The organism is Haloferula sp. BvORR071 (assembly GCF_000739615.1).
GTDB lineage: Bacteria > Verrucomicrobiota > Verrucomicrobiia > Verrucomicrobiales > Akkermansiaceae > Haloferula.
This window is the reverse complement of the sequence record NZ_BATP01000057.1, coordinates 57,672-115,342: the sequence shown is the minus strand read 5'-3', so window position 1 is coordinate 115,342 and position 57,671 is coordinate 57,672. Positions and strand designations below refer to the sequence as shown.

The window sequence follows — 57,671 nt, the reverse complement described above, 5'->3', positions numbered from 1 at the left end:
TCCCCTATGTGGTGGATATCGATCCCGCGAAGCTTCCTCCGGGGATGAACTCGCAAGGCGCACTCGACGCCGTGAGCGAGGCACTGGGTGTCTGGACGGCGGCTTCTTCGGTGAAGTTCCGCTATGTCGGCACCGCATCCTTCGGCAAATCCGCCGACTCGGTGACGACCTACGACGGCGTGCTGCGGATCCAGCTTCACGATAGCTACGGCGTGGTGAATTCGCCGGCGATCGGCATCGGTGGCGGCTACTTCACCACTAACGCCAATGTCCGGCAAGGCGGCACGGTGGCCGGCCAGGGCTTCCAGGAACGCCTGAACGCTTACGTTGTGCTGGAGCACAATACGGCCTTCATGAACGACATTGCGAACTTCAAGCAAGTGCTAACCCACGAGCTGGGTCACGCCTTGGGACTCGCGCATTCCAGCGAAAATCCGTCTGAACCAAACGCGATCCTCAAGAACGCGACGATGTACTACTCGGCGGCCAACGACGGCCGGGGCGCGGCGCTCACCGTCTACGACCAGGACCGGATTGCCTTCGGATATCCGACCACGAACACCCCGCCCTACGTGGCGGACCGCTACATGCCGGCGGTATCTGACAGCGGCTCGGGCGATCTGCCGGTGGCCCTCGGCGTGAACCGGATTGAAACGAGCGGAATTGACCTCCAGGGCGACACGCTGACGCCCTCGATGCCTTGGGCCTCCGATGTCACGAAGTGGTCGCTCTCCGGCAGCCAACTTGTCTACACGCCCGCCGGCTTCCTCGGCGCAGCACGACTCACCGATGCCCAGATCGAAGCCGGCAGTTTCCGCAGCTTGGCCTACTTCCAAGTCAGCGACGGCACCAACCTGAGCCGGGCGGCACGCTGCACGGTGATTCAGATCGACACCGACTCGAAGCCCACAGATGGCCTGCCGAATAACTGGCTAACCACTTACTTCGGCAATATCAACGCAGTAGCAGAAGGTGACCCCAGTCACCCGCTCTCCGATCCCGACGGCGATGGCCTGAACAACCGGGAGGAATACAACTTGGGCTCCAATCCCTTGGACGGGGGCAGTCCCGCCCAATGGGTGAGTTACGACCCGGCACAGTCGAAGGTGACCGTCACGCCCTCGCGCTTCGCCACTCTCCAGCTCCAAGAGAGCACGGATCTCCGCACCTGGACGACCCGGTGCATTACCTGCACAGCTTCCGCCGTGCCCTTGCCCATCACCTTGGACGCGACGCCGCCGAGCGAGGATTCGAAGATGAAGGTCTACCGTGTGATCCCGCTGCCTTGATCTGAAGCCATTCCGGGCTTATCGGGAGCGCGTGACTTTGCTGAAAACGATCGCGCTCCTGACCTGCTCGAACATCTTCATGACCTTCGCGTGGTATGCCCACCTGAAGGATTTGAAGGACAAGCCCTGGATCATCGCCGCGCTAATATCTTGGGGCATCGCGCTCTTCGAGTACCTGCTGCAGGTGCCGGCAAACCGGATCGGCTACACCGGCGGCCTCAGCGGAGCGCAGCTGAAGATCATCCAGGAGGTGATCACGCTCTGCGTCTTCGCGCCCTTCGCGATCTTCTACCTGAAGGAAAAGCTGAGCTGGAATTACGTCTTCGCCGCGCTGTGCATGGCGGGTGCGGTGTTCTTCATCGTGCGGGATGGGCTGCCGGGGAAGAAGGCGGATGCGGCCAAGGAGACTACTGCCGCCGTGGAGAACATCGAGTAGTCGATCAGTCGGAGGGAGAAAGCGGGAAGACGCCCTCATTCGCTTCGGCCTCCCCGGCCTCGGACGCTTGCAATCTTGCGCGCAAGCCCGGATCGGAGACGGAGGCCAGAACCCGCGCTGCCGTCTCGTCGCTGAACTTCATCGCGCCATCCCAAATGCCTTCAATCAAGGCATCGCGCTCCTTGCCTTGGGGCAAGGCCTCCATGGCGTTCACCAATGCCTCGCCAGCCCGGCCGGCAACGCGGCCCCCCGCCTCCTTGAACGCGGCAAGGCGGGTGCTTTCCCGGGAAATCCCGCCGAGCTGCGCGAGGACCTCCTCCGGAAGGCTATAGCTGCCGTAGTGCGCCTCGATCCCCGAGCTGAGGATCTCCTGCTCGCATTCCCCGGGCAACCCCTCCCACAGTCCAAGGCGGTCCATCTCCGACAGCATCGCGGTGAAGCCTGCCATCCCGCCGGATTCGCGGCCCGCGATCTCTTTCAACAACTCCCCGCAATAGCTCTCCGGGAACTTGAGCGCGGCCGCCACCGCCTCGGTGGCAGGCAAGGAATCGACATGGCGTTGCTTGTAAGCCTTACAGAGTTCCTCCAGCACTTTCGGATCATCCTCCCCCGCGAAGATGTTCTCGGCATCATCCCCGCTGAAGCGCACCACCCGCTTGGCGTAGTCCTCCAGACCCCCTTGCGACTCCGGGACCATCCACCGGCGCAGCTCCGCAAGCTCGTGGTCCTTCGCCGTGTCACAAAGCTCATCGATCGCCTCAACCCGCGCGGGCTTCGGCAAATGCGGCAGGGCCTCCATCACGATCTCGCGCTGTGGCCCCGCTTCCACCAAGGCCTTGGCCCAAGCTCCAGCCACTTCCCCGGAGCGCGATCCGAAATAGCCGCTGCTGATCCACTGTCCCACCTGCATGGCCTGCGCCAGCAGCTCCCCTTTGAGCGCCTCCTCGCACTCCCTGCCAACCTGCTTGCTGCGCTGGCCGGATTCCGGCCCGAATGCAAACAGCAGGGCCCCGCGGAGATCCCGCTTGATCCACTCGCGGAAGATCGCGGCAAAGGCCTTGTCGTATTCCTCACCCTTCAGATCGCTCGCATTCAACTCGGCCAGCAGCCCGGCATGCACCGAGGGTGGCTTCGGGCGCTGGCGGTCACCGGCCTTGGCCGCTGGCAGGGGTGCTGGCTGATCCATCGCACCGACCACAAACCCTGCACTCGAAGAAGCCTTGGGACGAGCCACAAGGAATGCCGCCGCATGCGTGAGCAGGAGCAACAAGGACCATCCCATGAGCGGACTAATCTTCATGGGCCTTCCTCCCCTCCCAAATCCGGTGGCGGCTCCATCCATGGCGCCAGGCTCTCTTTCATGGCCCCTGAGGGCATCTCCGCCACGTAGGCGGCACAGCTTGCCGGATCTTCCTCGAACCATGCCGAGAAGCGCTGCCCCAGCAGGGACAGCGCCGTGAAGGAAGGCTCTCCACCCTCGGAAAGCTGCTTCGCCATCAAGAACCCGACTTCCGGCGAGACCGGCAAGTTCACCAGCCGCTCCTGATGCGGAAACGAAGGTGAAAGCAAGCTCAGCGCCCGGCGCGGGTCGTCCTCCACCGCGGCCCGGAAGGCCAGCGCCGAGATCTCATCGTGCAGCCCTGAACCACTGGGCACGGCCCGCTCCATCGCCGAAATCCACTCCTCGCCCGTGATCTTGCCACGCAGGAATTGGTCGCGGCTCTCGGCATAGCCCTCGATCCCGTCGAAATCCGAACTCGAAAACAAAGCCCAGGCGACGGATGAGCTGGAAGAGCCGCCCGAGAAATAGCCGCGGATCTTGTCCGCCATCAAGATGCCCTCGGTCCGGTTCGGATTGTTGAGAACCGCGTCGATGTTGTTGCGGTTAATGGCCCCATCGCCCGAACGCAGTCCGACGGTCACAATGTCAGTCACATTCGTGCCGGTCGCGGCCGGGACGCCCGGAATCGTGGTGTTCGCCACCGTGCCGATGAAATCGGCATTGGTCCGCGTCTGGCCCTCACCTGCGGCGCAATCGGCCGCGAATTGGGCCACCGCATAGGGAGGGTAGCCGGATTGCTCAAGCGCCTCCACAAGTCCGCTTGCCACTGGAAAGAAGCCAATGATTTCTCCCAAGAATCCGGCGGCGCTGCTGTCATCCAGAAGCTGCCGGATACTGGCAAGATGGTCCTTCAAGTCAGGGTCATTGCGGAAGCGTTTAGCCAAAAGTTCGAGCCGGTCCTCGTGGGAACCCAAGCTCGCGGCGAGTTGCAGCGCGAATACAGGTTCCCGGTCATTGGCCACGTAGGCGGCCTGCTCAAACAGGAAGGACCGCGCTGCCGGCACTTCCCGCAGGTAGAGCGCGAGCTGCGCCGTGCCGCCCTCGCGAAGGTGGCGGGAAAACTCCTCCAGCAGGTCTTCCGGCGAGCCGGAATAATCCCGCGCCCACTCTGTGGCCCAGCGCAAGGCGGCGACCGGATCGCGGTCCACCCAGACGCCGAAGGCGGCGCGGGTCTCGCGGGAGACGGTCAGGTCCGGATCCGCGGCGGCGGCTTTCACCAGGGCCGCCACATCCGTATCCGCGGGAATGGCACCACGGGCTGCGGCTAGGAGGCTGTCTTCGTCTTCGCCCTCCTCCGCTTCTGCCTCGTCTTCGGTCGCCGCCTCCTCCGCCGGCTTCACGCTGCTGCCCAGGAAGGATGCGAGACCCGTAGCCACTGGCTTGCCGGGAGCTGGGGCTGGCGGTGAGCTGGCCGCCGCCGTCTCCGCTACCGGCGAGTGCCGGCCCAGCCACAAGGCCACGCCGTGACTCGCCAGCAAGGCAGTGATCAGCAGGCTCCGCCGCATGCGGTCAAAGATGATATCTACCCTCTTGGGTCAAGCCCCCGAAGTGGCGCGGCCTCTCCAGAGCCGCGACCGGGAAAATCCACCCCTATCCCGCAGCTCTAAAAGGTCCAGAGTTCCCCCTTATGAAGAATGGGGGAACCCTCCATCTGAGAAGACCCGGAGGACGGGGGGAGGTGCACAGTCGCGGCTCAGGAGAGGCCGCGCCACTTCTTCCGATCCCGTCGGGATCGGAAGAGCCAATGCTAATGCCACCAAACAAGCGCCATTCCAATCACCCTCTCACACCAGCGGCTTGAGCGTGACCTCGTGCACAACCTTGCCCTCAAGATTCTTCATCACGAAAGTCAGGGCATTCGCATCCGCCTTGCCCTCGGTCCAGGTCGCGTGCTCGGGCCGAGGGCCACCGCCGACGAGCTGGGCATAGGGGAATTTCTCGTTCGGCGCGATCGACGCCGGACTGTGAGTGTGGCCGGAGATCACGATCTGGGTCTTCCAAGCCACCAAGGCATCGTGCCAGGCATCGCGGCTGAATCTACTAAAGGCATCGTAGCCGCCCTTGTCGTAGCCGACTTCGGTGATCTCCTGGGTCCAGCGCAGGGGGATGTGGCAGAAGACGACGCGGTACGGTGCATCGCGGAACTCCGGCCGAGCGCTGACTTCCTTGATCCACTCGGCTTGCTCGCGGCGCAGGGACTCGAAGGCGACACGACCGCCGAAGTTCGGGTGATTGTCCGGCTTGTCCTCGCCGGTGTGCAGGCAGATGAAGGCGACGGGGCCGCTGCGGAAGGCGTAGAAGGGACGGCCCTGCGGCGTGGCGATCATCTCCGGCACGCGGAAGGCCCACTTGCCGCGCACGTCGTGGTTGCCCCAGGTCAGCAGCATCGGCCGGCCCTCGCTGATGTCTTGCCCGGCGGGGTGCAGCAGCGTGGGCACCAACCAGTCTTCCTGGTGCCAGTCGTTGCAGGTATCACCGTTCCAGAGCAGGAAGTCACCGGTGGGGGTCACGGCGTGCAGACGCTTGATGGTTTCCTCGTTCTGGTGGGTGTCGTTCCAGACCACGAACTGCGTTTCCTTCGCGTTGGGGTTGAGGGTCTTGAACTTCTTCCACGGGCCTTCGATGTGCTCCTTGTTGTCGACGGAGTCGGTGATGGCGCGGAGCTGGTAGGCGGTACCCGGCTTCAGGCCGCTGAGCTTCACGCGCAGGATTTCATCGCCCTGCGGCACGAAGCCGAAGCGGTCGGCACCGGCGGTGCCGCTGCTGCCGTCCTCGGCCTTCCACTCGACATGACCGCGGGCCAGCCGGGAGACCGCCCAGACGACTTCCACGCCATCGGACTGCGGGGCCATCACCACGGCCGGGGTTTTCACCAGCGGCGCGTTCGGATCCACCGCCGGCGCGGCGGCCGGGGCGGTTTTGCTGTCCTGCGCTTGTGCGATGCCCGCGGCACCTGCCACTGCTCCACCTGCGACCTTGCCAAGAAATCCACGACGTTTCACGAGGGCTGAATACGTCACAAAATCGACAAATTCACGACAAATTAGTCTAATCAGCGATATTGCCACCGAGATTGGCGGTTTTGACAAAGTCAGCGCTTTTTCTTCCCCTGCGGCTTCGCTGACTCCGGCTTCTTCTCGCCCAGAAGCGCCTTGGCTTCCGGGCTGCCTTCGATCTCCAGCTTCATGGCGGCTTTGGCTTCCCTGTGACGCTTCCGTAGGTCCGCTTCGGGCGCCCCGCCTTCCCGCGAAGCTTCAAAGCACAACTCTCCCGGAATCCCGGTCACGCGTTCGAAGAGGAGGGCAGTGGCTTTGTAGAGCCCCGGCCCCTCCTTGTCTGCCGCATCGCGCACGGTCGCGAAGTCCTTGGCATCCTCGATCTCCCAAGCCTTAAACTTGCCAGTCTTGACCACCAACTTGTCACCCTCCGACTCGATTCCCAAGGCTTGCTCGGAGCCGTCAGGAAGCCTCCGCATGACAAAGAGGGTCGGGTGGTCCGGGTCCGCGCAGTACTCGCCGAAGGAGCCCAACTCCACCGGGACACCCTTGGTCCAGCGGTAGAAGGTGTCCACGCTCCCCCAGCATTTCCGTCCCCAATCCGAGGTGCACACTACCATCAAGCCTGCTTCCAGTCTGGGCTCACCACGCTCCGACCTCATCTCAAGAAGCTCGGCCCCCTCGCCTTTCTTTTTCAGGATGTGATATCCAAGGCTCCAGCCATCGTTTTCGAAAGAGATCAGAATCTCAGGCACCTTGTCGCCGGTCACATCCTTGAGGACAAAGGGCACCGACGGTGGGTAGATGTGTTGATAGCCGGCTTCCTCAGGAGTTTTTCCCTCAGGGACCCAAGCTGGAAACACATCCTTCCACTCGGAGAGAACCTTCCAGCCCTTCTTGTCGCCCACGGCCAAGCCCGAGCCCTCGACCGCCAGGTGGCGGCCATCGCCGAAGAGGTCGCCGTGCAGGACCATCGGGCCCTTCGGTGAAACCCAAGGCTCCGGCTTGCGCGGCATCTTCTCCGCACTGAGACCGGCAAGAATTTCCAGCACGGTCAAGGGCTTCTCTGCTGGATCCCCAAGCTCGGGTTCTTGCGCAACAACAGAAAGTGGCAGGCAAAGGGCGGAAAACGTCAGGAAGAGTCTTTTCACGGTGACGACGACTAAAGCTGTAGCGTGCCTCCGGGAAAAGACGACGAAGCTCGTGTGAATTCGACGAAATCAGCGACGCGTCAATTTTTCCGGCGCTGCTTGGGAGATTGGGCGATCGGCCCCGCGTAGTCCCGGATTCCCGATCGAGGAGCCCTTCCCGCGATGACCGCTTGCAGGGCCTCCCCGATCGTGATGCTGTTAGTTTCTCCTATTTCCCAATGAAGCAGTTCCGTCTCAACCGTCTTTTCAATGCCAAGTCCGGCCGCTGTTTCGATGTGGCGGTGGATCATGGTTTCTTCAATCAGCCGGGCTTCTTGACGGGGATCACGTCGATGCCGGAGGTGATCCGCCAATTGGTCGCCGCGGGGCCGGATGCGATCCAGCTGACGGTGGGGCAGGCACGGCACTTGCAGAACCTGCCGGGGCGGCAGAAGCCTTCGATGGTGCTGCGGACGGACGTGGCGAATGTCTATGGCAAGGAGCTGCCCGACACGGCCTTCAGCCTGATGATCGAGGAGACGATGCTCCAGGCGGTGCGCCACGACGCGGCCTGCGTGTGTGTGAACCTTTTCCAGATCCCTGGCGCGCCGGAGGTGCATGCGCAGTGCGTGGAGAATATCCTGAAGCTCAAGCCACAGGCCGACTACTACGGCATGCCGATGATGGTGGAGCCGTTGGTCTTCCGGCCGAATGCGGAGGCAGGCGGCTACATGGTCGATGGCGCGCTGGAGGGCATCGTGCACCTGGTGCGCCAAGCGGTGGAGCTGGGCGCGGACGTGATCAAGGCGGACCCGACGGATGATCCCACGCTCTACGAACAGGTGATCGAGACGGCAGGTGGCATTCCGGTGCTGGTGCGCGGAGGCGGGCGGGTGAGTGATCGTGAGATCATGGAGCGCACGGCCGCACTTTTGAAAACGGGGGCGAGCGGTATTGTCTATGGACGCAATATCATTCAGCATCCGAATCCGACGGGCATTGTCCGGGCCCTGATGGCGATGCTTCACGATGGAGCTTCGGCGGATCAGGCCCTGGCGATGATCGATGCCTAACCGCTCATGGCTCTCAGCGACCAAGCGCTTGAACGTTTCGCGGCGATTGTCGGGCAGGATCAGGTCCTGACCAAGCCGGAGGATTTGATTCCCTACGGCTTCGATGGCACAGCGGCGCTGAAGCGCATGCCACAGGTGGTGATATTGCCGGGTTCGACCGAGGAGGTGGCGGCCTGTGTAAAGGTCGCGGCGGAGCTGGGTTTGCCGGTGGTGGGGCGCGGGTCCGGGACGGGTTTGAGCGGTGGGAGCGTGCCGGTGGAGAACGGGATCGTGCTGTGCCTGGTGAGGCTGAATGCGATCCTGGAAGTGGATGCGCGAAATCTGACAATGCGAGCCCAGGCGGGAGTGATCACGCAGAAGATCGCGGAGGCGGCGGCGGCGCAGGGACTCTTCTATCCGCCGGATCCGGGATCGATCCGGATTTCGACGATCGGGGGGAATGTGGCGGAGAACTCGGGCGGGCTACGGGGGTTGAAGTATGGGGTGACGAGGGATTATGTGATGGGTTTGCAGGTGGTGCTGGCGGATGGCGAGGTCGTGGAACTAGGCAACAAGTGCGTGAAGGATGTGGCGGGTTATTCGCTGAAGGATCTCTTCATCGGTTCGGAGGGCACGCTAGGAATTATCACGGAGGTGCTGCTGAAGCTGCTCCCCCTCCCTGCCGCGCGGCGCACTTTGCTGGCGAGTTTTGATACGCTGGAGGCCGCGGCGGAGACCGTGTCGGCGATCATCGCGGCGCGGATCATTCCCTGCACGCTGGAGTTCCTGGACCAGATGACGATCCAGTGCGTGGAGGATTTTTCAAAGGTGGGCCTGCCCACCGATTGCGCGGCCCTGCTGCTGATGGAGACGGATGGGCATCCGGCGGCGGTCGAGGATGAGGCGCAGCGCATGGAGGCGATCGCAGTCCAGCATGGGGCGAAGGCGGTGCGGCGCGCGGCGACTGAGGCGGAATCGCTGGAGCTGGCTTCGGCACGGAGGAATGCGTTTTCTTCGCTGGCGCGGAAGCGGCCGACGACGATTTTGGAGGACGTGACCGTCCCGCGCAGCGAACTGGCGGTGATGGTCCGCTTCATCGCGGAGACCGCGGCACGGCATCGATTAGCGGTGGGAACCTTCGGGCATATGGGCGATGGTAACCTCCACCCCACCTTCCTGACCGATGAGCGCGATGAGGAGGAGATGGCGAGGGTGCACCTGGCGCTAGATGAGATCGTGGGCAAGACGCTGGAGCTGGGCGGGACGATCACCGGCGAGCACGGCATCGGCTTGGCCAAGAAGCAGTGGCTGGAGCAGCAGATGGGCGGGGCAGCTTACAAGCTGTTAGGCGAGGTGAAGAGGGCCATCGATCCGCGCAATCTGCTGAACCCGGGCAAGATCATTTCTTAAGCGGCATGGCGGGCTCTCTGAAATCCCTCGACTACTCAGTGCTGCAGCAATGCATGCACTGCGGGATGTGCCTGCCGACTTGCCCGACCTATGATGCGACGCTGCGGGAGCGCAACAGCCCGCGGGGACGGATCGCGCTGATGCGCGCGGTGGCGGATGGGGAGCTGGGGATCTCGGATCAGTTTGCGGAGGAGATGAGCTATTGCCTGGGCTGTCTGGCCTGCCAGAGCGCCTGTCCGGCGGGTGTGGACTATGCGACGCTCTTCGAGACGGCACGGGCCGACATCGAAGCGAGTGGCGTGAGGAAGAGCGTGCAGAGATCTTTCTGGCGCTGGCTCACGCTCGATTTCCTCTTCACGCATCCTCGGGTGTTGCGGGCGGTTGGCCGGGTGCTCCGGCGCTATCAGGAGAGCGGTGCGGAGACAGCTTTCCGAAAATGGGGTTTCATGCGGCTGCTGCCTGAGAATCTGAGGCGGCTCGAACCACAGACACCACAGATCGCGGAGAAGTTTTCGGATGATTTGATTGCCGAGCGGGAGGAACCGGAGAAGCCGAGGTGGAAGGTGGCGCTGCTTACCGGGTGTGTGCAGGATCTGGTATTTCCAGACATCAACCGGGATACGGCGGATGTGCTGTTAGCCAACGGCTGTGCAGTTCATACCCCGTCCGTTCAGCCTTGCTGTGGCTCGCTGCAATCGCACAACGGTGAGCCGGAGATCGCGGTGGAACTGGCGCAGCGGATGATCGATTTGCTACCGCCCGCGAAGTTCGATGCGATCATCACGAATGCCGGCGGCTGCGGCTCGCACTTGAGGCACTACTCGGGCTTGCTGGCGGGTGATCCGCACTATGGGCCGCTGGCCAAGCTCTGGGATGCGAAGGTGAAGGACATCCACGAGTGGCTGATTGAGATCGGCTGCCGGGCTCCGCTTGCATCGCCTGCGGAGGAGAACATCACGGTGACTTACCATGAATCCTGCCACCTCACCCATGGCCAGAACGTGAAGCGCGAGCCACGGCAAGTGCTGGCGCTGCTGCCGGGCGTGCAGGTGATCGAGCTGCCGGAGTCCTCGTGGTGCTGCGGGAGTGCTGGGATCTACAACATTACCCAGCCGGAGACTTCCGCGGATTTGCTGAAGCGGAAGGTCGGACACATCCGCAGCACCGGCGCCGACGTGCTCGCCACCTCGAATCCCGGCTGCCACTTGCAAATCGCTCGCGGCCTAACAGACGCTGGCATGGCCACGGAGATCCTGCAACCGGTCACCCTCCTCGCGCGTGCTTATCGGCGCGAGCCCCCTGCCCTCTCTCAATCATGAAACCCACGGTATCGATCGGAATCATCGGAGGCGGCCTGATGGGTCGCGAGATCGCAAGCGCCTTTGCCCGCTGGTGCGCCCTCACCGATGTACCGGTGACTCCGCGCCTCGCAGTCGTGGCGGACCTGAATCCCGCGGCGCTCGAATGGTTCAAGGAACTGCCCGATGCCCCGAAGCTGGTGACGGATTACAAGGAACTGCTCGCCGATCCCGCGGTGGAGGTGGTGTATGTGGCGGTGCCGCATCATCTGCATGAGAAGCTGTATTGCGACGTGCTGGCTGCGGGGAAGGACCTGCTGGCGGAGAAGCCTTTCGGAATCGACTTGGCGGCGGCGCGGCGGATCGAGGCGGCGGTGAGGGCGAGCGGGCGCTTCGTGCGCTGTAGTTCAGAGTTTCCCTTCCTGCCGGGAGCCTTACGGGCCTTCGACTACCTCAAGGAGAACCGTCTGGGGATGCCCTTGCACGCAGTCTTCGGTTTCCATCACAGCAGCGACCTTGATCCCACCAAGCCGGCCAACTGGAAGCGCCAGAGCGCGAGCTGCGGCGAGATCGGCGTGCTGGGCGACCTCGGCATGCATGCCTGCCACTTGCCGCTACGCCTCGGCTGGCGGCCCACGAAGGTCATGGCACAGCTCACGCGCGGCTATGCGGAGCGGCCGGATGGCAAGGGCGGCATGGCGACCTGCGACACTTGGGACAATGCGCTGCTCCACACCTGGGCGACGGTGCATGGGCATGAAATTCCACTGCGCTTGGAGATGAAACGGCTGGCACCGGGCGCGACGAATTCCTGGTTCATCGAGGTCCACGGCACTGAGGGGGGGCTGCGCTTGAATACTTCGGACTGGAAGGCGTTCGAGCTCTTCGAGCGCGGCAAGGAGCAGTGGTGGAAGCGCACCGACCTCGGGTTTGGCGTGGAATTCAAGACGATCACGGGCGGGATCTTCGAGCCCGGTTTCCCGGACTTGATCCAGCAGATGTGGGCTTCCTATCTCACCGAGCGAGCCGGGTTGTTAGGCGCGCGGTTTGGATGCGCCACGGTGGAGGAAGCAGTGGCCACTCATGAGATCTTCGCCGCGGCGCTGGAATCCCAGAGGGAGAGCAAGGTCGTTGCTTGTTAAGCGACCAAGGGTGGCAGCGCTTCGCGAGCTTCAAGCCACTCCTTCGGAATCGTGTCCAGTCCCAGACGCGCGGCAAGGATGCCACCGACCATGGCTCCATTGGTATCGCAGTCGCCTCCGCCCTCAACTGTCGCAATGAGGGCCCCAGCATAGTCATCCAACGAACGTAAAGCCGACCAGATCACATAGGGCACCGTGTCCGGAGCGGTGACCAATGCGCCATTCCCCAGACGCCGTCCAGCCACCGCGGGTGAGAGCATGGGTTCCACCTGCATGGCCGCCTTCAGACCTTCCCGGGTATCACCCTCCGGAGTAAGGCGCAGGACTTCGCTACCGATCACCTCACGCGCCTCGGCAGCCGGAAGCGCTCTTGTCTGCCAAGCGCAGGCCGTGGCCACCGCGACCGCGATGGCCCCGGCGATGCCTTCCGGGTGCCAGTGGGTTACCCGCGCGGACTTCATCGCCTGCGTGACCACGACCGAGAGATCATCCGCAAACCAAGCCCCGAGCGGGGCCACGCGCATGGCCGCGCCATTCCCCATCGAGCCACCGCCAAAGGCTGACCGCGCCGCCTTCTCCCATGACTCGCCTCCCCCAATCATCTGCAGGATTTGCCGGGCACCCTTGCCATAGCCGCGATCCGGCTCGCGCTTGTAGTTGCGGGAAAAAATCCACGCCAGCATCTCTTCCTCAATCTTGCCGTTGCGCTCGAGGCACTCGATGACCCCCAGTGCCATCGCGGTGTCGTCGGTCCACCACCAGGGCCCGGCGGGCACGCCTTGGGCAACGCGCTGGCGCACATTCTCAAAGCCGTAGGCGTAGAGTTCGCCGAAGGCATCGCCGATGGCCAGTCCTTCCAGGACGGTGCGGGCGAGGGAATGGCGTTCATCGCGGGTCATCATCGTCACAGCGTTCATATTCCCGCTTTCGCGCCAAGCAAGATGCTGCTTACTTGCCGCCCGCATGACTCCCGCCGCTCTCCGCTACGCGATGCCCGCCGAATGGTCCTTTCAAGAGGCCGTCTGGCTGTCCTGGCCGGTGGAGGACCCGCGCCATTGGGGCGGCAAGAAGAAGGACCTGATGAAGGCGAAGTTCGCAGAGATCGCCGCGGGCATCAGCCGTTTCGAAAAGGTGCGGATCAATGCCGAGGGGAAGGAGCACGCCGCGATCCGCGAACTCTGCAACAAGGCGAAGGCGGTGATGGACCGCGTCGAACTCTTCGACCATCCGCACAATGACGTGTGGTGCCGCGACCACGGGCCGATCTTCCTCAAGAACCGCGAGAGCGGCGAGGTGGCGATCAGCGACTGGGGCTTCAATGCCTGGGGCGGCAAGTTTCCGCCCTTCGATCTGGACGACTCGATTCCCCGCCAAGTCGCGCAGAGCCTCGGCATGAAGCGCTTCGAGGGAGGAATGATTTTGGAAGGCGGTGCGATCGAGGTGAACGGCGCGAGCCAGCTCCTGACCACCGAGGCGGTATTGCTGAATAAAAACCGCAACCCGCATCTCTCGCGGGAGGAGATCGAGCAGAAGCTGAGGGATACGCTGGATGTGAGGGATGTGCTGTGGCTGCGCCAAGGCATCGAGGGCGACGACACCGACGGGCATATTGACGACCTTGCGCGCTTCATCGACTGCGGGACGATCATCGCGTGCACCGAGAAGGACCGCGGTTCCCCGAACCACGCCGTGCTCGATGAAAACCTCGGCCGCCTGAAGGGTTTCCTCGGCCACGAGGGCAAGCCCTTCGAGATCGTGGAGATCCACCTCCCCGAAGCCTGTGAGGTCCCGGGCTGGCGATTGCCGGTACTACCCGCATCGTATGTGAACTTCCTGATCGTGAACGGCGGGGTGCTGGTGCCCACCTTCCGTCAGCACAAGAACGACGACCGCGCGCTGGGCATGCTGCGCGAACTCTTCGGTGACCGCGAGGTCGTGGGCATCGATTGCCTCGACCTCGTCGAGGAAGGCGGGACGCTGCATTGCATCTCCCAGCAGCAGCCGGCGTGAGGCAGACAAAGGTAGTCCGCTCAGTCCTCTGAGCGGACGAAGCAGTTCTGAAAGCTGACTCAACCCGGTGCCCTACGACCTCCCGAAGGAGAGCTACGATGCCTTGAAGGAGGAACTGGAGAAGTTCCGGCAAGGATCCCAATAGGAATCACGGTCACTAACGCTCCTGTAGCTCCCTCGCCTCCTCCCGCCACCGCGCCAAGGTGGCAGGCTCCTTGAAGGACGGCGCGTTTGCCGCCTTGGCAATCGTTTCCCGATAAGCCTTCAAGGCCTCTTCCCGTTTCCCCGTTAGCGCCAGGGCCCGCGCATAGTCGATCCACCTCGCCAGACTCTGCGCATGAACCGCGCCGAAATGATTCTCGGTGCGCCGCGCCATGTCTTCCAGGATCGCCAATTGCGCCGCTGGATCGCCAGTCCCGAGATCCAGCAAGGCCAGCTCCGCCTTCGTGTCCCAAACCTGCGGAGAGTCCGCTCCCATCGCGCTCTCGATCAGCGAGAGCCGCCTCGCCTGCAGGGCTCGCGCCTCACCCATCCGATTCAAGGACCGCTCCACCCGGGCCAAGGTCCAAAGGCACTTCGCGATCAATTCGCGGTCGCCCGCAAACTGCGCGTCTGCCAATCCCAAAGCTTGCCGCGCCAGCCGCTCGGCATCCTCCAGCTTGTCACGGTCATGGGCCAGCACCGAGAGATGGCAGAGCGCGCGGATCCTCATGTAGCGATCATGGGGGCGATCCGAATGCCCCAGCATCCCCTCTGCCCGCATCATCTGCCCCCGGGCCAGTTCCGGCTGCGTCTCGCTCACCGAGATCGCATTGCCAAACAAGGCCAACGGCAGCAGATCAGCCGAATCCTCGCCCGGCATTGCTTCTAACAGGCCCAATGCCCGCGCGAATTGTTCCTGCGCCTTCGCGGTCTCACCCATGCCCTGCAAGGCATCCGCCAGCGTGTGCCGCGCCCGCGCTTCTGTCCGCGGATCGCGAGTCAGTTCCTCTGGCAGATGCTCCGCGAAATCGAAGACCGCCTGCCGCAGCGGATAATCCTTCGAGCGCCCGAACTCCGGATTCCCCGCCACAATCAAGCGCGCAAAGCCGGTGAAGAGATCCTCCGCCCGCTTCCGCTCCGCCACGGCCCGGCGCTGAGCATGCAGGATCGCCGCCGAAGCTGCGGCCAGCACCAGCAACATCACCACAACGGCTGCCGCCGCATAGGGATGGCGACGGATCATCCGCGAGGCGAGATAGGACCAGGTAGGCCGGCTCGCGGACACCGGCAGCCGCGCCACATAGGCCCGCAAATCGGCGGCCAGGGCGTCCGCACTCGCATAGCGCTCCGCCGGGTCGCGGCGCAGGCATTTCAATGCGATCAACGCGAGATCGCCGCGCAGGGCCCGCTGCCACGCCTGCGGAGTCTCGCCACGACGCTGGGCCAATGCTGCCACGTCCCCCGCCAGTTCCAGCCGCGTGCTGCGCTCTGGCGGGGTGACCTCGCGCGATGCCGAATTCGGCTCACGGAAAGGCGAAACGCCGGTGAGCAGCTCATAGAGGATCACCCCCAGAGAGAAGATATCCGTACGGGCATCCAATGCGTCCGGATCCCCATGGATCTGCTCCGGGCTCATGTAGGCCGGCGTGCCTGGCAGGCGCCCGGGCCGCGTCTGCCGTGAGTCCGTGGCGGAGTCATTCAGACAAGCGATGCCGAAGTCGATGAGGCAGGGCCGCGGTGCCGCTCCCGCAGAAGAAGTGACCAGCACGTTCGAGGGCTTCAGGTCGCGGTGCAGCACGCCCTTCTGGTGCGCGTGGTGGACGGCATCGCAGACGGCAGCCATCAACCCGGCTCGCTGGTCTAGGCCCAGCTCATGGGCATCGCACCAAGTCGTGATCGCATCGCCGGGGATATACTCCATCGCAATCCACGGCCGACCGTCGTCCGTTAGACCGGCGTCCAGCACGCGGGCGATGCCCGGGTGCTCCATGCGCGCGATCGCCTGCCGCTCGATCTCGAAGCGCCAGCGTGGCTCCTCATCATCAAGCGTGGCGCGCATGACCTTCAGGCAGACCTCGCGCTCCAGCGGTTGCTCCTGCCGCGCCAGGAAGACAATCCCGCCGCCACCCGAGCCCAGCTTCCGCAGCAATTCATAAGGCCCGATCCGCGAGCCGGGTGACAAGGGCGAGGCCACGGCATCCGCCACCGGATTCCCGCGTGAATCCAGCGTCGGCGAGCCCAGGAAATCCGGCGAGCGCGAGGCACTCTCTAACAAGTCACTCACCCGCCGCCGCAGCGCCTCATCATTTGTCGCCCGCTCAAGATAGGCCGCCTGCTCATCCGCCGGCAATTCGCTGGCTTCCTGAAACAGCCGCTGGAGGGGCGACAGGCTCATGTCCTAATCTCTTTCCAAATCGTGTGCCAGCCAGGCCCGGGCAAAGGCCCAGTGGCGCAGCACCGTGCGGGTGGAGCTATCCAAAGCCTCCGCGCATTCCTCCACCGAGAGGCCGGTGAAAAAGCGCAGCATCACCACCTGGTGCGCCTCGGGCGCCTCCTTCTCCAAGGACGCCAGCGCAGCATCCAACGCCAGCACCCGCTCCGAAGCCGGTGTCTCTGATAGATCCAGCACACTCTCGATGTTCAGGGCCTCGCGTCCCGCACCACGCTTCAGGGTAGCGCGCTGCCGCGCGTGCTCGATCAGGATGCGGCGCATGGCGGTAGCCGCAGCAGAGAAGAAGTGCCGGCGATTGCGCCAACCACTGCCGCCGCCCTCCGGCCCGCCGAGCCTCAGCCAAGCCTCATGAACCAGCTCGGTGGCCTGCAGCGTACGCCCCGGTGCCTCATCCGCCATGCGCACCGCGGCGATCACCCGGAGCTGGCCATAGACTGCCTCCAACATCGCTTCGCGAGCATGGTCGGAGCCGGCATCCATCGCTTCGAAGAGTCGGGTTAGATTCTCCGGCGGGGCATCCATCCCCCAAAACTAAGCAGAGCATCCCGAACATCAAGCCCGCCGGAGACTCAGTGGATTTGGAAGTCGAAGCGTGCAAATCGCCTCGTTCCCGAAATGGGGATCAGCACTTCCTGATAGCTGTAGCCCACCTGCGAGATCAGGTCCGGGCGATCGATGATCTCCGGCTGCAGGAAGCTGGTCCACGAGCTCATGTTGCTGCTGCCTTGGTGCGTGATCGTCGCACCCTCGATGCCGGTCTTGCGCTGCCAGCGAATGCGCAGATTGTTGCCGGACTTCGCCAGGCTGAAAGGCGAGTCATTCACCGCCCGCGGGTCCGTGCCCAAGTAGTATTCCGCGGCATTCGGAAGATGATCGCCATCCGGATCTGCCTCTGGAGCCAGCAGGATCGCTTCCATCCCCGTGGTGCGCTCCACTCCGGTGAAGTGCTCCGCAAGCCAGGCGTTGTAGGCCGGATGCCAGGTTCCGGAGAGATCGATGTCCGGCCAATCGTTGTTCGCGGTGATGTCGTCGAGGATTGAGTCGATGGAATCGTTCGGGACATCGCCTTGGGCATTCGCCACCCAGCTGTAGGCATTTTCATTCGCGCCGACACCGACCACGAGTTCGGCACGGGTGCCGTTCATGCTGCCATTGTGCCCCCAGCGCGTGGGATTGCTGTAGTCATCGCAATACCAGCCCAGTCCGTAGCGCTGCCACGGGTAGCCGCTTGAGCTGTCAGGCGTAGCCCTGGTATGCAGCGCGGTGATACGATCCGGAGCGAGGATATCATCATAGCGGGTGTCTCCATCGACGCGGCGCGCCAGCAGCAGGAGATCCGCCGGCCTGGCAATCCATGCGGTGCTGCCATCCATGCGCCGCGGATCCACGGTTTCGGGTGAACCAGTATTTGCGGAAGTCGTGTAGTAGGACACCTCCATAAATTTCTTCTGCGCCCGCGTGCGTTCGCCGACCAAGGGGCCGAGCAGCGGCGAAATCCCGCAGGGGGCAAACAGCTCGTTCCTCGCGTAGGTCTCGTAGCTGTCACCACTGATCTTTTCGACGACCCGGGCGGCGATCGTGAAGCCAAGGTTCGAGTAGCGCCCGATCGTTCCCGGATCATAGGTGACCGAACGGTTCTGGAGCTGGTAGTCGATGAAAGGCTTGTGCTGCGAGCCGTAGGAAGGTTCATCGTCGTACCACAGGTTGCCATCATCCAGCCAGCCTGCCGTGTGGGTCAGCAGGTTTCGCACAGAGATATCCTGCTCGTAGGTGCTGTAGGGCGCGCTGCCGTAGTCCGTGCCGAAGAGCGCACCGCTGCCGAAGACCTTGCTATTCAAATTCCAGGTGCTCTGGCTCGCCAGCGCATGTACCACGGCGACTCCCGTGATCGCCTTCGAGACACTGGCGATCCGGTAGCGGTGGTCGGTGCCTGCCCATTCATTGCCCGCTTCATCCGCAAATCCGTAGGCGCGCTTGAAGACGATCTTGCCACGCCGCGAGATGGCCAGTGAGACGGAGGGGATCTCATTCGCCTCCATCGCATCGCGCACAACGGCATCCAGCTGGTTGATGTAGGCTTGCTTGAGTCCGCCATCCGGCAACCACATGGCATTGGCCAGCACCTCATCGCCCTGGTTCCACATTTGCAGGAAGCTGGTGCGCCAGCCGACGCCGGTCTGGTTGGAATCGGTGGCGAAGAAGTTCTCCTTCGTCATGTTCGGGATCACGCCGAATTGCCCGGCAGCGCCCGAGCGCCAGATCACGGTGTAGCGGATCGGGCTCTGTCCGTTCAGCACGAAGGGCAAGGTGTAGCCGCAGAGATTGTGGATGTGCCAGCTCGCCTTCTTCGCCTGCACGTCGTCATTCAGTTCCTCACCGGTTAGGCCGTAAGAGATCTGCGAGGACAGGGCGAAGTTCGATTGATTCCAGATCGAGGCATAGCGCACAGCGGTGCCATCGCGATAGACGCAGAGGTTCTCCAGATAGTGCGTGCCGGCCATCTGGGACTTTGCGGCCTGGAAGTCGGCTTGCGAATCGCCGATGCGAAGGAGCTGAGGAATACCATCGGTCTTCACCCAGATGGCATTGAAGTAGGGCGTGTCGTCGAACTCGTAGCCATTGATCCAGCGCATGCGCCAGCCGAGCGGCTGGAGCTGGTTGTTGGTGGAGATCAGTTGCGCGCTGGTTTGGGAAAAGATCACCCGGCGGCTGTCATTGTCGCCGTCGCCGCGGGGTGCCCACAGCATGGAAAAGCGCGGCGCGTTATTCTCGACGTAGCCGCAGATCTGTTGGGGTACCACCCCGGTTTGGGAGTTGGAAAAGGTGCCGACGCGTGAGTTGGCCTGGTCTTCGGTCAGCCCGGTGAGGGTGACCCAGGGCTCACGCGCCGACAGTTTTCCGAGGGGGGAAAGGGGCAGGGTGATGGCGAAGAGAAAAAGGGTGATTCGCTTCATGATCCCAAGTGCGCGATCCGCCGCCGAAAGGTGACAAAATATTTTTGGCTTTCTCCGGCGGGCCGTCCCAAGCTCCCGCCATGAGCACCGCTCTCGACCGACTTCGTGCCATGGCCCGCGAGCGCGCCGTGGTTTCCAGTGCCGCCGCCGTGATCGGCTGGGATCAGGAGACCTACCTGCCGGATGCCGGCCACGCCTGGCGCGCGGACCAGTTGGCCTGGCTCTCGGAGAAGGCCCACGAGCTGGGCACGTCCCAGGCCTGGGGCGATGCTCTCGCCGAAGCGGAAGCCGCCAAGGCCTCCCCCGCCCTGCTGGCCGCGATGCGCCGCGATTACGACAAGGCGACCAAGCTGCCGGGAGAACTGGTGGCGCGGGAAGCGCAGGCGACCTCGCTGGGCAAGCAGGCTTGGGCGGAGGCCAGGAAGAGGTCGGACTTCGCGTCCTTCGCTCCACATCTGGAGATTCTGCTCGGCATTGCCCGGGAAAAGGCCGACCGCTGGGGCTACAAGGGCGAGGCTTACGACGCATTGTTAGATGCCTACGAGCGCGATGCGACCTCGGCCGGCATTGCCACGCTCTTCGATGCGCTGCGCCCGCGCCTGCGCGATCTGGCTGCCGCCGCGGTGGAACGCTCGAAAGCACGCAACCCGCAGCTTCCCGCCGGGCCTTATCCGATCGCCGCGCAGCAGGCCTTCAATGCCAAGGTGGCCGCGTCGCTCGGCTACGATTTCCAGGCGGGACGGATCGATACCACGACGCATCCTTTCTGCACTACCCTGGGTCCGCGCGACGTGCGACTGACCACTCGCTACGACGAGAGCGACTTCACCTCTTCCCTCTTCGGCGTGATGCACGAAGCAGGCCACGGACTTTACGAACAAGGCCTGCCGGGAGATGAATTCGGCCTGCCTTCTGGCGAAGCCGCATCATTGGGCATCCACGAGTCGCAGTCGCGGTTGTGGGAAAACCATGTCGGCCGCTCGTGGCCTTTCTGGGAGAAATGGCTGCCGGTGGCGGCGGAGCACTTCCCGCAGCTCGCCTCGGTCGAGTTGGCGGACTTCATGGCGTACGTGGCCAAGGCGGAATACAGCTTCATCCGCGTGGAGGCGGACGAGCCGACTTATGACCTGCACATCATCCTGCGCTTTGGCTTGGAGCGTCGCTTGCTCTCCGGGGAATTGGCGGTGAAGGACGTGCCGAAGGCGTGGAATGAGAGCTTCGAGGATCTCTTCGGCATGACCCCGCCGGATGACGCGCACGGCTGCCTTCAGGACATTCACTGGTCAATGGGAGGTCTCGGTTATTTCCCGACCTATACGCTGGGCAATCTCAATGCGGCGCAGCTCTTCGCCGCGGCGACAGCCGACGAAAGCATCGCGGCCGGAGTGGCGAAGGCCGAGTATGCGCCGCTGCTGGCATGGCTGCGCAAGCAGGTGCACTCCAAGGGTGCGGTGATGACTCCAGCAGAGATCATCCGCGAAGCCACGGGCAAGGAGCCTTCAGCGGAGGCGCACTTGGCTCATCTGACGCGGAGATACGTGGGATAGAAGATACGGCGGCGGCAAAATAAAATAGGTCCTATACGACGTATAGGACCTATACCAATGGTCGGGCTGCAGTTCTGCGCCCTTACTTGATCTCCATGCCGCTGGTCTTCCAGACCCACTTGGCGACCTTGCCGCCCTTGATCAGGGCCTTGGCCTGCATGGTCTTCGTGCCGAAGATGGTTTCTGCTTTGTAGGCGGCCTCACCGGTTTGATACGAGGTGCCATCCACCGTCTCCTCGGAGCCGGCCTTCCAAGCGAGCACCTGCTCGAATTTGAATTCCTTCACGGCACCGCCCTTGATGCTGTCCTGCATCACCTTGACGATGTCGGCGTCGCCCAGGGCCGCACCAGCTGGCGGAGCGGCGGGTTCCGGTTCCGGAGCGGGGGCCGGGGTCGGTGCAGGGGCAGGCTCGGGATCCACCTTCGCAACCGGCGGCTCAGGCTCGGGAGCCGGGGTCGGCGCGGGCTCGGGATCCACCTTCGCAACCGGCGGTGGCTCGGGAGCCGGGGTCGGCGCGGGAGTTGGGACCGGGTCTACTTTGGGCAGGGCTGGCGGCGGAGCCGTCTCAGTCGTCTTTCCTCCGTCCTGCGTGATCGTGGTCACGCGTTCCTTCGTCTGATTGTAGGAAATCAGGTTCGGGGAGATCTTCGGCTCGAACACGTAGCCCGCCCCAGCGGCGGCAGCGACGCATAGCATCGGGAAGAAATACTTCATCTTGTTGGCCCATACGTAGGATTTCCTGCCGCCCTTTGGCCAGATTATTTCCTAGCCCCGGAGGGCTCGCGGCGAGGCCGCGACCAAGGGCCCTGCCGGCCGGGCTTGCGAAGCCCGTCACAAACCTAACTTCATATCAATCAAACACATGGAAAACCCGGCGTTTTGGTGGTTCATTTTTCTGCCACCGCGCTTGGCCCGCCGGTGCTGCGGCGCTTAGCCTGCCCCCATGCCACGGCTTTTCCTCTTGGACGGGATGGCGCTCGTTTACCGGGCCCACTTCGCCTTCATCCAGAATCCCATCCGCAATTCCAAGGGGATCAATACTTCCGCGCTCTACGGCTTCACCAACACCCTGCTGACCATCCTCGAAAAGGAGAAGCCGACCCACCTCGGCGTGGCCTTCGATACTCACGCGCCGACGCCCCGGCACGTAAAGTTCCCCGCCTACAAGGCGCAGCGCGATGAGATGCCGGAGGAACTGGCCGCCGCGATCCCGAATGTGAAACGGCTCTGCCAAGCCTTCCACATTCCCCTGCTGGAGATCGATGGCTATGAGGCGGACGACCTGATCGGCACCCTGGCCAAGCGCGCCGAGCCGGCGGGCTTCGAGACCTACATGGTCACGCCGGACAAGGATTTCGCCCAGCTCCTGAGCCCCACTACCTTCATGTGGAAGCCGGGCAAGAAGGGTTCCGAGCACGAGATCATCGGCGTGGAGCAGCTCCCGGAAATCTGGGGCGTGAAGAGCCCGCACGAGATCATCGACCTGCTCGGCCTGATGGGCGACACAGTGGACAACATCCCCGGTGTCCCCGGCATCGGCCCGAAGACCGCGCAAAAGCTGATCGCCGACTTTGGCTCGGTGGAGAATCTGCTGGCGAACCTCGGCAAGCTGAAAGGCAAGCAGAAGGAGAACCTGGAAGCCCATGCCGACAATGCACGGCTATCGAAGGATCTCGCCACCATCATCATCGATGCGCCGCTCGAGGTGAGCTGGGAGGATCTCGAGCTCTCCTCCCGCGATGACGAAGCGGTGAAGGCGCTCTTTACCGAGTTCGAGTTCCGCTCGCTGACCAAGCGGCTCTTTCCCGGCGCGGCCGATACCGCCGCCCCGGCAGGCGAAAGTTCGTCGGAGGCTGCTACTCCGACTCAGACGATCTTCGAGACCTTCAAGAAGATCGCCGAGGTTCCTCATAGCTACCATCTTGCGGATACCGCGGAAAAGCAGGTTGAGCTCTTCGCCCTCCTCGCAAAGCAGGACGCCTTCTGCTTCGATATCGAGACTACCTCGCTCGACCGCTTCGAGGCGAAGCTGCTGGGCGTGGCCTTCTCCTGGCAGAACCACGAGGGATGGTATCTCCCCTACTCCGCGGATCTCTTCGAGCCGCTCAAGGCTGCACTCACCGGCAAGGCGCAGAAGACCGGGCACAACCTGAAGTATGATCTCTCGGTGCTGCATCATCATGGCATCGAGGTCGAAGGCCCCTTCTTCGATAGCATGCTGGCGCACTCGCTGGCCTTCCCGGACCAGCGGCATACCATGGACTATGTCAGCGAGACCATGCTCGGCTATTCGCCGATCAAGCTGGCGGACATCGCGAACTCGAATCTCCAGCCAGCCCTTCCCGCGGCACCCAGCGACGATCTCTTCAGCTTGGCGGAGACCAAAAAGAGCTCGAAGGAGTTCGATGTCTCCTCGATCCCCTTGGAAGTCCTCGCCGAGTATGCGGCGGAGGATGCCGATGTGACCTGGCAGATTGCCGCGAAAATCCGGCCTCTGTTGGACGGCCAGGAGAAGGTCTGCGATGAGATCGAATGTCCCCTCCTTCCTGTGCTGGTGCGGATGGAGATGGAAGGCATCGCGATCGATCCCGCGGCCTTGGTGGAGATCAGCGGGCAATTGCAACAGCGGATCAACGAGCTTTCGGTCTCAATCGCCAAGCATGCCGGGCGGCCTTTCAACCTGAACTCACCCAAGCAGCTCGGGGAGATTCTCTTCAATGAGCTCGGCCTGGCCGACAAGGCGAAGAAGACGAAGACCGGGCAGTTCAAGACGGATGAAGCCACGCTGGCTTCACTCGCCGGCAAACACCCGATGATCGACGAGATCCTCGAGTATCGCGAGGCGACCAAGCTCAAGGGCACCTATCTCGATGCGCTGCCGCAGCACATCGTGAAGGAGACGGGAAGAATCCACACCCAGTTCCACCAGCTCGTGGCAGCTACCGGGCGCTTGGCTTCCACCGATCCGAACCTGCAGAACATTCCGATCCGCACCGAGATGGGGCGCCAGATCCGCAAGGCCTTCGTGCCGCGCGAGGGCTTCACGCTGCTGTCCTGCGACTACTCGCAAATCGAGCTGCGGGTGATGGCAGCGCTCGCTGCAGATGCCTCGATGAGCGAGGCCTTCCGCGAGAACCGCGATATTCACACCGCCACCGCCGCCAAGGTCTGGGGCGTGGCCGAGGGCGAGGTCACCCGCGAGCAACGCAGCGGCGCAAAAATGGTGAACTTCGGAATCATCTACGGTATCTCAGCCTTCGGTCTGAGCCAGCGCTTGAACATTCCGCGCGGCGAGGCTGCGGAGATCATCGACAACTATTTCAAGCAGTATCCGGCGATCAAGGAGTTCATGGACCGCACCATCCAGGAAGCGCGCATGAGCGGCTATGTGGAAACCTTGTGCGGCCGACGCCGCTACTTCCCGGACCTCACGTCCGGCAACCAGACCATCCGTGGCAATGCCGAGCGTGCCGCGATCAACACCCCGATCCAAGGCAGCTCCGCGGACATGATCAAGCTGGCGATGATCCGGATCGATGGGCTGCTGCGCGAGGGAGCTTACAAGACGAAGATGCTACTGCAGGTGCACGACGAACTCGTTTTCGATCTCGCACCGGAGGAGCAGTCCGAACTCGTGCCGAGGATCCTCGACGCCATGCAGACCGCCCTACCCCTCCCCGGCGACGTGCCGATACTCGTTGAGCACGGCACGGGGACCAACTGGCTTGCGGCGCACTGAGGTAGCGGAACGGCGCAGCCGTTCCGCTACGTGACTCACTTCGGCCCGCGCAGCTTCAGCGCTGCCTCCGTCCGCGATCTCACGTGCAGCTTCGCGTAGATCCGCTTCAGGTGCCATCTGACGGCCTCGATCGTCACGGAGAGGCGGTCGGCGATCTCCTTGTTGATGAAGCCCTCCGCCACCAATTCCAGAACCTCGCGCTCACGCGCAGTCAAATTCTCCACTTCCTCCGCGACGGTCGATTGGTCGCGGAAATGCAGGATCACCTTGCGGGCGATCTCACCGCTCATCGGAGCACCGCCCTGCTGAACGTCGCGGATCGCGGTGAGCACCTGCTCCGGCGCAGCCCGCTTCAGGAGGTAGCCTGAGGCCCCATTGCGCAGCGCGCTGAAAATCCGGTCAGGATCCTCATACACCGTGACCATGATGATCTGCACTTCCGGCAGCAGCTTCTTGAGCTTGGCGGCGCATTCGATGCCGGACATCCCGGGAAGCTGGATGTCCATCAGCACCACCTCCGGCGCGTGCTTGGGCAGCTGCACCAGCGCCTTCTCCGCAGTGTCGCACACGCAGACGCAGCGGTAATCCGGAGAGAGATCGATAATGGTGGCCAGGCCCTCGCGGGTGGTCTTGCTGTCTTCGACGATACCGATCTTGGTCATGGGTTGATCCTTTCCAGTGGCAGGCTGAATTCGACTGTGGTGCCGCCACCCGGGTTGCTGCTGATACGGCAGTGGCCGCCGAGTTTCTCCATTCTTTCCTGCATCCCCACAAGCCCGTCGCTGCCCGGCTTGGTCTCTGCGGGGTCGAGGCCGCAGCCGTCGTCGGCGAGCGAGACCGTGAGGATCCGGTCTGCCACTCCGATGGCGAGCCGCACTTCGCGGGCCTGCGAATGCCTGACAATATTATTCAGGGCTTCCTTGAATGCGAGGAAGATGTCGTGGCGCTGATGGGATCCGATCGGGTGCTCCGCGACCGATTCCGCGATCTGGAGGCGGCAGGTGATTCCCGCAATCCCCAGGAAACGCTGTGCGAAAAGCGAGAAGTAGCCGGCGAGATCGGTCACCGAATCGTAGCGCGGATTCACCGCCCAGACGATCTCGTCCAGGCCGGTCACCAGAGCGCGGCAGACCTCGGCCAATTGATCGAGGTAGCCATCCTTTTTCTCTGCGGGGACACCGGGGTTTTTCACCAGCGAGGTGAGGATGCCGGCCTCGGTAAGTCCCGCGCCCAGCTCATCGTGAAGGTCATGCGCCACGCGGGTCCGCTCCTTCTCGATCTCGCGGTATCGCTCAGCAGCCTCGCGCTCCTCGATCTCGGCGGCGAGCTGCTTGCCGCGCTGGGCCACGGTGCGCCGCAGCAGCGAGACCCACACCAGCGCCAGCAGCAGACCGCCGGAAAGAATCGCGATCGCCGCAATCGTATGCCGCAGGGTCCACCACGGACCACGCTGCAGGACCACCAGGTCCGCAGCGCTATCCAAGAGCAGCTCGAAGGGTTCCGCGGCGGCCACTCCCGGCCTGCTGGAGACCGCGCTCGCATAAGTCCCGGTGAGACGCAACAGACTGCCGCGCTCAATCGGCTTCGTCTCGCCACCCGCCACGGCCGCCGCCGCCAAGCGCGCCACGAAACGCTGCGGCCCCGCCTGCATTTCCAGGATGCGCTCGTCTTGGCGCAGCGTGTCGCTGAGCAAGCTGGCCTCGACCATCACACGCGTGGAGTCCAGGCGAGGATTCGGGAAGGCCTTGCCTTCAATTTTGTTTGCCGCCGGCACCGCCGCAGTGCCGGTCTTGCGCACATCCGCCTCCATCAACATCGGCGAGGGCCCGCCGATCCGCGGAAAGCCAGCGGCCTCCACTTGGTCACCGGCATGCAGCGGCACGGCATCGCGGCCGAAGATCCGAAAGCCCCGCGCACCATCCCACAGGAAATACTCCGGTGGCCGCGCGTGCAGCACCACCCCAGTCACCCTGACCCGCTTGAAGACCACCGGGTGCGAGATGAAAAGCAGAAGATCGGAAGCCTGCATCGGCTCCGCGGCATAGGGGTCCACAGGCGCCGGTTCATCCACCGACATCGTCGCATTGCCCATCTGACAGATCCCCGCGTTCACCCGCCCGTAGCTATCCCAGTTCGCGGTGAAGACCCCGCGGATGCGGACGACGCTGCCTGGCAGAGCGGACATCTCCTCCGCAGTCATCCGGTGGGTCGGCAGCGGATAGGAGAGATTGTCGTTGATCTGCACCTTGCCATCGCGAGTGAGCAGCACCATCTGCCTGAGCGAGGCGGAGACCACCACGCCTTCGAGCTCGACCCACTCGGCATCCATCCCGCCGCTGGCAATCTGTTCCCATGAGGGCCGCGCCGCTTCCGGCATCGCGGCACTGCCGAGATACCGCGCACGTTCGGCATAGATCATCGGCGAGAAATCCCCGGGATCCGTCGGGCCCTCGACCTCCCAAAACTCACCCGGCCGCGGCTGGACATTGCCGCTGGGTGCCGAGTAGCGGATGAAGACGCCGCCGCTGGCGTCTTGGAGCACCAACACATCCTGCGAGGACATGACCACCACCCCGCGGATCCGCGCGCGGCGCTTGCGCGCCTGCTCCGGCTGCAGGCGCCGGATCTGGTCCGCGCGCGTCAGCAACTCAACCTGGCCCGTGGAGTCGCCCCTGAGCTCAAGGTCACGGCCATCCACGACGATGATGCCCTCCGCCCGGCCGATCCCTTTCAGCATCACATGCTGGCGTAACAAGCGCTGCGGCAACTCCCGCGTGCCATCGAGCACCGTGACATGGAAGGAGGCGTCAGGTCCGCTGACATCAAGTTCGAGATGCCCGCCCACCCGGGCCGCGAAGGTTACATTCCCCTCCGCACTGACCCACGCGCCGGCTCCGGGAGCCATCGACGGATTCCATGCTTGTGGCTGCGGAACTTCGACAGCAACCGCTTCGACCGAAATGCGGGACTGCGGTTTGCCGATGTAGAATCTCGAACCGTCGTCCGACGAGAGACGAAAGGTATAAATCCCAGTCTTGGGAATCCTCATCCGGCCGCTGAAAGCGAGGCCCACTTGGCTCGGCTGCGGTCGCACCGAGATATCGAGATCCTTGACGATCCCACCGCCGACCGCCTTTACCTCGTCGAAGTCGGCGACCCCGAGCCACCAGTCCCGCGTGAAGACCTCATAGCGAAGCCCGGGCGCTTGGGTGCCGTTGTTGTCATCGTGAACCCACGATGATGCCGGCACCTGCTGGTGAGGCACTCCCGGACCTTCATACTCGAGCTTCAACTCGGCGAGATTGAGACCATTGAACCACTCGACCCGCACCGGCTGAAGCCCTTCTTCGAGGTACACCGGGGCATCGCGGGTGATCGTCGCGTGATGACCATCGACTTCAATCAGCGGACCGGAATCCACTTGGATCGCAAAGCGGTCGCGGGACAAACGGCTGCCGTTGGCGTCGATGATCACGCTGCTGCCCACAGCAAGATCCGGCGGCAAGATCGGGCACTCTAACAGAAGCGTCGAGCTCTCATCCTGGATCGCCAGGAGACGCCGGTCGGCGCTCACCGCACAGACCTTGGCCGCGAGGCGGAAGTTGGCATTCGCCACCACGCCCTTCGCCAGCGAATCACTGAAGCCCGCGAGCGTCAGCGGCCGCTCTTCTTGCGCGAAGCCCGAAGACCAAGGAATAAGCATGAGACATGCAGCCACGAAGCAGCCCCGCCAATAGCGGCACGGCAGGAGATCAGGGCTTGGATTGCTCGCTCGCATGCACTCGTGGTGGCAACAACCGCGTTGCATCATACCCGGCCCGCTGAGGGAAGGAAATCGAATGCGAATCGGCGGCATCAATGGATAGGGGGGGATTTCTACCACCCTGGGTAGTGGCGGGATAGCACGAACTCCTCTACGCTGCGCAGTTATCCCCGGATACCCTGCGATTCTAACTAACCCTATGATCGCTCCGGAGGTGAACCCAAATAGTGACCTTGTCACGCCCATGAAACAAACCCAACCCAACAGGACCAACCTCCGTCGGCAGATCGCATCTGCCATCCCCCTCACACTCCCTCTCTTGGCTGGCACCGCTTCGGCCACGGACTTCCCGATCGGCGTTAACTTCTCCGAGAATGCCGCCTATCTACTAGGTGCCACGGAAAGCGCCGGCGCTCCAACTTATGAGCAGACCAACTGGAATAACCGCGGCCGCTGGGGCAATGCCGGAACACTCAATGACAATACCGGAACCGCCACCGCGGTGACCCTGAAGTGGGACGCCACCGGCCTCTGGAACACCAATGCGAACGAGGCCCTCGGCGGTAACCACAAGCTGATGAAGGGCTACCTCGATTCGAACGGTGCCGCCATCAACGCTGCCTTCGACGGTGTCTTTGGCAACAGCGACGACAAGCCGGACTGCCTGCTCACCGGTCTCGACACCTGGATGGCCGCCAAGGGACTCACCTCCTATAGCGTGGTGATTTACTCGGACGGCGATACCGCCACCGGCACCCGCGGCTCCTTGTTCTGGCTCGCCGCGACCGATAGCTCCAATCCCGTCAACGGAGACCCCGGCCTGGGACCCGATATCACCAGCCGGGTGGAGGTCATCGACAACTCGAACTGGGGCACCACACCCACCTTCACCAAGGTGACAGGCACCTCCGGCGCGGGCAACTACACCGTCTTCTCCAATCTCACCGCGCCGTCCTTCTATCTGCGCGCTGAAGAAGCCGGCACGGACAAAATCCGCGCCACCATCAATGCAATCCAGATCATCGGCACCGACCAGACGGTGATCGTGGATACCGATGGCGACGGCCTGCCTGATTCCTGGGAAAGCAATTACGGCCTGAACCCGAACGACAACGGTAGCATCGACCCCAAAAACGGCCCGAACGGCGACCCGGACGGCGACACCCTCACCAACCTGCAGGAATACAACGGTGGGGTAGATGGCACGAGCCCGATCAATACCGACAGCGACGGCGATGGCCTGAGCGATCTGGACGAAAAAACCGTCTATCACACCAAGGGCAACAAGGTGGATACCGATGGCGATGGCCTGCCGGATGGCTGGGAGGTCACCAACAACTTCGACCCGACCGACCCAGGCACCGGCAATGTGGTCAACGGAGCCAATGGCGATCCCGACAATGACGGTTCGCCCAACTCCCAAGAGTATACACGCAAGACCGACCCGCGTGACTCCGACTCCGACGACGACACCGTGCTTGATGGCGCGGAAACCGGCACCGGCATCTGGGTCAGTGCTGCATCTCGCGGTACCAATCCCCTCAAGGCCGACAGCGATAGCGATGGCTTCCGGGATGATCAGGAAATCCCCGGCACCTACGTGGCCGGTGTGAGCCCCGGCACCGATCCCAACAAGACCGACAGCGATGGCGACGGCACCACCGACCGCTGGGAATTCCTGCTCGGTACTGATCCCAGCCAAGCCTCGTCCAACCAGCCCACGGTCGCAGTGGCCAACCACGGCTTTGAGCTGCCGACGACAGCCACCTACATCCAAGGTGTGCCGGACAGCTGGACCAAGGCGAACGCACCTGACCTCGGCGATACCTTCGTGGAAAACATCGCCTCGGTTGGCATGACCGGTGGTGAGGGCACGCAGTTCATCGGCATCGAGCAGATCGACGGCTACATCTATCAGGATACCGGCGTGGCCTTCGCGCCGAATACGACCTACCTCGTGGACATCGCCGGCGGTTACCGCAATGGCTACGCCACCGGCATCGTCGAATTCGGCCTCTTCTCCAGCGCGGCGATTGGCACCGAGCTGCACACCGTGCCGGGCAAGATGAACCTGAACAACACCCTGCCTGCCTCTGGCAGCCCGGATGCGGACAACGCGATCAACAAGATCCGTGATGCCAGCGCCATCTCCAGCGTCGGCTTCGGCGGCTTGGCCCAGGCCTACGCCTTGGTGACCGGTGCCACTCCACCCGCGGGGAACATCGCCGTCTATGTGCGCCACAAGACCGGTGGTCGCGTGATCGTGGACAATGTCCGCATCATCGCCGTGCCGAACTCGCTGGACTCCGACAGCGATGGCCTGCCCGATGCTTGGGAACTTGCCAACCGTTTGGATCCCAAGAGCGCCACGGGCGACAACGGACCCAATGGCGATCCGGACTTCGACGGCTATACCAACGCCGACGAACTGCTGTCCGGCTCCAATCCCGCGGACATCAACAGCGTGCCATCACCACCGGTGGTGAGCAGCTCCGGCTTCAATGGCGGGAGCTTCCAAGTGACTATCACCGGATTGATCGCCTCCAAGAGCTATCAATTGAAGCGCAGTGCCGCGCTGAATAACGACTTCGCCGCAGTGGGAGCCCCCTTCACGGGAGCGGCCTCGCACGTCTTTGTCGATCCCGCGCCGCCGGCGACACGAGCCTTCTACCGGGTTGAAGAAGTTCCCTGATCCGGGGACGGTAACAAGAGGCGGCCATCCCGGGTGGGGTGGCCGCTTTTTTTGTTAGCAGTCGGGGATCAGAGGAACATCCCGCCGGATGCCTCCAGCCGCTGGGCATTCACCCAGCGTCCCTCTTCCGAGCAGAGGAAGGCGACCACACCGCCGATGTCATCCGGCACGCCGACGCGGCCCAAGGCGGTCTGTGCCGAGAGCATCTCCCGCACGCCCTCGTGCGCCAGATGGCCAGCCGTGAAGTCGGTCTCGATCGCTCCCGGTGCGATGACGTTCACTCCGATGCGGCGCGAGCCGAGTTCCTTCGCAAGATAGCGAGCCAACACTTCAATCGCGCCCTTCATCGCACCATAAGCCGAGTAGCCGGGGATCGCGAAGCGCGCCAGACCGCTGGAGGTGCAGACGATCCGTCCGCCATCCGCAATCAGGGGCAGCAGCCGCTGGGTGAGAAAATAGACGCCCTTGAAGTGGACGTTGTAGAGGCGGTCGAAGTTCTCCTCTGTCATTTGCGCGAAGGGCGCGGAGGAATCGATGCCCGCATTGTTCAGCAGGAAGTCGAAGGACTCACGCTGCCAGGTCGCGGCCAGTGCGGCGCGCAGATCATCGGCGAAACGAGCGAAGCCACCGGTGTCCGCCACATCGAGTTGCAGCAGCACCGCCTTGCGGCCGAGTGCTTCGATCTCCGCGGCCACAGCCTCGCCGTCGGACTTGCGCTCGCGGTAGGTGAGGACGATGTCCGCCCCGCGGCCGGCGAGAGCAAGGGCGATATTCCGGCCAAGGCCACGGCTACCACCGGTGACGAGGGCGATCTTGTTCGAGAGGTTCATGGGATTGAATGGGGTATCGGGGTTCTTGGGGCTTCTCTTCAATAAGCGCTAGCGGTGGGACGAACAATGATCTCGTTCACGTCCACTTCGCCGGGTTGCTCGATCGCAAAGGCAATCGCGCGGGCAATCGCATCCGCGGGAATGGCCACCTCGCGGAAGCCATCGATGAACTTGGCCGTGTCTTCATGCGTAATGGTGTGGGCCAGCTCGGAGGTGGTCACACCGGGCGAGATCACCGTCACCCGGATGTCCGTGTTCTCCTGGCGCAGGCCCTCGGAGATCGCGATCACCGCATGCTTGGTGGCACTGTAGACCGCGCAACTCGGCCAGACCAGGTGCCCCGCGATCGAGGAGACGTTGATCACTTGTCCGGAGCCTTGCTTCTTCATCACCGGAAGCGCTGCGGCGATGCCGTGGAGCACGCCGCGGATGTTCACGTCGATCATCCGGTTCCACTCGTCGATCTTGAGAGCTTCGAGAGGAGAGAGCGGCATCACGCCGGCGTTGTTCACGATGACGTCGATGCGGCCGAACTTCTCCAGCGCGAGCCCGGCAAAGGCGCGCACATCATCGAGGTCGGTCACATCCAGCGAGCTGAACTCGACGGTGCCACACTCGGCATTGAGTTGCGTGGCCAGGGCTTCGAGACGATCGGTGCGGCGCGCGCCGATCACCAGGCGGTGACCCTTGCGGGCGAGGTGGCGGGCAGTGGCTTCGCCGATGCCACTGCTGGCGCCGGTGATCAGGACAACTTTTGATTCGGGGTTCATGTTTTTCGTTGGTTTGGGAGGAGCGCGCTCACCGCGTTTCCATGATTCAACCGTATCCAGAGCGGCGCTTCTGCGATAGACCCGATGAACCGAAATGATTGCACGATCCTACGAAGCCCCGGATTTCCATTGCACGATTCACCCACTCTATTGCCTATTTCTCCCATGAGCACCAACAGCACCTCAAAAAGGGCCATGCCATTCCACGAGCCGATCGAATCACCGCGCGATACCCGCCTCGTCGATCTCCTCGGGCAACTTGCGCAGGGCGAGGGCTACAGTCTCTCACGTTTGCCGGGGGTCAAGTTCATGCGCTCGAGCTTCCCCATGATGCGCACCAAGGTCTCCTATGACCCTAGTATTGTGATCGTGGCTCAGGGGCGGAAGCGCGGCTACATCGGTGAGCAGATCTACACCTACGACGCGAACCACTACCTGGTGCTCTCCGTTCCCCTGCCCTTCGAGTGTGAGACCCTAGCCTCGCCGGATGGTCCTCTGTTAGGCATCTCCATCGGTGTCACGCCCGGTGTGATCACCGAGATCATGATGGAGATGGAGAAGGCCCCGCCGATCCCGATGGGCAAGCCGCAGGCGATCCGCTCCAATCCGCTCGATGACCGTCTCTACGATGCGGTGGTGCGTTTGGTCGACACCCTCGGCCATGCCGATGAAGCAAAGATCCTCGGTCCGCAGATCGTCCGCGAGATCCTCTACCGCGTGCTCTGCCATGAGGAGGCGGGCACACTGCGAGCACTCGCCGCACCGCACACCCACTTCGGCCAGATCAGCCGCGCCCTGCACCGCATGCATGCGGAGTATGCCACCCCCATGGACATGGCCACGCTGGCGGCTGAGGCTGGCATGAGCGTCTCCACCTTCCACGCCCACTTCAAGGCCGTCACCAGCTCACCTCCCCTCCAGTATCTGAAGAGCATCCGCCTTCACCGCGCACGCCTGCTCATGGTCAACCAAGGCGAGACCGCCAGCAGCGCCTCACGCCTTGTCGGCTACGAGAGCGCCTCGCAGTTCAATCGCGAGTTCAAGCGCTTCTTCGGCGACACCCCCGCCGCGGTGGCGGAGGAGATGCGGCGGAACTTGATCAATCTGGCGTGATTGGAGTCTCGCGCCATCCACTGACACTGGAAGCAGCTTCACATCTTGTAATCGCACCGCGCCGGGAAACCGTCATCCTCCGCCAACCATGAGCTTCTTCGACTTCTTCTTCCCTGAGCAGGCACAAGCGAGCCACCTCCGCAACATCGCCGAGACCCAAAGCCTGCGAGCACACCAAGATGGTCAGAACCGCTTCCGTGAAGAACGTGAACGCCGCTGGGAAAGCTCACGCAGCCAAGACCTCGAACGGCGGGTGGAGGAGTTGGAGAATGACCTCGGCCAAGCAGGGCTGATCATCGAGTCCCTGCTACAATTGCTAGAGGAGAAGGGCGTTCTCAAACGCGATGAAGTCGCCAAGCGCGCCATCGAAGTCGACCTGGCTGATGGCGTGCGGGATGGCAAGCTGACATCTCCCACCGACGCTGCCCACTCCCGCCCTTTCCTCCCCCACCGCAAGTGGGACGAAGCGAAATAGGCCCCAAAGGGGCGTCCTATGGAGTGCGGCGGCACGACGCCGCTCTGGCTTGGTGTCGATGCCGCTACGATTGGTGGCCACGAACGAGCAAAGGAAGTCCGCCCGAAGCGAAAGCGGCGTCGTGCCGCCGCACTCCATAGGACGCCTAGGACACCGGGGATGTTCCTCAGGTCAAGCCCCGCGCATCAGCGAGATCTCCGCCAGGCTCACCAAGCTCCGCCACAGTTCTTCCCGCGGCATCGTCTTGAGCTGGTCGACCTGCACCGCCCGCTCCAGCGTGAAACGCCCGGAACGGGTCCGGCGCAACGCGCTGAGGTGCGCTCCGCAACCGAGCTTCGCGCCGATGTCATGCGCGTAGGTACGGACGTAGAAACCCTTCGAGCAGTTCACCGTGAAATCAATCTCCGGCAGCTCGATACGATGAACCTCGTACTTCATCACCGTCACCGGCCGCGGCGCACGCTCGACCTCCTGGCCCTTGCGCGCCAGCTTGTAGAGCGGCACACCATCCTTCTTGATCGCGGAAACCATCGGCGGGATCTGCTCGAAGGCCCCGGTGAACTCACCGAATGCCGCATCGACCTGAGCCGCCGTGAAGGCCGCCACTTCCTTCTCTTCCAGAACATCACCCTGGCGATCCTGGGTGGAGGTCGTCTTGCCGAGTGTCAGCGTGCCCTCATACTCCTTGTCCTCGCTCATCAGCAGGTCCTGGATCTTGGTGGCGCGTTCCACCACCAGCATCAGCAGGCCCGTGGCCATCGGGTCCAGGGTGCCGCAGTGGCCAATCTTCTTGGTGCCCAGGGCGCGGCGGGCAATGGCGACCACGTCGTGCGAGGTCATGTCGGGAGCCTTGTCCACCAGCAGCACGCCGCTGGGAACTACAAGCCCGGGGTTCGGTCGATTCATGTATCAGTAAGTAAAAATCAATTGCCGTTGCCGGGCATCGCTGCCTGCACGGCAGCCAACACCCGCTGCTTGGCTTCGGCCATCGGCCCGGCCATGCGGATGCCCGCAGCCAGGGCGTGACCACCGCCGCCGAATTGGCTGCAGACCTCGCTGGCATCCACCTTCGGATCCTTCGAGCGCATCGAAACGCGGATCTTGCCGTCGGAGAGCTCCTCGAAGAACAGCGCCACGGTCACGCCTTCGATGGCACGGATCATGTCGATCAGGCCCTCGCTATCCTCCGGCTTCAGGCCCAGCTCATCGCGCGTGGCCATCGTCAGTTCCCAGTGCGCGATGTGATTGCCACCGGTCAGTTCCAGCGTGTTGAGCAGCGCCCGGGTGAGCTGGATCCGGCGATAGGGGTGGCTGTCGTAGGTCAGCGAATTGATCCGCCCCACATCCAGCCCGCGACGGATCAAATCCGCCGCCATCAGGTAGGTGTCCGCCGTTGTCGAGGGATACTGGAAGGAGCCCGTATCGGTCGATACCGCCACGTAGATCGCATCGCGCGTCGCCGGGGTCAGCGGCAGGTTCAGCGCGGTGATCAGCTTGTAAAGAATCTCCCCAGTCGCCGGGCTGCTGGAGTCGATGTGGTTCACATCGCCGTAGCGCGGGTTCGACTTGTGGTGGTCGATGTTGATCCAGACTTTCGCCTTCGAGGCGGCATGCAGTGAGGCCTCGCCAAGCCGCGGCTTGGTCGCGGTATCGAGCGCGATCGCCACTTCTACATCCAGCGGCTCTGCGGGCGGCAGTTCGATCCGCTCCGAGCTCGGCAGGAAAGCCAGGTTATCCGGCAGCCCGTCGTCATTGATCATCCGCACCTTGTTGCCCGCGGCTTCAAGCGCGAGGCCAAGTGCGAGTTGCGAGCCGATGGCATCGCCATCCGGCCGCACATGGCTCATGATTACGAAGGAGTCGTAACGCGCGAAAATTTCGCCGATCTGCTGGTAGGTCGCGTTTTCGGGCATGATGCGTCAGTCCCGCCGTCCGCGGGGGCGGCGATTCTCACGAGGAAATGCCCGGGCGCAAGGACAAAGGCAGCCCACACAGCGCCTGTGCGGGCGGAGCATTTGTGGTAGCCGGCGGCACCTTGGGCCCCCGGGAAGGGCTCCAATCAGCCTCGCTCTTTCCCACCTTCCGCGGCATCTGCCTCCCCGCCCGGAGCTAGCGGTGTCATGAGCAAATTCCGGGCGAGGAGACCTGCCTACGGGGGGAGAGCAGATTCCACCCAGCCAGGGGAAGTCCCGCTAGCTGAGCGTCCGAGCTTAACATCATCCTACGCCACCCGCCTACCCCCCAAAGTACGGGAGTCCCCTCCAGCTCACGCCGGATCCGCTTGATCGCCGCCATCCCCATTCCTCAGCCGCGCGATCAACTGGGTCTGCGAGTGAACGCCGAAGTGCTTGAAGATCTGCTTGATGTAGTCATTCACCGTGTGCAGCGACAGCACCAGATCCGCCGCGATCTCCTTCCGTGCCCGGCCTTGGACCAGTTGGTTGAGAATCAGGCGGCAGCGCGGCGGCAGCTTCGGAATATCGTTCGCCTGCGGGTGCGGCACGCTCTCTTCGTGCAGCCACGGCACGCCGGTAAGGACGATGTGGGCGATCCGGGCTTCGCGCGGCGTGAATTCCGGGGCAGCCACCGCCCGGTAGAATGCGCACATCGCGATCCCCTTCCCTTCCAGCGGGCGCGCACTGAGCATCAGCGGCCCGACATTGGCCTCCTGCCAGAGGGGCAATGAAGGCGAATTGAAAAAGCGCTGGTCGGGAACAATCTGCTGCCGGATCCGCGTGACCTGGGCCCCGCTTTCCATCATCGCCTGGGCAAAGGGAGCGGTCATCTCGCCGCTATCCGGATGTTCGATTGCCATCAACAGCCGGCTGATCCGCCCTTCATCGAAGCCACCACGATTCTGGACCAGATAGACCGGTTGGGCTCCCGGTTTCAACAAGGGCGAAAATGCCCATACCCAACTGTCCGCTCCGACGATCGCGGCAATCTCATCCATCAAGCGCACCCGCTTGTCATCCAGCGATCCCTCCATGGTGGCGATCTCCGCAAGAACGCGGACCACCTGAATGAAGTCGGCTTCGGTAACGGGTGAATTCTGAAGAGGCATGAGTGCAGCAGCGAGGTGGCATCCTAGCACACTTCCGCTGGCTCCGACAAGCCTGCCACTTTCCGTGCAGACTTGTGCATTGTACCAAAGTCTATTTCTTCGGCTCTAGGCGCCGGCCCACTGCCGGATCGCCGCGATCAAGCCCGGGATATCGTGCTGCTCCGCCTCAAAGGCCGGCTCCACGCCTTGCTTCCGCAGGGCCTCGCTGGTCACCGGACCAATGCTTCCGGCTGCGCATTTTTTCGGCCACGGCAGCCCGAGCTTGAAGAAATTCTCCACGGTGGATGCCGAGGTGAAAGTCACGAGATCCGCCCCGTCCTCGCGGAAGCGCGCCGCGGCCCCGGTCGGGTCTTCGGTCTCTGGCACGGTCTTGTAGGCGATGCACTCGTCCACGATCGCGCCTTGGGCGACCAGTCCGTCGTAGATCACATCGCGAGCCTCTTCCGCCCGCACCCAGAGAATGGTCAGGTTCTCGATCGACTCGGCTTTGAAGGCTTCCACCAGCCCTTCCGCCACGAACTTCTCCGGGATCAGGTCCACCGCGAAGCGATACTCCTTCACCTTTTGAGCGGTGCCTTGACCAATCACCGCAATCCGCGGATTGCCCAAACTACGGGCATCCGGGTAGGTCGCGAAGAAGGCATCGAAGAACTTCTCCACGCCATTCGGGCTGGAGAAGACCAGCCAGTCGTATTCGTGAGAATGGGTCACGCCCTCGGCGAAACCGATGCGGTCATCCGGATACTCGATGCGGATCGTCGGCAGCTCGACCACATCCGCGCCCAGTTCAGCCAAGCCATGGCTCAGGGCACCGGCCTGTTCACGGGTGCGGGTCACCACGATCCGCTTGCCGAAGAGCGGCCGAGTCTCGAACCAATTGATCTTTTCGCGCTCGCTTACTACCCCACCGATGACTGCCACCGCCGGCGAACCGAAGTCCGCCCTTTCCGCGATGTCCGCCATGGTGGCGAGAGTGCCCGTGAGCGTCTTCTGGGAGCCAGTGGTCGCCCAGCGCGTCAGCGCCATCGGCGTGCCCGCATCCGCCCCACCCGCGATCAGGGCGGAGGTGATCTCGCGCAAGCGCGCCACGCCCATCACGAACACCTTGGTGCCCGGAGTCTTCGCCAAGTGGGCGTAGTCGATCGAGCTCTCGCCCTTGGTCGGGTCCTCGTGACCGGTGAAAATCGTCAGTTGCGAGCAGTGGTCGCGGTGCGTCACCGGAATCCCTGCATAAGCCGGGCCACCGATGGTCGAGCTGATGCCCGGCACAATCTCGAAGGCCACCCCAGCGGCAGCCAGTTCGGCAGCCTCTTCGCCGCCGCGGCCGAAGATCATCGGATCGCCGCCCTTGAGCCGCACCACGGTCTTCCCGGCGCGGGTCTTCTCGACGATCAGAGCATTGATCTCATCCTGCGTGAGGGTGTGATCCTTGGCCCGCTTGCCGGCGTTGATCTTCTCGCAGTCCTTGCGCGCCCAGGACAGGATCACCGGACTACTAAGGGCATCGTACACCAGCACGTCCGCCCGCTCGACCAGCTCCTTGGCCCGCACGGTCACCAGACCCGGATCCCCGGGACCGGCACCCACCAGATAGCAAATTCCAGAAGTGCTCATGCCAGGGATTCGAAGAGGTCTTTCGCCACCTGGAGCGGCTCCGTGCCGCTCGCGCTGGCCTTGGATGGCTCACCGCCTTGATCCGGAAAGACACGGGCATCCATCCGCAGGAGATCACCATCGCAGGAGGTGTAAACCCCGACCGGCGTGCTGCAGCCGCCTTCCAGCAGGCGCAGGAATTCCCGCTCCGCCCGCACGCGGGTGAAGGTATCCGCATCGCGGATCGCAGCGACCAGAGCACCCGCGGCGGCATCACCCTTGCGGATCTCCAGGCCGATCGCCCCCTGCCCTGCGGCCGGGAAGAAGCGGTCTTCCTGCAGCGGAGAGAAGTTCAGCGCCACACCGCTCAGCACCGCCGGCTTCGTCATGCGGTAGCCGAGACGCGTCAAGCCGGCCTCTGCCAGCAGCAGTGCATCGAACAAACCATCCGCCAGCTTCTTGAGGCGGGTTGGCACGTTGCCGCGCACATCCACCACCCGCAGATCGGGGCGCATCCACTCGAGCTGGCGGGCACGCCGCACGCTGCTGGTGCCGACTACCGATCCGGCCGGCAGGGCATCCAGCCCACCTACCAGTTTCGAGACCAGCACATCGCGGACCGAGGCCCGCGGCAGCACTCCGGCGATTTCAAAGTCCTCATCGATCACCGTCGGCACGTCCTTGAGCGAGTGCACCGCGATGTCGATCTCGCCTGCCCGCAGTGCTTCTTCCAGCTCCTTGGTGAAGATCCCCTTGTCCGTGCCTTCGGCCTTGGCCACGTCTGCCAGCGCCACATCGGTGCGGCGGTCACCAGTCGTGCGGATCACCTTGCGCCCCATGCGCAGTTCCGGAAATGCCAGGGACAGGGTGCGCTCGACGGCGGCGGATTGCACCAGCGCGAGATCGCTCCCGCGGGTGCCAATAACGGTGTGTTGGACTGCTTCTTCTTCGCTCACGTGCCTGGCAGGTTCAGCTTTTTCAATTCCTCGTCGATGATCCGGTCGCATTCCACAATCTGCTTCTCGCGCCGGACCCGGGCCTCACCGGCCAGTTGTTCCAGCGTGTCGATGTCGTAGAGGTAAACTTCTTCGATCGCGCCGCAGGCCGGATCAATGTCGCGCGGCACGGCGATGTCGATCAGGAACAGCGGCCGGAATTTACGCACCCGCCGGACCGACTCGATGTGATGCGGCAGCACCACCGGGTGCGGCGCGCTGGTGGAAGAAATCACCACATCCACTCCCGCGAGCACCGCTTGCCACTCATCGAAGTGCACGGCGCGCCCGCCCATCTCCTCCGCCAGCAGCACCGCCTTGTCGTAGGAACGGTTGGTCACGAAGACCGAGGTGGCCCCGCGCGAGACCAGCGCCTGCGCCGTTTGCCGGCTCATCTCGCCGGCCCCGATCACAATCACGCGGCAGCCCGCGAGCTTGCCGAAAATCTTTTCCGCCAGCTCCACCGAGGCTCCCGCCACCGAGGTGGCGCCCTCTTGGATCCGCGTGTCCGTCCGGACCCGCTTGCCGATGCCGAAAGCACGTTGGAAGACCCGGTTCAGGATCCCCGAGGTCGCCCCGGCATCGAGCGCCTGGCGGTAAGCGTCCTTGGCCTGGCCGAAGATCTCGGTCTCGCCCAGCACCATGGAGTCCAGCCCGCTCACCACCCGGCACAGGTGCTTGGCAGCCTGGATGCGATGATGCTCATACCAGTGCGGATCGGAGTCCGCCCCATGCTCGGCAGCCAGGCGGCGGCGCAGCTCCGCGGCGGCATGCTCGGCCTGCTCACCGGCGAGGTAAAATTCCGTCCGGTTGCAGGTCGAAAGCACCACGCTCTCCTCCAGTCCGGAAATCGCCAGCAACTCCTTCGCGGAGTCCCCCAGCTTGCCCGCGGGCACGGCGAAGCGCTCGCGCACTTCTACGGGCGCGGTGCGGTGATTCAGGCCGACGCAGACGAGTTCCATTCAGACCAAGGCAAAAACCGAAAGCGAACCCACGAACAAGAGCACCGCCACCACCGCCAACCTACGACCAGTCAGCCCGCGAACTTGCCGGACTCCCAGCAACAGCGCGTAGCCGATCCACACCCCGGAGGCTGCCACCAAGTGCGCCCCCCCTCCCTGCCGCGGCATCATGAAGCCTGCCACTACCCCGATGCTCAGCAACACCACCCCGATCCACAGCAGGCGGACCATCGATTTCAGCAGCTCCCGCACCGGCGGCAGGTTCCGGAACAGGCCGGACTGCAGGTGGTGGTCCTTCAACTGGCGGTCCAATACCAAAAACATCACTCCCGCCACCGCCGCGAGCGCCAGCGCGCCGTAGGACAGCACGGACATCGCGGCATGCGTCTCCCGCCACGGATTGGTTGCCGGAATCCTCTCAGGTTCAACAATCCACACCCCCGGGAGCAGGGCCACAATCTGGAAAATCACCACCAGCGGCGCCGTGAACACCCCCAGTAGCGAAAGCCGGTAGGTCGGCCCGACCGCGAGATAGAACAGGGTCAAGGACCAGGCCAAAAAGGCTAGGATTTCGCCGATCCCGACCAAGGGGCAGGCCCCGCGCATCTGGCCCCGGACGTAGAGAAAAGCGAGCTGCGCCGCAAAGGCCGCCACCATCCAGATCACCGTCCAGCGGCTGCGCGTTCCTTGGTGGACGGTCAGCATACCGGTAATCCCGCCCACGGCAGCGAGGGCGGTCGCGGCAATGAGAAACCAGCGGTCCACGCCCCTCCCTTGGCGCTCAATCGCCTCCCGCGCAAGCCCTCAATCGGCAGTTGCAATTTCGGACAGCGGAACTGCTAGACGGAGAGCCCCTTACCAATCGTAGGTGCCCACCGGCTGATCCCGGACATGCTTCGTGAGAACTTGCAGGCAGGAGGACGCCAAGAGCAGCAAGCTCACCGCGACAATCGCGATACGTAATTTCCGGTAAAAGGCGCAGAAAGCCCCGAGACCGATGAGGGCCAGGATACTGTAAGTGGCCACGTGGTCGCCTGCGGCAATCGAGATTCTGGCAATCGAGGGGTAGTTCTGCAGGTCACGAGCCTCAGGCTTATACGCACCGGTGACAGCAAGGATCAGAGGGCACAGGGCCGAGACAACAAATCCCCCCAAAATGAGTACCTTGTTGCGTATCGGCTGCATTCCAATGGGCAAGGTCAGGTAGGGAAACCCGTTTCCCGATTCATCTCATCGGACGAGCAACCCGTTCCGGGATTGAGGAGCCGCTCTCAAGAATTTCCAGAAGTTCGCGGATCCCCGCTCCCGCATGGAAGGCCTCACTCTGGCCGGCCTTCTCCGCCAGCAAGGCGAGACGGCGCTCGATTACCGGTTCGAGGTCGATGGCAATCACGGCGCGAAATTATCGCCAGCCGCAGGCCATGGCAATCCGCCCTTCAATTTCGACAGATCACCACGGTTCCCGGCGTTCAGGAATCATGACTCCTCGCCTTCATCCTACGGCAGTTCCGGCCAGCCCGGGGCCATTGCGGGATCGAGGATTCGCAGGGGTCCCAAGAAGGCGAGAGGGGGCGAACTGAACGTGAAAATCTGGTTCGACACTTCAGTCCTTGTCGCAGCTCTGTTGAAGGAGCACCCGGCCCATGCCGCAGCCTTCCCCCGCGTGAAGGCGATCTACCAAGGCTACGCGCAGGGATTCACGAATGGCCGCACCCTTGCGGAGTTGTTCGAAACGCTGACCTCGCTGCCTCTCGATCCGAAGATCAGTCCCCGGGATGCCCAGCGCCTGATCCGGGCGATCATCCTGAACTGCTTCGAGATCGTGCCGGAGTCCCCGGAGGTCATTTCCCGTGCGATGCGGATGGCCGCCCAACGCGGGATGGATGGTACCGCGATCCGGGACGCGCTCTGCATCGTCGCGGCGCACAAGGCGGAGTGCGAGAAGCTGCTGACCTTCAATCTGGAGAACTTCCGCTCGCTGGCACCGGAGGATCCGATGGTGGCCTGCCCGTGAGGGAATGCTTGGCGTGCCCCCCACCTTGCCCTAACCAAGCGCCAGCCATGCCTTCCCCGGACTCCCTGCGTGCCGCCATCCGCGATGTGGTCGATTTCCCGACGCCGGGAATCGTGTTCAAGGACATCACCCCGATCCTCGGCGATGCGGCGTTGTTCCGCGATGCGATCACGCTGCTGGCGGAGAGCGCCGCCGGGCAGAAGATCGACAAGGTGGTGGGCATCGATGCCCGCGGCTTCATCTTCGCCGCAGCGGTGGCGGACCGAATCGGCGCAGGCTTCGTGCCGGTGCGCAAGAAGGGCAAGCTGCCGTGGAAGACCAAGCAGGTGGCCTACTCGCTGGAATACGGCGAATCCGTGGTCGAGCTCCACGAGGATGCCGTGCTTCCCGGCGAAACGGTCCTGCTGGTGGATGACCTGCTGGCCACCGGCGGGACCGCGGGCGCAGCCCTGAAGCTGCTGGACCAACTCGGTGCCAAGGTCGTCGGGGTCGCCTTCCTGATTGAGCTCGGCTTCCTGAATGGCCGCTCGCAGCTCGGCAGCCACAAGATCGAATCGATCCTGATTTTCGACTGAGGGTGGCGGAATCATACCGGGATTTCCCGGGATTCATTCACGCCCTGAAATCTTCTCATCGCGGGAGCCGTCCCGTGACAATCGCGCCGCTTGCCACCTCGCTCGCAGGCCCTACGCTTTTCTCCCCTTTCACTTTCTGCCACTGCCATGTCCTGGAATACCTACGCCGCCACCCTGATCCGCTATCCGCAATTCGGCTTCTCGCTCGATACGTCCCTGATGGACCTCGACGAAGCCTTCCTGACCAAGATGGCGCCAAAAGTGGAGAAGGCCTATGCCGACATCGCCGCACTGGAGTCCGGTGCGATCGCCAATCCCGATGAAAAGCGCATGGTCGGCCACTACTGGCTGCGCAATGCCAAGCTGGCTCCGAGCAAGGAGCTGAGCGATGCCATCACCAAGCCACTGGCTGATCTCAAGCACTTCGCCGAGAAGGTTCACACCGGTCAGGTCAAGCCGCCGGGCGGTGGCATCTTCCAGCGCATCCTCTTGATTGGCATCGGTGGTTCCGCGCTTGGCCCACAGCTCGTCGCGGAGGCCATCGGCCACGGCGCGCGCATGCCAATTCATTTCTTCGACAATACCGATCCCGCCGGCATCGACCGCGTGCTCTCGGACATCGGCACGACCGGCCTGGCCAACACCCTGGTGGTGGTAATCTCCAAGTCCGGCGGCACCCCGGAGACCCGCAACGGCATGGTCGAGGCCAAGGCCGCCTATGACGCTGCGGGCATGGACTTCGGCAAGCATGCTGTGGCCGTGACCGGAGTTGGCTCGAAGCTCGATCAGGTGGCCGAGAAACAAGGCTTCATTGCCCGCTTTCCGATGGAAGACTGGGTCGGCGGCCGCACCTCGGTGATGTCCACCGTGGGCCTCGTGCCCGCCGCGCTGCAAGGCATCGATATCGACTCCCTGCTCGCCGGTGCCGCTGCCATGGACGTGGAGACCCGCAAGACCGGTGACAAGAACGCCGCGATGCGCCTGGCACTCGCCTGGTATGCCTCCGGCAATGGCAAGGGCGAGAAGGACATGGTGGTCCTGCCCTACAAGGACTCACTGGTACTATTCTCGAAGTACTTGCAGCAACTCGTGATGGAGTCGCTCGGCAAGGAGCACGACCTCGACGGCAAGGTGGTCAACCAAGGCATCGCGGTCTACGGCAACAAGGGTTCCACCGACCAGCATGCCTACGTCCAGCAGCTCCGCGACGGCGTGCCGAACTTCTTCGCCACTCTCATCGAGGTCCGCAAGGGCCGCCACGGCGAGTCGATCGAAGTCGAGCCAGGCAACAGCTCCGCCGATTACCTGCAAGGCTTCCTGCGCGGCACCCGCAAGGCGCTCTACGATTCCGGCCGCAAGTCGGTGACCATCTCGATCCCGGAAGTCACGCCCTTCCAGCTCGGCGTGCTGATCGCCCTCTTCGAGCGCACGGTTTCCTTCTACGCCTCGCTGGTGAACATCAACGCCTACCACCAACCGGGCGTGGAAGCCGGCAAGAAGGCCGCAGCCGTGTTCCTGGACCTGCTCGGCGCCGTGCGCAGCCGTCTGGTCTCCGAGGCCAAGACCGCCAACGAGATCGCCTTCGAGACCGATGCTGACGCGGAGGACGTCTATCACTGCCTGACGCACCTCGCGGCCAACGGCGAAGCGCAGATCTCGCTCGGCGCAACGCCGGCGGAGGACAACTTCTCGCTGTAAGCTCGCAAACCGCTCATGCGGCAATAGGGAGCAGCGACGGCCGCTGCTCCTTATCTCATCTTCCTCGTCTCAAACTTCTTCCCGCCCAACGCGTCCTTCACCGGGACACCCCAGAAGGGCGTGGGCGTGTAGTCCCAGTCTAACAAGACACGCGGGGTCGACTTGGGATGGAAGCACCACGCAGTCCAGTTCAGCCGGTGCTTCTGGATCACACCGAGCATGTCCGGCACCCAGGTGGCGGGATCTTCCTGGCGCTCGGTCGGGATGAATTCCATCCGCTGGGTGTCCGCGCCGACTTCACCAATGAAGAGCGGATACTTGTCTGCAAGAGCCAGGAACTTGCCCTGCCAGTCACTCTTCCAAGGATAGACGTGGCTGGAATACATGATCCCATGGCCGCCGCGATCCTCCAGCGCGAAGCCGTCTAACACACCCGCGAGATCGTAGCCCCAATCGAGGCCGCCCGCGATGATCAGATTCTTCGCGCCGGTCTCGCGGATCACATTCACGAGGCCCTGCATGCCGATCGACTGGAAGCCGCTGAGCTTCTCGCCGTTCTCGGCCACAGCGTCTCCCCCACCCTTCTTGTCGGTCACCAGCCCGCCATTGCGCCAGACCTCCCATGAGATGTCATGCGGCTCATTCAGGAGCTCGAAGATCACCGCCGGGTGATTCTTGTAGCGCGCCGCCACATCCTTCCAGAAGGCGGCATGCTCCGCCTGCGGCGCGCGGTAGGCATGGAGATCGAGAACGATGTAGGCACCGCGCCCGGCACAGGCATTCACCGCATCCTCCACCAACTGCCGGTAGGCCATGCCACCGTCGTTCTGCCATGGGCCGGTGCCAGCCCAGAATTTCTCCCCGAGGCAAAGGCGGATGCAGTTCGCCTTCCAGCCATCGATGCCCACACCGATCGACTTCAGCACATTTTCCCCACCCGCCGACCATTCCATGCTCGGCACGGCCAGGCCTTGCAGCCAGACCTCCCTGCCCGCTGGCGTGACCAGGCGATTGCCGGAGACCTTCAGTGCCGGCGGCAGCTTGTCCGGAGAAGGCACCGGTATCTGGGGCTGCGGCTTGGGCAGCTCCGCAATCCGTGCCGCCTCCTTGGCCTTCGCCTCCGCCTCCGCGGCATCAATCACCACAGGATCGATCGCCACGAGGCGGACCTCATCGAAATCAAGCGTCCCGCTCTCCGCCTGGAAGAGCGTGAACATCAGCTCCAGCTTCACCGCACCCGGCGGCACGCGGAACTGCTGCGTCTTCTCCTGCCAATCCCGCGCTGTGCCGGTGAAGGACGGAGGAGCAGGCGAAGGATTCACCACGCTGCCGGCGGCGTCCTTGAAGTTCATCATGATCCGCCCGTCGAACCAAGCCTGCTTGCCGCGGCGGATATCCTCGTGGCGCACCTTGTAGCTCAGCCGCAGTGCCTGCACCTCCTTGCCCAAGGACACGGCCTGATAGGCCATCACCTGCTTACCCGGGGAGGGGCTTTTCAGGCGCAGGAAGTGATTCCCCGCCTCCTCCGGGATCGTGACGTCCGCATCCGCCGGCCAGCCATCGGCTCGCCCCGGCGAGGTCAATGCCTCAAAGCTGCCATTGGGCAAGAGCGGACGAACATCCGCCGCCGCCAAGCGGTCGAGACGGCAAAACAGGAGCAAGAAGAAGGCAACAAAGGCACGCATGAACTCTCCGCCTTACGCGGAGCGATCACCACTCCTTGCTTGGCCGCCCCTTACTTCTGATCCGTGCCTTGCTTGTTGCGGGCCGCATATTCCTTCGCGATCCGGACGAGGTCGGCGTTCAGCCCATCAATCTCTTTCTGCAAGGTGCGAACCTTGTTCTCCGCGTCGCGCTGCTTCTGTTGGTGCTGGGAGATCGAGTTCTTGTTTTCGCGCGCCTGTCCTTCCATTTCCTGCAACCTCGCCTCCATCGCCGGCGCCTTGCTCAGCTTCTTCCTCTTCTCCATATCGATAGCCGTGCGCTGCTGGGCGAGACTGTTTTCCCAGACCGGGATCGCATCGCTAGCCGCCTTGGCTGCTGCCTCCTCCTTGTGGGCATTCATCTGCTCCTTGTCCAACTCAGCCTGCTTCTGATCGCGGCGATCTTCGGTGGTCGCATACTCCACGCTGTTGACGTGGTCCTGCTCGCCCTTGTTCCGGTCGCCCGCGACCTTCACCGCCGTCTTCTCATCCGGCTGCCAGCGATCCTGGAGGGCCAGCGGCAAATCTTTCATTTTGATGCTCTTCGGGCCCGTGGAGTCGGTGATCTTCATTTCCGTGTGGTTCACCTCACGGATTGACACGTCGTGATAAGTGGTCCCGGAGAGCGAAGTGACATCGCCCAGCTTCTCGCCCTTCGCCCGCCCCCACTCGGAGGTCCGGTAGGCTGCCTTGTAATCCTCCCACTTCTGGTTTGCGTCGTCCACGGCCTTTCCTGCCGCGCGCTTCGCCGCCTCGGCTTCATCGATCTGGGCCTCGCCGTGGCTGGCCTTGGCCTGGGCATCGCTGAGCTCCCGCCCTTGGTCCTTCAGGCGTGCAGCCTCCTCGAGCCGCTGATTGGCAATCTTGATGTCCTCCTTGAAGATCTCGATCGCCGTGCCCTGCTCGCGGATCATCGACTCGATGGTCTGCTTGCCGCCCTGGAGCCCCTCATCGAAAACGAAGATATAGAGGGTGCCAAAGCCCACCAACACCAACAAGGCGAGGAAGGTGCCAATGACGCCGGGGCCACGCCCGCTGCTGAGGAGGTCGGAAAAGCTCATGGAGGATCAGATTCTATCGGAGCGGGATAAGTCCACCGCCCTGACGCGAATCGAACAAATCCCCGTAAAAAGCTCAAGAACGGACTCCCGCTGTGAGACCGCCCATGGAGTCCCCTATCGCGGATTTCCCGGGCCCACAAGGTTCCCGCCCAGGGCTTCACCCGCCCTTCATCTACTTTTCACCCAGCGCCTTAGGGGCAGCGCCCTCAGACCCGCTCGCGCAGGACCCGCAGCTCCTGCTCCGCCGAGTCGAGGCGCTCCATCAGGTCCATCACAAAGCGGATCGAGCGTAGGCTCATGCTGCGCTCCTCCCGCAGCACGGCGATCTGGCGCAGGCGGTGGATGGCATGACAATCGAGGTGATAAAGTTCGCCCTCGCGGCGCAGCTCGATGACATCGGCGCGGGCGTATTCCAGGATCATCTCCGGGTGCATGCCGCACAACTCCGCCGCGGCTTCCAGATCGTGCAGATCCTTCGTCTCAAGCGCCTGTGGGGCCGGCAGACCGCGCCCGCGTTCCTGCTGATAGGTCATGATTTCATCGGGGATTGAATTTCGAGCTGTCTGCCAGGGCTTGCCAATGGCGGCGCTCCTCCTCCGTGGCAGTGGTCGGGGTCACGACCTGGGCCACCGCGAAGAGATCGCCGAAGCTGCCGCTCTTGCCCTTCGGCAGGCCCTTGCCGCTGAGGCGGAATTCCGTGCCGGACTCAGTGCCCGGCGGGACCTTGATCTTCATTTCGCCATGCGGCGTCCGCACCGGCACCGTGGCCCCCAGCACCGATTCCCAGGGCGCGAGGCGCAGGTCGTAGTAGAGATCGTGCTCCTCCGCCCGGAAATCCGGGTGGCGCTCCAAGCGCACCTTCAGGAAAAGGTCTCCCGGCGCACCGCCGCCCTGCCCCGGCTCGCCGAGGCCCGCGGCGCGGATCAACTGGCCCTCGGTGATGCCCTTCGGGATTCGGATCGTCACCGGCTTGCGCTCGCCGCGGCGATCCTGAGCCTGAATGGTCAGCGAGCGCTCGGAGCCGTTCATCACTTCGTCCAAGGTGACGAGGATCTCCGATTCGATGTCGCGCCCCCGGCGCGGGGCATTGCTCTTCGCCCCGCCCGGCCCACGCGCCGCGAAGCCCCCGCGGCTGGCGCGGCTGCCGAAGAAATTCTCGAAGAAGTCGCTGAAGCCAGTGCCCTCGAAGTGGTAGTCCCCGCCGCGGTCCTCATCCCCGGCACCCGGCCAGAAGGTCGCCCCCCCGGCCCCGCCGCCGAAGCTGTCGGCATGCTTCCAGTGCTCGCCGAGCTGGTCGTATTTCTTGCGCTTGTCCGCGTCGCCCAGGACCTCGTAGGCCTCGTTGATTTCCTTGAACTTGTCCTCCGCGGTCGCCTTGTCCTTGGCCACGTCCGGGTGGTGGGTGCGCGCCAGCTTGCGGAAAGCCTTGCGGATCTCGTCCTGGCTGGCATCCCGCTTCACGCCCAGCACCTCGTAGTAGTCCCTGAATTTTACCTTCGCCATGTGAACCCTAGCAGGATGGCGTGTTCCGCCGGGAAATCAACTCCGGGACAGCGGTGGCAGGAATCGAGGCAGAATGACCGGGGCCGCGCGGACTCCCCGGGAGTCCACGCTGAAGCCGACGGAACCCCGGGGACGATCAGCGAGGGCCAAAAAACAGCACCTTCAAGGACAGGATCGCAAGGATCGTAGTGAGCCCATAGATTTCATTGGCCGCCCAATAAACCAACCTTTCTCCCTTCGCCTTGGACCGATCGAAGGTACGCGTGAAAACCATGAATTGGAAGGCCACACCAAGAATCAGCCCATACCTGCCCACATCGCTCAAATCCTTCACCCACAAGGCTCCCGCGATCGCGCACATCTGGAAAAGCAACACCGCCTCGTGGTCGAGGTGACCCAAAGCTTCTGCCAGGCCATGTTTCATGCTCGAGCGGAATCGTCAGCGTCCACAATCTACTTGGGCTGGGGAGCTTTGGTCGGCCCCTCCGAGGCTTCGCCGGACTCCTGCTCCGGAGCCCCAGCCGCTCCCTCGTCCTCGAGGGGGATTGCGACGTGCTTGACCGCCCGCTCGGAAAACTTCCCGAACAGCCTCTCGACCTCAGCACCGGCCCCACGAACTTCCCGGCTCTCCAGCTCCTTGAGCTTGCCTTTCACGATGGCATAAAATCCGAGCATGCCCTTCCCGGCCCCGCCGGGACCGTAAGTGTAGAATCCGCGAACCTCGGGATCCTTCTTCCAAGCCGCGGGAGCGATGCAACTGAGGTCCACCGTCACATCGCCGATCCGCTCCATCTTGCCTCCCTTCGCCGCCCTCCGATAGATCGTCCACTTGTGACCTTGCTTCCCATCGCGGAGGCTCGGTTTGCTCAATAGCTCCTCCGGCTTACCGTCCCCATTGAGGTCCATGGAAGTCCGCAGGATTTCATTCGGATCTACAGGTGACATGTTTTCCAAGGAAGCGGAATACTTGAGATACTCCGCCTCCAGCGGATCCAGTTCCGCGCCTGCTCTTGCGGCAGCAGGCATCAGGAAGATCAACGCGACTGCAGGTTCCTTCGCCTTCATTGCTCGATAGCATAGACGGAATTTCATACCTGAGGATTTTTGCTTCCAACGACGATCAACGTGAAGGCGCGGCCGACCTCAGCATTACTCTTGCTTGGTCCAATCCAGCAACTCCTTGAACTTTTGATCACAAAGCACCTTGTTACTTTCATACCTTGCTTTCAACACGCCTAGACCCGGTCCCGCTCCAACATAATCCTCAAAAAAATCCGCGGAGGATTTATGTCCTCCAATAAACCACTCTGCCTTCTCCACGCCTGCGGCCTTCAATTGGACCACGGCGACCGCAGGATCCAGGATCATCACTCCCGCCCCATCCACGGGCATCTGCGTTCCCTCGGGCCAATCGGTAGGGCTCACCCACCCGGCCCTGGCAAATAGCTCGATGAATTGCTCCCTCCTTGTCGCGGAGACCTTTGCGGTGCTCTCGCTCACATGGAGAGCAAACGCATTGACGAAGTAGGACCCCATTCCCGACCGCATCGCCGACGAGATATCCTTCAATTCCTCGGAAAGCTCTTCTCCCTCTTGATTGCGACCGGTGAACTCCAGCAAGAATGGCAACAAGGCGAATAGGTCCGCCTGCGCCTTGGTCGTGAGAAGCTGATCGAACCCCGCCTTCCAAGTTTGAACCTTGGGGTACCATGCGGACGACTTGCCGGTCGCACCGTCTGGCACCGCGACAAGAAGCTCACCAATCCTAGCGTTCATCCTCTGAAGTCGCCGCCATTCGTCCATCCGGATTTTCCCCGGGGGCGGAGCATCGTCATCTCCTTCCTCGTAGATGATTTCATCCGGGTCATGCTTGTTAGCATAGAGGGCCTCTAAAACGGAATCAGGGGGAAATGTAAGGTCGCCAAGCACCCCCTGCCGGGCAGTCACGGCCAACGCGAAGACCACGAGTCCGATGAATCTCATCGGCTTCACTCTACGCCTTTCTCCAAGGCATCCAACATGAACGAGGCCCTTCTCGCATTTTTCACACGCGGCGAAGCACCGGACCCGATCAATCCCTGCGGATATCGGTCTTGTCCGCTGTAAGCCCGCCGACCCAGCTCCCGAGGCGGACCCAGACTCTGCGGCGCATGCCCTGCGCATCCTCCACCTGTATCCGGAGCACCACCTGGGCCTTGGAAGTGGTCCAGAAGAAGGGCCCCTCGCCTGCCCAGCAATGGTCCGATTACAGCAGGCGATAGCCATTCTCCGCGGCCCATTTGTGGATGAGTTGCTTGCTTCGCTTCCTCCTCCAGACCAGATGGCTGATCACCAGCACGACGAAGCCGATCACCAGAATGACATGGAAGTAATCGTGCATGGATGGACGGCCGGCTGGTGGCACAGGGTCTAACATCCCGCTGCGGCCACCATCCATTACAAAGGTCCCCGCCGTTTATTGCTTGGGCAGCTCGGGGCCCGGAAAATGCTCGGCCTGGAGTGGATGCGGTAGGTTTTGATGTAGAAGACGAGCCCCGCCGCACCAAAGGACAGGAACTGAAAAGCCCATATGATAACCGCGCAGATGAAGTTTCTATGCGCTACCCAGGCAACCAAGGCCAAGGGCAGGCTGTAGAACGCTGCATAGCAAAGGACGATCAAACAATTCCAAGTGAGGAGGAGGGATGGGCGCATAAGCCATTCGCTTGTTATTTTGCTCCCAGGCATCATGAAGCGTGGATCGAGCTTGGACCACTGGCTTCACTTCGGCCCTCGCCGGTAGGCTATGATTAGATCCACGGTGAAGATGGACATGTACATCACCATCTGAAGTCCCCAGATGACGAGCGCCACCCCGAAATCCCTAGGGCCCAGCCAAACGAGGAATGCCATTGGAACGCAAATGATCGAACAAAGCCCCAACATCCGGACGAAGGCACAAATGAATGGAATCAGCGGACGCATGGAAGATGTAAGGCAACTCCGGTTGGCTCCCCTTTTCGGCTGAATCAATCCCAGCGCGCTTCCGTCTTATTGGACAACAAGCCGCCGAGCCAGCTGCCGCAACGCACCCAGCCGCTGCGTTGCATTCCATCCGTGTCCTGCACGACGACGCGGAAGACGATCTGGCTCTTGGAAGTGCCCCAGAAGAAGGGACCCTTTGAGAACAGGCAGCGGTCCGCGCGCATCAAGCGATAGCCATTTTCCCGGGCCCAGCCGTAAACCAGTTCGCTGCCACGCTTTTCGCGCCAGACCATATTGACGATGGCCAGGCAGATAAAGCCGACGATCAAGAAGCCGGGGAAAAGAGAGGGAACGGACGAATGAGACATTGGACAGCATTCGGTCTAACATCCCGCAGTTGCCGCCCTCCATTACAAAGGCCCCTGCCGTTTGTTCCTTGGTCGGCTTGGCTGACGGAACCTTTGGCCGTGGCCACGTCCGGGTGGTGGGTGCGCGCCAGCTATGCAGAAGGCCTTGTGGATCTCGTCCTGCTTGGCATCCCGCTTCACGCCCAAGACCTCGTAATAGTCCCTGAATTTTACCTTCGCCATGTGAACCCTAGCAAGATGACGCGTTCCGGCGAGAAATTAACCATGAGACGGAAAACCTTGGGGATGAGTCGAATGGCGCTTGGATAAGGTCCGGAGCTCGTGGGCGAAGCAGGCCGCAGGATGGTGCGCCCGCTTCAGCTGGCCTGAGAGGTAGGCTAGCCACGGGACAGATCCTCTGTTCGCCCGGGACTCGTGAGCACGATGGCACCTCAACGATCCGCAGCGGCGCAGCCAATTCTCCGCGCATTGGCAGTCTCTCCTGAGGATGATCTGGTTCTTGGGATGAGGGCTGGGAGCAAGGTCCCGTTCCGGACTCTTCTCAGGCTTCTTCCGCAGAACAGGACGCTCATTGAGAAGCTTCTCAAACCTTTGTGGGCTCTTCGTTTTGAGTTGGGGAATGACCTTCTCGCAAATTGCATCCCAGTCGGCACCCATCGCTCTGACCTCCGCTGGCTTCACTGGCCCCTCCTGCGAGGTTTCGATGGCCACCTGGATACTTTCTGGATCCTTTAGTTCCGTGATCTTTCGGGATCTTGCCGCTCCAAGCAGCTCATTGAAAGCCACTGTCCCTTTGGGAAAAGCTGCCACATCCGATGCCCCGAATACGAGGTAGCCGGACCCGTCGGTATATACAGTAAGGGTTCACCCTTCGTTCACCCTGAGCAGGGTGATCAACTGCACCGGCGGTGCAATGCCATCTTTCACCTTCTCTTTCACCTTCTCTTTCGCCTTCTCTTTCGCCTTCTCTTTCGCCTTCTCTTTCGCCTTCTCTTTCGCCTTCTCTTTCGCCTTCTCTTTCGCCTTCTCTTTCGCCTTCTCTTTCGCCTAGCTAACACCGAGCGTCGAAACCGAAAAAAACAGAACTTTTTCTATCGATTTAATAGTTTGTAGGTGTACCTTCATCGATATCCAAGGTCGGAGGATTTCTTTCTAAATGGGTGGACGTCATCAGAGGCTGTCTGGAATGGCGCGTATTTAGCGGCTATGCCGCTAAGCTCGGGCGATCGCGATGAGGGGGCTTCTGGTAGTCTTTCCGGTGCTTGGTCAGTAACGGGTAGCCCTTCGGCCTGCGCTTGACCCCTCTTGGCTCGCTGCGGAAAAGCCGGGGGTCGATGAGCTTCCCCGCGCAGGCCTCAACCACGCGGTCGTGATGGGTGGCCAACCGACGCGGACGGCCACGGTGGGCAATGTAGCTTTCATGGCTCGCCATCGCATGGTCGAGGATGCCCTTGAAACTCGTCCGTGCCACCGGCTTGCCAGCTTCAATTGCGGCGCGCTGCATCAGGCAGCGCAGCAGCTCGCAGGCGATCCATCATCATCCACACGGTGCGGCGGGCCATTTCAGGCGTGCGCACGCCGAAACGCTCCATACTAAGGGTGGTCTTCACGTCGCGCAGCTTCAGCTCGATGTCCCAGAGCCGGGCATAGATGGAAGCGACGTCCAAGGCATCGTATGCCACCTCGTCGAGCAAAGTGGTCACGACCACCAGCATCCGCTTCATCCCGCATCTGTCCTCGTAGCCGAGCTTGATGTAACGCAAAACGAGTTCTTCCAGCAAAGCCTGCCATGCTTCCACGCCCATGGTGCTGCCGGCGGGTTGCAGGCGCGGTTTCCTCCAGACAACGAGACGTTCGATCGCGCAGACCTCCTTGCCCTTGCGCCAGTCGAGCTTGGCGTGACGGGTTTGATGGAGGCGCATGACCACGTGCGCTCCCTTTTCCCACAACAGGGCGATGAGTTCGCAGGTGCAGAAGGACCGATCGCCGAGCAGGATGTCGCCTTCCCCGACGTGCTTGCGCAGGCGCGGCGCAATAGCCGAGTCGTGCGCGGTGTGCGGGCATGTCACAAATCCTTCCCAGCCACCGTGGCAGAGATTAAGCACGCCTACAATGCCCATCGTAGGCAAGCCGCAGCCGGGCTTCTGGGCGAAGGGCTGGGCGAAGGGCTGGGCGAAGGGCTGGGCGAAGGGCTGGGCGAAGGGCTGGGCGAAGGGCTGGGCGAAGGGCTGGGAATAGGCGCGCTGGTTGGCCCGGGTGTCGATGAGCTGGGCGCTGCTCCCGTCGATGTCCTTGAGAACATGGCCCCGCCATAGATCGGAAGGGCGGATGCCGGCGGCGAGGCTGCGGAGGACCGGAGCTTGGACCGCGGCGAGGAACTCCGGCCGGATGCGGCGGCGGCCCGGCAAAAGCCGCCGGTGTCGCCGGAAGGCACCGGCAAGCCGTTGGCGCGCGACCATGCCTGGATCAGGCTCACGGCTTTGGAACATGAAGCGTTTGCCTCCAAAATCTGGGCCAGCCATGCCCAGAACACCGGCACGTGTCCGAAATGGCGCTGACGGGCGGCGGGATCCCCTCAAGGAAAGGGCCGGGCAGGAAGCGGGAGAACATCAGCGCGTAGCCGCAGATCAAGCGGCGCAATACGGATGCTCGCCGACCGTGCAAGGCGGCTTGCAGCCTACGCTTGGCGGTGGCAAAAACCGTCCGCGGAAAGCCGGTGAGGGAAGGTTGTTTGGTCACGCTAACAAGCCGTACCTGAGCCGGCTTTTCGTCTCTCAAAATCAACGGAAACTGCCTTAACTACGCGCCATTCGAGGCCGTCTGAAAATTGTCTAGGCCGTGATTCTCGCCAGCATGCGCTTGGTCATGGAAAGATAAACCAGCGCTTCGGAAAGCTCGATCCTCACCCCTGGTCGCGGATCAGACGACCGGACTGGATCAGCCAGCCGAAGGTGCGCTCGACGACCCATCGCTTCGGCAGCACTTTGAAGCCCTTCGGATCGTCACTGCGCTTCACGATCTCCAGATCGATCTGGCGGTGGCGCGGCAAGCGGGCCACCTCACCCTCGAGCTTTCCGACGTAACCGCCATCGGCCCAGATCCGTTTTGAGCCAGCCGTAGGCCTTGGTGAGGTGTGGCAGCAACAGGCGGGCTCCGTCGCGGTCCTGAACGTCGGCGGGGGTGACCTTCAGCACGAGGATGAAGCCGCAAGTGTCTACCAGGACGTGTCGCTTTCTTCCTGTAATTTTCTTACCCGAATCAAAGCCACGAAGTCCGGATTGGCTAGCTGTGCGAATGCTTTGGCTATCGAGGATCGCAGCAACCTGGGCTTTTTTTGCCGAGTTTCAGGCGGGCCAGGTCGCGAATCGCGTGATGGATGCGCCCCCAATGGCCCTGCTTGGCCCACAGACGGAAGTAGTGGTAGCAGGTTTTCCAGTGCGGAAGGTCGTGAGGCATCATCCGCCATGCGCCACCGGTGCGGATGATGTAGAAGATGCCGTTGAGGATGCTACGCCGGGAATGCTCGCGCGGACGGCCGCGCAAGCCCATCGGGCAATCAGGGAGAAGAGGCCGGATGACCTCCCTCTCGGATTCGGTCAAGCTACTCGGATACTCGCGCATCCCGAGCTTCTCCAATGCCGCACTCCGCCTAGTACAGATCAAAATCCGCAAACAGATGATTTTTCAGACGGCCTCTAAGGCCTGCCGTTAGATGGAAACGGCTCACAACAATGATCTCGATTATGTATTGTTCAGCCCGGAAAAGTTGAGCCTCACTCGTAGATCCCCATCGAGATATCTCCCTGCCGCTGAGCAATAGTAACCTGCCCCTCAAGGAGGGTCGCACCTGCAACCTTCAGCGAAGCTGCATTCGTCTCTCCGTAGAGACGGGTCTTGGTCGTCGAGCTATTGCCAATCACGGTGGTGTTCGCGCCTTCACCAATTGCCCCGCTTCCGATCACGATCGAATTGCTGTCAGAATTGGAGAAACCCCGCGAATCTGCTCCGAGATAAATGCTGCTTTGGGCAGTCGTCAGTGCGGTCGCCCCGTCGGCTTGGAACCTGCCTGCGCTTTTCCCCAAGGCGAGGTTAAGAGCTCCGGTGGTACTCCCGTAAAGGGCTTGGTAGCCCATTGCGACATTGTACTCCCCGCCGCTGCTGGAACGCATGGCATCCGCGCCGACCGCGACGTTGTAACCGTTGATCGAGTTCGTTCGAAGCGCGGAATGTCCGATCGCGACATTGTAGGCCCCTGTCGTATTCAAGATCATCGATTGGCAGCCGAAAGCCGTATTGAAACCACCTGTGGTGTTCGCTGCCAGTGCGCTCGCCCCTACCGCGGTGTTTTGCGCGCCGGTGGTATTGACCGCCAGCGAGGCGTTACCGACGGCGGTGTTGACAGCACCCGTCGTATTAAGCGCGAGGGAGACTGCACCAACTGCCGTATTTGCGGCACCTAGGTTTGCGTTTAATGCAAGGGTTCCCACAGCGGTATTATTGGAAGTGGTCAGGTTAGATTGGAGGGCATTGGTGCCTACGGCCGTATTCGAAGAACCGGAGACGTTGGAGCTCAAGACATTGTGCCCCAAGGCAGTGTTATTAAAGCCACTGGTGCCATTGGCATTCAAGGCGTTGTATCCAACCGCCAGATTACCCGCTACATTCCCTCCCCCTGATCCAATCCTCTGGCCATTGATATAGGAATCCTTCGCGACGCCGATACCGCCAGCCACCGTCAACGCACCTGT

48 protein-coding genes and 1 pseudogene (2 of these 49 cut by a window edge) are annotated in these 57,671 nt (G+C 62.7%); 15 read left to right on the top strand and 34 right to left on the bottom strand.

Annotated elements, in window-relative coordinates; all coding sequences use genetic code 11:
* Both BV071_RS27905 and BV071_RS27900 read left to right on the top strand, forming a co-directional pair.
* Positions 1-1,289: the 3' portion of a matrixin family metalloprotease gene (locus tag BV071_RS27905; protein ID WP_035614467.1), read on the top strand. Its footprint begins 592 nt before the window's first position; only the last 1,289 of its 1,881 coding nucleotides appear in the window; its start codon lies beyond the left edge, outside the window; its stop codon occupies positions 1,287-1,289.
* 31 nt (positions 1,290-1,320) lie between these two features.
* Positions 1,321-1,725, top strand: coding sequence for a DMT family protein (locus tag BV071_RS27900; RefSeq protein ID WP_265594996.1), 405 nt, complete (start codon positions 1,321-1,323; stop codon positions 1,723-1,725).
* A gap of 4 nt (positions 1,726-1,729) precedes the next feature.
* Here the strand turns inward: BV071_RS27900 and BV071_RS27895 are convergent, their stop codons facing one another.
* The 4 genes from BV071_RS27895 to BV071_RS27880 form a co-directional block, all read right to left on the bottom strand.
* Complete coding sequence (locus BV071_RS27895) at positions 1,730-3,007, bottom strand: hypothetical protein (RefSeq protein ID WP_265594995.1); 1,278 nt, start codon at positions 3,005-3,007, stop codon at positions 1,730-1,732.
* A gap of 14 nt (positions 3,008-3,021) precedes the next feature.
* Positions 3,022-4,572, bottom strand: coding sequence for a hypothetical protein (locus BV071_RS27890; RefSeq protein ID WP_035614464.1), 1,551 nt, complete (start codon positions 4,570-4,572; stop codon positions 3,022-3,024).
* Between the two features lie 279 nt (positions 4,573-4,851).
* Entirely contained in the window at positions 4,852-6,069 is a 1,218-nt protein-coding gene (locus BV071_RS27885; protein ID WP_265594994.1) for a metallophosphoesterase, read from the bottom strand.
* An 89-nt stretch (positions 6,070-6,158) separates the two neighbouring features.
* Complete coding sequence (locus BV071_RS27880; RefSeq protein WP_265594993.1) at positions 6,159-7,115, bottom strand: hypothetical protein; 957 nt, start codon at positions 7,113-7,115, stop codon at positions 6,159-6,161.
* 317 nt (positions 7,116-7,432) lie between these two features.
* On the opposite strand from BV071_RS27880, the gene BV071_RS27875 reads away from it, so the two are divergent.
* The 4 genes from BV071_RS27875 to BV071_RS27860 are packed head-to-tail and all read left to right on the top strand — an operon-like array spanning position 7,433 to position 12,095.
* Positions 7,433-8,266 (top strand): aldolase, encoded by an 834-nt coding sequence (locus BV071_RS27875; protein WP_035614458.1) that lies wholly within the window; start codon positions 7,433-7,435, stop codon positions 8,264-8,266.
* Positions 8,267-8,272: 6 nt separating this feature from the next.
* On the top strand, positions 8,273-9,655 hold the full coding sequence (locus BV071_RS27870) for an FAD-linked oxidase C-terminal domain-containing protein (RefSeq protein WP_035614457.1): 1,383 nt from the start codon (positions 8,273-8,275) through the stop codon (positions 9,653-9,655).
* 5 nt (positions 9,656-9,660) lie between these two features.
* A complete protein-coding gene (locus tag BV071_RS27865) occupies positions 9,661-10,974 on the top strand; it encodes a (Fe-S)-binding protein (RefSeq protein ID WP_075091021.1) in 1,314 nt (437 codons plus the stop codon).
* Positions 10,971-12,095, top strand: a complete 1,125-nt coding sequence (locus BV071_RS27860; protein WP_035614455.1) for a Gfo/Idh/MocA family oxidoreductase — start codon at positions 10,971-10,973, stop codon at positions 12,093-12,095. The genes BV071_RS27865 and BV071_RS27860 overlap by 4 nt, the downstream gene beginning before the upstream one ends.
* Here the strand turns inward: BV071_RS27860 and BV071_RS27855 are convergent.
* Complete coding sequence (locus tag BV071_RS27855) at positions 12,092-12,997, bottom strand: ADP-ribosylglycohydrolase family protein (RefSeq protein ID WP_265594992.1); 906 nt, start codon at positions 12,995-12,997, stop codon at positions 12,092-12,094. The genes BV071_RS27860 and BV071_RS27855 overlap by 4 nt on opposite strands.
* A 61-nt stretch (positions 12,998-13,058) precedes the next feature.
* On the opposite strand from BV071_RS27855, the gene BV071_RS27850 reads away from it, so the two are divergent.
* Entirely contained in the window at positions 13,059-14,105 is a 1,047-nt protein-coding gene (locus BV071_RS27850; protein ID WP_035614451.1) for an agmatine deiminase family protein, read from the top strand.
* A 157-nt stretch (positions 14,106-14,262) separates the two neighbouring features.
* Here the strand turns inward: BV071_RS27850 and BV071_RS33850 are convergent, their stop codons facing one another.
* The 3 genes from BV071_RS33850 to BV071_RS27835 are packed head-to-tail and all read right to left on the bottom strand — an operon-like array spanning position 14,263 to position 19,493.
* Positions 14,263-16,482 carry a serine/threonine-protein kinase gene (locus BV071_RS33850; RefSeq protein WP_052573969.1) on the bottom strand — a complete coding sequence of 740 codons (2,220 nt, stop codon included), beginning with the start codon at positions 16,480-16,482 and terminating at the stop codon, positions 14,263-14,265.
* Between the two features lie 3 nt (positions 16,483-16,485).
* Positions 16,486-17,061, bottom strand: coding sequence for an ECF-type sigma factor (locus BV071_RS27840; protein ID WP_035614449.1), 576 nt, complete (start codon positions 17,059-17,061; stop codon positions 16,486-16,488).
* Positions 17,062-17,108: 47 nt separating this feature from the next.
* Complete coding sequence (locus BV071_RS27835; protein ID WP_035614447.1) at positions 17,109-19,493, bottom strand: serine hydrolase; 2,385 nt, start codon at positions 19,491-19,493, stop codon at positions 17,109-17,111.
* Between the two features lie 80 nt (positions 19,494-19,573).
* On the opposite strand from BV071_RS27835, the gene BV071_RS27830 reads away from it, so the two are divergent.
* Positions 19,574-21,040: a carboxypeptidase M32 gene (locus tag BV071_RS27830; protein ID WP_035614444.1), complete on the top strand. Its 1,467-nt coding sequence runs from the start codon at positions 19,574-19,576 to the stop codon at positions 21,038-21,040.
* Between the two features lie 82 nt (positions 21,041-21,122).
* Here the strand turns inward: BV071_RS27830 and BV071_RS35915 are convergent, their stop codons facing one another.
* Positions 21,123-21,755: a hypothetical protein gene (locus BV071_RS35915; protein ID WP_035614442.1), complete on the bottom strand. Its 633-nt coding sequence runs from the start codon at positions 21,753-21,755 to the stop codon at positions 21,123-21,125.
* A 229-nt stretch (positions 21,756-21,984) separates the two neighbouring features.
* Between BV071_RS35915 and polA the strand changes: the two genes are divergently transcribed.
* Positions 21,985-24,780 (top strand): DNA polymerase I, encoded by a 2,796-nt coding sequence (gene polA / locus BV071_RS27820; RefSeq protein WP_035614439.1) that lies wholly within the window; start codon positions 21,985-21,987, stop codon positions 24,778-24,780.
* 35 nt (positions 24,781-24,815) lie between these two features.
* On the opposite strand, the gene BV071_RS27815 is transcribed toward polA, so the two are convergent.
* Positions 24,816-25,442, bottom strand: coding sequence for a response regulator transcription factor (locus tag BV071_RS27815; protein WP_035614437.1), 627 nt, complete (start codon positions 25,440-25,442; stop codon positions 24,816-24,818).
* Positions 25,439-28,483, bottom strand: a complete 3,045-nt coding sequence (locus BV071_RS27810) for an ATP-binding protein (protein WP_035614435.1) — start codon at positions 28,481-28,483, stop codon at positions 25,439-25,441. Before BV071_RS27810 ends, BV071_RS27815 begins: the two co-directional genes overlap by 4 nt.
* Before the next feature lie 304 nt (positions 28,484-28,787).
* Here BV071_RS27810 and BV071_RS33845 point away from each other — a divergent pair, with 304 nt between their 5' ends.
* Entirely contained in the window at positions 28,788-31,235 is a 2,448-nt protein-coding gene (locus BV071_RS33845; protein ID WP_265594991.1) for a hypothetical protein, read from the top strand.
* A gap of 68 nt (positions 31,236-31,303) precedes the next feature.
* Here BV071_RS33845 and BV071_RS27800 read toward each other — a convergent pair whose 3' ends face one another.
* Complete coding sequence (locus BV071_RS27800; RefSeq protein ID WP_035614432.1) at positions 31,304-32,065, bottom strand: SDR family oxidoreductase; 762 nt, start codon at positions 32,063-32,065, stop codon at positions 31,304-31,306.
* Between the two features lie 38 nt (positions 32,066-32,103).
* Positions 32,104-32,835, bottom strand: coding sequence for an SDR family oxidoreductase (locus tag BV071_RS27795; protein WP_035614430.1), 732 nt, complete (start codon positions 32,833-32,835; stop codon positions 32,104-32,106).
* Positions 32,836-33,000: 165 nt separating this feature from the next.
* On the opposite strand from BV071_RS27795, the gene BV071_RS27790 reads away from it, so the two are divergent.
* Entirely contained in the window at positions 33,001-33,948 is a 948-nt protein-coding gene (locus tag BV071_RS27790) for an AraC family transcriptional regulator (RefSeq protein WP_265594990.1), read from the top strand.
* 88 nt (positions 33,949-34,036) lie between these two features.
* On the top strand, positions 34,037-34,423 hold the full coding sequence (locus tag BV071_RS27785) for a hypothetical protein (RefSeq protein WP_035614428.1): 387 nt from the start codon (positions 34,037-34,039) through the stop codon (positions 34,421-34,423).
* Between the two features lie 171 nt (positions 34,424-34,594).
* Here BV071_RS27785 and truB read toward each other — a convergent pair whose 3' ends face one another.
* The 9 genes from truB to BV071_RS35910 form a co-directional block, all read right to left on the bottom strand.
* On the bottom strand, positions 34,595-35,329 hold the full coding sequence (gene truB / locus BV071_RS27780; RefSeq protein WP_052573967.1) for a tRNA pseudouridine(55) synthase TruB: 735 nt from the start codon (positions 35,327-35,329) through the stop codon (positions 34,595-34,597).
* 17 nt (positions 35,330-35,346) lie between these two features.
* Positions 35,347-36,336 carry a bifunctional oligoribonuclease/PAP phosphatase NrnA gene (locus tag BV071_RS27775; RefSeq protein ID WP_052573966.1) on the bottom strand — a complete coding sequence of 330 codons (990 nt, stop codon included), beginning with the start codon at positions 36,334-36,336 and terminating at the stop codon, positions 35,347-35,349.
* Between the two features lie 353 nt (positions 36,337-36,689).
* The gene (locus tag BV071_RS34960; protein WP_035614424.1) at positions 36,690-37,487 is read right to left on the bottom strand and encodes a helix-turn-helix transcriptional regulator; all 798 of its coding nucleotides are present in this window, start codon (positions 37,485-37,487) and stop codon (positions 36,690-36,692) included.
* 105 nt (positions 37,488-37,592) lie between these two features.
* Positions 37,593-39,101 (bottom strand): uroporphyrinogen-III C-methyltransferase, encoded by a 1,509-nt coding sequence (gene cobA, locus BV071_RS27765; protein WP_035614422.1) that lies wholly within the window; start codon positions 39,099-39,101, stop codon positions 37,593-37,595.
* Complete coding sequence (gene hemC / locus BV071_RS27760; protein ID WP_035614420.1) at positions 39,098-40,036, bottom strand: hydroxymethylbilane synthase; 939 nt, start codon at positions 40,034-40,036, stop codon at positions 39,098-39,100. Before hemC ends, cobA begins: the two co-directional genes overlap by 4 nt.
* A complete protein-coding gene (gene hemA / locus BV071_RS27755) occupies positions 40,033-41,037 on the bottom strand; it encodes a glutamyl-tRNA reductase (protein ID WP_035614418.1) in 1,005 nt (334 codons plus the stop codon). The genes hemC and hemA overlap by 4 nt, the downstream gene beginning before the upstream one ends.
* Entirely contained in the window at positions 41,038-41,802 is a 765-nt protein-coding gene (ccsA, locus tag BV071_RS27750; RefSeq protein ID WP_035614416.1) for a cytochrome c biogenesis protein CcsA, read from the bottom strand.
* 90 nt (positions 41,803-41,892) lie between these two features.
* Positions 41,893-42,222: a hypothetical protein gene (locus BV071_RS27745; protein ID WP_035614414.1), complete on the bottom strand. Its 330-nt coding sequence runs from the start codon at positions 42,220-42,222 to the stop codon at positions 41,893-41,895.
* Between the two features lie 40 nt (positions 42,223-42,262).
* Positions 42,263-42,430: a hypothetical protein gene (locus tag BV071_RS35910; RefSeq protein WP_265594989.1), complete on the bottom strand. Its 168-nt coding sequence runs from the start codon at positions 42,428-42,430 to the stop codon at positions 42,263-42,265.
* 189 nt (positions 42,431-42,619) lie between these two features.
* On the opposite strand from BV071_RS35910, the gene BV071_RS35905 reads away from it, so the two are divergent.
* The 3 genes from BV071_RS35905 (at position 42,620) to BV071_RS27730 (ending at position 45,324) form a co-directional block, all read left to right on the top strand.
* The gene (locus BV071_RS35905) at positions 42,620-43,051 is read left to right on the top strand and encodes a PIN domain-containing protein (RefSeq protein WP_075091028.1); all 432 of its coding nucleotides are present in this window, start codon (positions 42,620-42,622) and stop codon (positions 43,049-43,051) included.
* A gap of 47 nt (positions 43,052-43,098) precedes the next feature.
* Positions 43,099-43,626 carry an adenine phosphoribosyltransferase gene (locus BV071_RS27735; protein ID WP_035614411.1) on the top strand — a complete coding sequence of 176 codons (528 nt, stop codon included), beginning with the start codon at positions 43,099-43,101 and terminating at the stop codon, positions 43,624-43,626.
* Positions 43,627-43,773: 147 nt separating this feature from the next.
* Positions 43,774-45,324 (top strand): glucose-6-phosphate isomerase, encoded by a 1,551-nt coding sequence (locus tag BV071_RS27730; RefSeq protein WP_035614409.1) that lies wholly within the window; start codon positions 43,774-43,776, stop codon positions 45,322-45,324.
* Between the two features lie 50 nt (positions 45,325-45,374).
* On the opposite strand, the gene BV071_RS27725 is transcribed toward BV071_RS27730, so the two are convergent.
* From BV071_RS27725 to BV071_RS33830, 12 genes and pseudogenes are all read right to left on the bottom strand, one after another.
* The gene (locus BV071_RS27725; protein WP_052573964.1) at positions 45,375-47,009 is read right to left on the bottom strand and encodes a cellulase family glycosylhydrolase; all 1,635 of its coding nucleotides are present in this window, start codon (positions 47,007-47,009) and stop codon (positions 45,375-45,377) included.
* 50 nt (positions 47,010-47,059) lie between these two features.
* Positions 47,060-48,088, bottom strand: coding sequence for a hypothetical protein (locus BV071_RS27720; RefSeq protein ID WP_035614407.1), 1,029 nt, complete (start codon positions 48,086-48,088; stop codon positions 47,060-47,062).
* 206 nt (positions 48,089-48,294) lie between these two features.
* Positions 48,295-48,621 (bottom strand): chaperone modulator CbpM, encoded by a 327-nt coding sequence (locus tag BV071_RS27715; RefSeq protein ID WP_035614405.1) that lies wholly within the window; start codon positions 48,619-48,621, stop codon positions 48,295-48,297.
* Positions 48,622-48,625: 4 nt separating this feature from the next.
* Entirely contained in the window at positions 48,626-49,591 is a 966-nt protein-coding gene (locus BV071_RS27710; RefSeq protein WP_035614403.1) for a J domain-containing protein, read from the bottom strand.
* Positions 49,592-49,727: 136 nt separating this feature from the next.
* Positions 49,728-50,015 (bottom strand): hypothetical protein, encoded by a 288-nt coding sequence (locus BV071_RS27705; RefSeq protein ID WP_035614401.1) that lies wholly within the window; start codon positions 50,013-50,015, stop codon positions 49,728-49,730.
* 29 nt (positions 50,016-50,044) lie between these two features.
* Entirely contained in the window at positions 50,045-50,683 is a 639-nt protein-coding gene (locus tag BV071_RS27700) for a hypothetical protein (protein ID WP_265594988.1), read from the bottom strand.
* 57 nt (positions 50,684-50,740) lie between these two features.
* Positions 50,741-51,520, bottom strand: coding sequence for a hypothetical protein (locus BV071_RS27695; RefSeq protein ID WP_265594987.1), 780 nt, complete (start codon positions 51,518-51,520; stop codon positions 50,741-50,743).
* A 316-nt stretch (positions 51,521-51,836) separates the two neighbouring features.
* Complete coding sequence (locus BV071_RS35900; RefSeq protein ID WP_265594986.1) at positions 51,837-51,971, bottom strand: hypothetical protein; 135 nt, start codon at positions 51,969-51,971, stop codon at positions 51,837-51,839.
* Positions 51,972-52,599: 628 nt separating this feature from the next.
* Positions 52,600-52,923 carry a hypothetical protein gene (locus BV071_RS27685; RefSeq protein ID WP_052573963.1) on the bottom strand — a complete coding sequence of 108 codons (324 nt, stop codon included), beginning with the start codon at positions 52,921-52,923 and terminating at the stop codon, positions 52,600-52,602.
* A gap of 1,484 nt (positions 52,924-54,407) precedes the next feature.
* The gene (locus BV071_RS34520) at positions 54,408-55,412 is read right to left on the bottom strand and encodes a transposase (protein ID WP_035614386.1); all 1,005 of its coding nucleotides are present in this window, start codon (positions 55,410-55,412) and stop codon (positions 54,408-54,410) included.
* Positions 55,413-55,754: 342 nt separating this feature from the next.
* A pseudogene (locus tag BV071_RS34505) lies at positions 55,755-56,544 on the bottom strand (IS5 family transposase).
* 152 nt (positions 56,545-56,696) lie between these two features.
* A protein-coding gene (locus BV071_RS33830; protein WP_265594985.1) for a hypothetical protein crosses the window boundary here: on the bottom strand, positions 56,697-57,671 show its 3' portion. 402 nt of this gene lie beyond the right edge of the window; the window shows 975 of its 1,377 coding nt (coding positions 403-1,377); its start codon lies off the right edge, out of view — the gene reads right to left on this strand; the stop codon is at positions 56,697-56,699.

What these genes read in the sequence shown, in the direction of transcription:
- BV071_RS27895 (WP_265594995.1), bottom strand. Translation starts at nt 3,007, where the DNA reads ATGGGATGGTCCTTGTTGCTCCTGCTCACGCATGCGGCGGCATTCCTT.
- BV071_RS27890 (WP_035614464.1), bottom strand. Translation starts at nt 4,572, where the DNA reads ATGCGGCGGAGCCTGCTGATCACTGCCTTGCTGGCGAGTCACGGCGTG.
- BV071_RS27875 (WP_035614458.1), top strand. Translation starts at nt 7,433, where the DNA reads ATGAAGCAGTTCCGTCTCAACCGTCTTTTCAATGCCAAGTCCGGCCGC.
- BV071_RS27870 (WP_035614457.1), top strand. Translation starts at nt 8,273, where the DNA reads ATGGCTCTCAGCGACCAAGCGCTTGAACGTTTCGCGGCGATTGTCGGG.
- BV071_RS27865 (WP_075091021.1), top strand. Translation starts at nt 9,661, where the DNA reads ATGGCGGGCTCTCTGAAATCCCTCGACTACTCAGTGCTGCAGCAATGC.
- BV071_RS27860 (WP_035614455.1), top strand. Translation starts at nt 10,971, where the DNA reads ATGAAACCCACGGTATCGATCGGAATCATCGGAGGCGGCCTGATGGGT.
- BV071_RS27855 (WP_265594992.1), bottom strand. Translation starts at nt 12,997, where the DNA reads ATGATGACCCGCGATGAACGCCATTCCCTCGCCCGCACCGTCCTGGAA.
- BV071_RS27850 (WP_035614451.1), top strand. Translation starts at nt 13,059, where the DNA reads ATGACTCCCGCCGCTCTCCGCTACGCGATGCCCGCCGAATGGTCCTTT.
- BV071_RS33850 (WP_052573969.1), bottom strand. Translation starts at nt 16,482, where the DNA reads ATGAGCCTGTCGCCCCTCCAGCGGCTGTTTCAGGAAGCCAGCGAATTG.
- BV071_RS27840 (WP_035614449.1), bottom strand. Translation starts at nt 17,061, where the DNA reads ATGGATGCCCCGCCGGAGAATCTAACCCGACTCTTCGAAGCGATGGAT.
- BV071_RS27835 (WP_035614447.1), bottom strand. Translation starts at nt 19,493, where the DNA reads ATGAAGCGAATCACCCTTTTTCTCTTCGCCATCACCCTGCCCCTTTCC.
- BV071_RS27830 (WP_035614444.1), top strand. Translation starts at nt 19,574, where the DNA reads ATGAGCACCGCTCTCGACCGACTTCGTGCCATGGCCCGCGAGCGCGCC.
- BV071_RS35915 (WP_035614442.1), bottom strand. Translation starts at nt 21,755, where the DNA reads ATGAAGTATTTCTTCCCGATGCTATGCGTCGCTGCCGCCGCTGGGGCG.
- polA (WP_035614439.1), top strand. Translation starts at nt 21,985, where the DNA reads ATGCCACGGCTTTTCCTCTTGGACGGGATGGCGCTCGTTTACCGGGCC.
- BV071_RS27815 (WP_035614437.1), bottom strand. Translation starts at nt 25,442, where the DNA reads ATGACCAAGATCGGTATCGTCGAAGACAGCAAGACCACCCGCGAGGGC.
- BV071_RS27810 (WP_035614435.1), bottom strand. Translation starts at nt 28,483, where the DNA reads ATGCTTATTCCTTGGTCTTCGGGCTTCGCGCAAGAAGAGCGGCCGCTG.
- BV071_RS33845 (WP_265594991.1), top strand. Translation starts at nt 28,788, where the DNA reads ATGAAACAAACCCAACCCAACAGGACCAACCTCCGTCGGCAGATCGCA.
- BV071_RS27800 (WP_035614432.1), bottom strand. Translation starts at nt 32,065, where the DNA reads ATGAACCTCTCGAACAAGATCGCCCTCGTCACCGGTGGTAGCCGTGGC.
- BV071_RS27795 (WP_035614430.1), bottom strand. Translation starts at nt 32,835, where the DNA reads ATGAACCCCGAATCAAAAGTTGTCCTGATCACCGGCGCCAGCAGTGGC.
- BV071_RS27790 (WP_265594990.1), top strand. Translation starts at nt 33,001, where the DNA reads ATGAGCACCAACAGCACCTCAAAAAGGGCCATGCCATTCCACGAGCCG.
- BV071_RS27785 (WP_035614428.1), top strand. Translation starts at nt 34,037, where the DNA reads ATGAGCTTCTTCGACTTCTTCTTCCCTGAGCAGGCACAAGCGAGCCAC.
- truB (WP_052573967.1), bottom strand. Translation starts at nt 35,329, where the DNA reads ATGAATCGACCGAACCCCGGGCTTGTAGTTCCCAGCGGCGTGCTGCTG.
- BV071_RS27775 (WP_052573966.1), bottom strand. Translation starts at nt 36,336, where the DNA reads ATGCCCGAAAACGCGACCTACCAGCAGATCGGCGAAATTTTCGCGCGT.
- BV071_RS34960 (WP_035614424.1), bottom strand. Translation starts at nt 37,487, where the DNA reads ATGCCTCTTCAGAATTCACCCGTTACCGAAGCCGACTTCATTCAGGTG.
- cobA (WP_035614422.1), bottom strand. Translation starts at nt 39,101, where the DNA reads ATGAGCACTTCTGGAATTTGCTATCTGGTGGGTGCCGGTCCCGGGGAT.
- hemA (WP_035614418.1), bottom strand. Translation starts at nt 41,037, where the DNA reads ATGGAACTCGTCTGCGTCGGCCTGAATCACCGCACCGCGCCCGTAGAA.
- BV071_RS27745 (WP_035614414.1), bottom strand. Translation starts at nt 42,222, where the DNA reads ATGCAGCCGATACGCAACAAGGTACTCATTTTGGGGGGATTTGTTGTC.
- BV071_RS27735 (WP_035614411.1), top strand. Translation starts at nt 43,099, where the DNA reads ATGCCTTCCCCGGACTCCCTGCGTGCCGCCATCCGCGATGTGGTCGAT.
- BV071_RS27730 (WP_035614409.1), top strand. Translation starts at nt 43,774, where the DNA reads ATGTCCTGGAATACCTACGCCGCCACCCTGATCCGCTATCCGCAATTC.
- BV071_RS27725 (WP_052573964.1), bottom strand. Translation starts at nt 47,009, where the DNA reads ATGCGTGCCTTTGTTGCCTTCTTCTTGCTCCTGTTTTGCCGTCTCGAC.
- BV071_RS27720 (WP_035614407.1), bottom strand. Translation starts at nt 48,088, where the DNA reads ATGAGCTTTTCCGACCTCCTCAGCAGCGGGCGTGGCCCCGGCGTCATT.
- BV071_RS27715 (WP_035614405.1), bottom strand. Translation starts at nt 48,621, where the DNA reads ATGACCTATCAGCAGGAACGCGGGCGCGGTCTGCCGGCCCCACAGGCG.
- BV071_RS27710 (WP_035614403.1), bottom strand. Translation starts at nt 49,591, where the DNA reads ATGGCGAAGGTAAAATTCAGGGACTACTACGAGGTGCTGGGCGTGAAG.
- BV071_RS27705 (WP_035614401.1), bottom strand. Translation starts at nt 50,015, where the DNA reads ATGAAACATGGCCTGGCAGAAGCTTTGGGTCACCTCGACCACGAGGCG.
- BV071_RS27700 (WP_265594988.1), bottom strand. Translation starts at nt 50,683, where the DNA reads ATGAAATTCCGTCTATGCTATCGAGCAATGAAGGCGAAGGAACCTGCA.
- BV071_RS35900 (WP_265594986.1), bottom strand. Translation starts at nt 51,971, where the DNA reads ATGCACGATTACTTCCATGTCATTCTGGTGATCGGCTTCGTCGTGCTG.
- BV071_RS27685 (WP_052573963.1), bottom strand. Translation starts at nt 52,923, where the DNA reads ATGTCTCATTCGTCCGTTCCCTCTCTTTTCCCCGGCTTCTTGATCGTC.
- BV071_RS34520 (WP_035614386.1), bottom strand. Translation starts at nt 55,412, where the DNA reads ATGTTCCAAAGCCGTGAGCCTGATCCAGGCATGGTCGCGCGCCAACGG.